The organism is Desulfotruncus alcoholivorax DSM 16058 (genome assembly GCF_000430885.1).
Lineage (GTDB): Bacteria > Bacillota > Desulfotomaculia > Desulfotomaculales > Desulfallaceae > Desulfotruncus > Desulfotruncus alcoholivorax.
In genome coordinates this window covers 1-56326 of record NZ_AUMW01000025.1, presented here as the reverse complement: position 1 = coordinate 56326, position 56326 = coordinate 1, and the positions used below count along the sequence as shown (strand labels likewise).

Below are 56326 nucleotides of genomic sequence, written 5' to 3'. Positions count from 1 at the left end.
CATGGTTGAATGCCGTACATAAAAGCGGGATTCCTGAACTCAAGAGTTTTGCCGTTTCTCTAAATAAAGATTATGCTGCTATCTTTGCTGGCTTGACTGAGTCATGGAGCCAAGGGCCTGTAGAAGGAATCAATAATCGTTTAAAACTAATTAAACGCTTAATGTTTGGCAGGGCAAAGTTTGATTTACTTCGCAAACGGGTTCTCCTTGCTTTATAAATCCGAAAAAACTTGTTTCCCTTTGCGGATAAACATTGCTAATTAGCACCAAAAGTGCGGAAGAACCGACAGATAACACCAGTCTTGAATCTTTTTTTAACCCGCAGTCAGTAGCGCTGGTTGGAGTTTCATCCCGTACCGGGCCGGGAACTTTTAACGTGCTGGAACAAATATTGAACAGCGGTTACCGCGGTACAATATATCCCGTTAATCCCCGGGGCGGCAGCATCCTTGGTGTCCCGGCTTACCGCTCGGTAAAAGAAATCAGCCACCCCATTGACCTGGCCATTATTTCAACACCGCGTTCAGCCGTCCCCGAAGTGGTCAGACAGTGTGTCGAAAAAGGCATCCCTGCAGTAATAGTTATTACTCAGGGCTTTTCAGACGCGGATGACGAAGCGGGCCAGCGGATGCATAACGAAATTGTTGAGGCCGTAAAAGGTACCGCAACAAAAGTGGTGGGACCAAACACCTTGGGTGTGATCAATAATTTTATTAACTTTAAATCCGCTTTCTTGGAGTTTACCACCAGCACCAACCCCGTGGGATTTATCTGCCAGTCCGGAATCTTTCTGGCAGCGGCCAAAGACTTTACCGGCGGCATAGGAATAGGCGTTGATATCGGCAACACCTCGGACGTCGGGTTTGCCGAATGCATGGAATACATGGCCCAAAACCCCTTGATAAAAGTAATTAATTTACATATAGAGGGCTTGCAGGACGGGCGCCGGTTCATGGAGGCGGCCCGTAAAATCACCCCCTTAAAACCTGTGCTGGCTCTGAAAACCGGCAGCAGCGAGGAAGGGTCCCGTGCCGCCAGCTCCCATAGCGGATCGCTGGCAGGTGAGGACGAAGTTTTTTCTGCAGCTTTTAACCAAAGTGGCGTTATCAGGGTAACGGAAGCTTCCCGCCTGGCAAATTTAAATCGAACTCTATGGACTTACCATAACATGGCTGGCAAAAGAATCGGCGTAATAACCATCAGCGGCGGCGCAGGAATCATGGCAGTGGACGCCTGCTGCAAGTATGGACTGGAAACCGCCGGTTACGCACCCGAAACGATTGCCTTGCTGGAGGAAGTTTTCCCTGAATGGATGAGGGCCGGAAATCCCGCTGATATTTGGCCTGCGGGAATGGCCAAGGGATATCATAAAATAGTTTCCCTGGCTCTGGACGGTGTACTGGCCGATCAAGGGGTAGACGCAGTTTTATGCATTACACCGGCCTACCTTGACCCGGCTGAAGACCCGCTTAATATAGTAGACACAATCAATGAAACAGCAGCAAGACACCCGGACAAGCCAACAGCAATGTGGTTTTTCGGCCCCCACAAGCAAAAATACGCTGCAAAATTTAACGAGACCGGGCGGGTCCCCTGAGGACGCAATGTATTGTCTGTCAGAGCTTTACAAGTACCATAACATGATTAAAAATAAAAAATATGAAACAGTAACATTAACGCCAGCCGGTATCGTTAATCTAAAACCCTGTACAGCCGGTAGTGCTCCCATCACACTAAATGAAAAGGCATTGGATATCATTGAAAACTGCGGAATACCGGTTGTTAATCGCAGGCTGGCCAGTTCGGTAGACGAGGCGCTAAAACTGGGGGGCGAAATCGGTTATCCGGTTGTGCTGAAAATTTCTTCTCCGGACATAACTCACAAATCCGATGCCGGTGGCGTGAAGCTGGATATTAAGTCTGAAGCTGAATTAATCCAGGCATACCGGGAAATGATGGAAGCTATCAGAATAAAAGCGCCTGGAGCCAGGGTTGAAGGCATTCTACTCCAGAAATCTGAAAGCGAAGGCACAGAAGTTATCCTGGGTGGTAAAAGGGATCCGCAGTTCGGGCCGGTGCTGGTTTATGGAATGGGCGGTATTTATGCAGAGATTATGCGGGACGTGGTGTTCCGAATAGTCCCAGTTACCCACAAGGAAGCCGTTGAAATGATTAAAGAAACCAAATCATACAAAATTATTTCCGGCGCCCGGAGCAAAAAACCAGGCAATATTGAAGCTTTAGCCCAATGCATCGTAAAGCTGGGCGAATTACTTTGCAGCCGGCCTGAGATTACCGAAGTGGACATCAACCCCTTGCTGGTAAAGCCGGAAGAGTGCATCGCCCTGGACGCCAGGATGGTAATCAATTAACCGCATTGTAAAACAAAATTTAAATGCATCACTCTTCAACAAGCGGGTAAAACAACCCTAAGGCTATGTGAATTTTCACATAGCCTAGTTCGCCAAAGGTATCGTCTTCAATAATTGGAAGGTCATCGTTCTACACGGTTTCTAAAAGAACCGGACTATTTATGTATTAAAAAAAGACTAATAGCTTTAATGCAAACTGTACAGCCAAGGATGGATAGCTGGAAAAATGAACCTTGGAGAAAGTCTTTTATGGCTTTACCTATTGGATATCTTCCCCAGCAACCGGTTAATTACTGCCGCAAATTCGCCCCAGTTTACCAAATCATTTGGTGAATGCTTATTAGCAATTAACCCTTCATTCTTTAAACGTTCTATTTCCTCTTCCGGCTTCCAGGTGGGAGCAGGAGCCGGGGGTGACGGGTCGGGCTTTGGCTGTTGATCTGGCGCAGTTATGGACTTTGGAGTTAAATCTGCCGCTTTGGCAATTCCTTCTCCAATTATAACCCCTAGCGATTGGATAAAACCCGGGCGCAGGAGCTGAGCCAAATCTTTGGGATTGTCTATAAATAAATTTTCAAGCAATACTGCAGGCATCTTAGTGTTCCTGAGTACTGAAAAGTTAGCTTTTTTTTCTCCTCTATCCGAAAAGCCTTGAGATTTATAGAATTGGGATAAAAAATCATGAATTTTGTTTTGTATTGCCTTGGTTTTTGAACCGGCGTTGGTATAAATGTAACTTTCAAAGCCAGTTCCTCCGCCCGCATTAATGTGGATGGACACAAATAAATCTGCTTTAAGATTATTTGCAAAAACTGACCTCTCTGATAAGCCAGATGATTCATCAGCTTTTCTAGTCAGATAAATTTCTGCATCATATATCTTTTCCAAAAAATCAACTGCAGATTGTGCTATTTCAAGGGTAAAATTTTTCTCGTAATAACCTTTATAAACAGCACCCGGGTCAGAACCACCATGACCGGGATCAATAACAATCTTATTCATCAGAGAACCCCCTTCCGTAACACCTTATTCAAACATTAGCATATTTGTTAATTAATGGGATATGTACAAACAAAAAAACCCGGGTATCTTTTACCCAGATTTTAAAAGCCTGCCGAAAACAACAGCTACTTCTTTAATTTATCCGGTTTGATTGGTACTTTGATAACTTGGCCAACCTGCAGCATGGTTTTGACACTTAACCCGTTGAATTTAGCCAGCGCGGGACCATAAATAGGCACCCCGTAATATTTATTTGAAATATCCCCAAAAGTATCTTTAGGTCTGATTTCGTAATAAATATACTCATTTTGAATTGTTCCTTTTGGCTGGGTATCTTGCGGCAATAATTTTTCCGCCATTTTGATACCGGCCAATTGAGTTTTAAGTTCACTGACCTCTTCCTTAAGTGCAGTATTCTCTGCAACAAGGTTATTATTTTCAACCCTTAGATTAGCTATTTTTAAGTTAATCTGCCACCCTATTAAAAACATTAATAATACAAATATTGCTCCAGCACCAAGAGCAAACAGCATCCTATAATTCATTCCACCGTTTAAATGTTCTCCTTCTATTTCCCTGACGGTTCTACCCTCTAGCTTATTTAAATTCATATAAAAATACTCCCGAATAATTTTATGAAGTATTATACCATATACGGGCGTCAGTAAAAACAAAAGCAAGGGTTTGTTAATTTAAACAACACCCTTGCTTTTTAAATGTTCTATATTGACCCGTTAATTACCTGGTGTTATTGGTTGAGGCATTTTCATCTCTACGGCAGCACTAACATCAGGGGCGGTGAAGGGTCCGCCAAGTTTGGTGATGTTAATTGTTCCATTATATTTCATGTCCATTTTAACCTGTTTAGGCTGGTTATCCCCAGCCGACGCAGGGTTATTCATTAACATTTCTAATCGCGCATCAAAATTAACGATATCGGTGATAAAAGTTTTCTTATTGATCAGCACCGAATAGTCATAATCCATCTTGGCGTTCTCGAAGAGTTTCTGCATTTGCTGCTGCATATCAGCAGTATTGGCTGTGTCTTGTGGCATAGCTTGCGTCGCCTGCTGGATAATTTTTTGCAAACCTTCTTTAAATTTGGCCATGTCTAGAGTAGCATTTACTACATAGTATTCTTGATCGTTTACTGCTACATCGTTACCAAAGTTTAACAATATACCCATTTCCTTCATCTGTTCGACAACCTTCAATGGGTCGGACTGGATGTCTTGCTGCTGCTTCCAAAACTCAGGAGAAAAGGGCATATCCTGTACGAGCCATCCCTGGCCCGGCACTTTAATGTACATTTTTTCCCGGGTCATGTAAGTTTCAACATCCATTGGTTGGGCATTATCACCGTCCACGGGGGTCACTGTTTGCTTCATATAAACCTGGAATGGTTTATTTTGCATTTGGCCGGTTAATTTTGATGTAACGTTTTGGGGAGTTTGTTTATCTACTTTCCCGTCCGCTGTTACGTTCATGTTAATGTTAAACAGTCCGTCCACGGAATACGTATTAAATTTCTGTCCTGCAGCTGTAGACTTTGCCAGCACATCATAAACTGTCATACCATCTCTGGTCTCACTGCGGCTTAGTGTAGTCGTCGACTGATCATTTACCCAACCAACCTGAAAACCAAAGGCTTCACATACAGAACGGACAGGAATTAAAACAGTATCCCCCGTTTTTACTGGTTGAACAGTCAGCGTCACCGGCTTATCCGCCAGCATAGCTTCCTTTTTCCCAACTGTAAACTGCATGGTCGTGTCGTTCTCTTTAATAGTAAAGTCGCTAGCAGAATCCCATTTAACATCAGCACCCGCAAAACGGGCGTATGTATCCACGGGAATCATGCTTGAACCGTTAACCATGGTTATACCGGGTGATGGCACCACATCATCATTTACCCGCAGTTTCAGTGCTTGACTGGCAAAAGCAGGCAGGGCTGTAGAAAACATCAAAAATATCAACGCTATCCCAACAAAAAACTTTTTTTTCAAAAAAACACCTTCTTAATAATTTTTTTTAAAAATATTCCTTTTAAATGTTGCGCATGTATAAAACTCATCAGCTAAGCCATACACACCTCCCTTAAAAAAATTTAGACCCTGTAAGTAAAAGCATGACACTCTTCACAAAAATATAATAATACATTTATCTAATCAAATGCCATAAAAATTCTTTTCTTAATATATTAGACATTAATAACCAGGTATTAGTTCCTAATAATCAGTTATTATTGATATAATTAAAGTGGAATTATTCTAAACAAGAGGAGTGCTATGCTTAAGTCTTTTTTAAAAGCCGACTTTCACAGTCACCCGCTGGGCGATCGATATTACCCAAATCCGCCAAAAGAGCTTACTGATGATGATAAGGAAAGTATTATTGGTTTTCTAAAAGCAATGGCTGAAACCGGGCTGGAAATTATAGCCTGTACCGACCATAATACTGTTTTATCCGGACAGTGGGCCAAAGAACAGGCCCGCAGGGAAAAGCTGCCTTTGATTGTAATACCAGGCGCCGAATTAAACGTATGGGGCTATACCCAAAGGGTTCATCTACTGGCACTAAATATCAAAAGTAACCTTTCTACAGGTCAGCTTGGGTTAAGCCAGGCCGTTAAAGAAATTCATCATCAAGGTGGTGTTGCCATTTTAGCCCATCCAGTTAAATATCCTCAGGAGATCAGATCAAATCCAGAGGTATTCAATGAAATTGACGGGATTGAGATGAACAACGCCAGTGAAGGGATTTTTCCTACTTCAGATTATCTCAATGCTGAATCGCGTTATAATGATAAATTCATAATTCAAACTACCGGTTCTGATCTGCACTGGGAACCCCAGAACAAAATAAATAAAGGTAAATCACACCCTTATTTTCAGGTCCCTACAAAATGGTTGTTGGAAAAGGGAATAATTAGCCCGCTTGATTTATGAAAAATATCTGGAAAATAAACCCAAAACACCGGGATTTACTGTTAAAAAATATTTTTCCGGTTATAACTTTGACAGCGCGCGCTTAACGTGGTAAAGTTAATTAAATTCCATGGTTAGGTTAATGCATTCTCCCCTTGTGGTTTTTCATTGGTTTAGGGCGGGTCAGCGTTTCCTTCAGCCAATGGATAAAACACTTTTAGGAGGAGATTTTTAATGTTTCAAGACCGTACTTTAAACTGCCGTGATTGTGGTGCTGATTTTGTCTTTTCAGCATCTGAACAAGAATTCTTTGCAGAAAAAGGCTTTACCAACGACCCGAGTCGTTGCCCGCAGTGCCGTGCAGCCAGAAAGAACAACCGTCAAGGCGGCTTCGGCGGTGGCGGCAACTATCGTCAACAGCGCGAGATGTTTCCCGCAGTTTGTTCTAACTGCGGCAAAGAAACCACAGTTCCTTTTAAACCAAACGGTGATAAGCCGGTTTATTGCAGGGACTGCTTTAGGAGATAAATTTAATTAAACAAACATGTTTAACATCAGGGCAGAACATATCCGCCCTGATTTTTCTATTTAGTTTTCTTTTTTTGAATAAATAATCAGGAATAAAGGTATATCTATAATCGAGGTGATAAGCTTGAAAGATTACGATAAAGAGAATACCAGTGACCCAACTTTTTATCTAAACGAAGTAACCATAAATTCAGGTTTTATGCCTTACTACCAATTTATTGACAGCTTATCCCCAGAACAAGATACGGAGGCGTAATTTTTCGCCTCCGCAAAATTTTATCCCTGCATGTCCTCGTTAATTTTGCTTAACTTGCTTTTGATCCTTACCATTTCTTTATTAAATTCTTTATTTTCCGCACTTACTTTAATTTGCTGCTCCAGCTTCTGAATTTCCGAAAAAAGCTTTTTATCGGTAGTTACATGCACCTGACTGTCCTTAACCGCAGTTGCTGTTATTTTATCATGTACTTCTTCTCTAATTTGTTTTAAGCGCAGCCTGTCAAACCCGCTAACCTTTAAAGCAACTGATATATCCTTGTTAATAACCACAGCGGTAGCTTCATCCACGCCCTTCACCTTTTGGGCTATCTGCTTGAATCGCCCGGCTGCTTCAGGATCAACTTGTACTTGCTCTGCAGGGCTGCTCTTAGCTTTTTCTGTCCGGGGTTTCTTTTCCGGCCCGGTCAGCGCGGAACAGCCGGTATTTAATAAAAGCAGTAATATAATCATCGCAAATGCAAATTTTTTCATTTTAAAATCCATTCCTTTCTCTACACAGTTTTCTACTTTTACCGTAGATTTGCCGGCGTTGCGGGATTGGCTCAAACAGCATAGCTGCCGAGAAGTTTGCATGGAATCAACCGGTAAATACTGGATTCCGGTTTTCAACATCCTGGAAACCGAGTGTAACGTATGTGTGGCCAATCCAAAGTATGTCAAAGGTATTCGAGGTAAAAAAACCGACAAAAAAGATTCTATCTGGCTTTGCGACTTGCACAAACATGGATTGGTTCCGAACAGCTTTATTCCCCCACTACCCATTCGTCAAATCAGGGATTTGATGCGCTATCGTGTGAAACTGACCAATTTTAAATCCAGTGAGAAAAACCGTATTCAAAACTCCTTAACGGTATCCAACATCATGCTCTCCAGTGTGGTATCTGACACTTTCGGCAAAAGCTCTATGCGTATAATCAACCACATTCTTAAAAATCCGAAGGATAAGGATTTTGACGTTATCCCTATGCTTCATGGCAGCATGAAGAAAAATGCAGGGGATATCACCAAATCCATTAACGGAAATCTCACAAAACCTCAAGCCGAAAAATAGCGGTTTGTCTTTCGCATTTCCAAAATATTGACAAGCATAAGGCGGAAATTCAGTCGGCAGTATTGAAACTGGTTGAACCATATCAGCAACAAATTAGTTTAATCCTGACCATTCCAGGCATCAAGGATATTTATACCGCCATTGCCATCATCGGCGAAATCGGAACGGATATGTCAGTGTTTCAGTCCTCACGCCATCTTTGCTCATGGGCAGGCTTGACACCCAGAACAATGAAAGTGCAGGAAAAAAGAAATCTGTACGTGTAAGCCGTGCAGGCGTGTATATCAAGCCATTACTAATTCCAATGTGTCCATGCCGCCATAAAAAGTAACGCCTGCCCCTATTTTCGGGTGAGGTTCGAAAAAGTCAAGCGCCGTCGTGGTCACCAAAAAGCAATCGTTGCTATTGCTCACATGATGCTGAATTGCATTTACCACATGCTTTTAAAAACCGAGCCGTTCGACCATACGAGGTATCAAATTGCAACTGTTTCAAAGACAAAGCCATCATTACAATTTACTCCTGAACAAGCTATCCAATTGCTTGAAAGTTTAGGTGCGAAAATCACTCTTCCTGCTACTACTTGATTATCGATTTTGATTACATTACTACTTTTCAAAGTCCCTTTTTAGGGGCTTTTTTTGTTATGCCCTTATATCTCTACTTGTGGCTCTACATAGAATACAAGTCTTTCAACCTAACCATCCTTTGTTCAAACCTTTGTTTAGCCTTTAGGCTTGAATAACAATGCAGCCAAAAAAGAAAAGATAATTGCCGCAGAAATGCCCGCACTGGTTACTTCAAATATCCCGGTGAGGATACCAACAATACCCGTTCTTTCTGCTTCAGCCATCGCGCCATGCACGAGGGAATTCCCAAAACTGGTGATGGGAACTGTAGCCCCGGCACCGGCAAAATCTATCAGGGGCTCATATAAATCAAACCCGGCAAGTACGGCTCCCACAACAACCAGAGTGCTTACCGTATGGGCCGGGGTTAATTTGCCCACATCAAGCAATAACTGTCCAACTACACAGATAAGCCCACCCACCACAAAGGCCCAAAAATAAGCTTCCACAAAACCACTCCCCAAAGGATGTACTTGGAAAATCATACATTCTCAATAGAAACTGCATGGGCAATGCAGGGTATACTTTCCTTTTGCTGGTATGACAGCGGGGATAATAACGCCCCGGTGGCAACAATTAATACTTTATTAAGCTCCCTTTTTTTCATCCTGTTGACAATGTGCCCAAATGTAACCGTGGCGGAGCAGCCGCACCCGCTACCTCCGGCAAAAACATTGGGCTGATCTTCTTTATAAATCATTAGTCCGCAATCTGTAAATATACCATCAGGTACATCTATATCATGTTTTTTAAATAAATCCGCGGCAATATTATGACCGACACGGCCCAAATCCCCCGTTGCAATTAAATCATAATCCTTTGCTGAAATGCGCAAATCCCTAAAATGGGCTGTAATTGTGTCCACCGCAGCTGGGGCCATCGCCCCTCCCATGTTGTAGGGGTCGCTTATCCCCATGTCAACTATTTTACCTATGGTGGCGGAAGTAACCTTGGGCCCGTCCCCTTTATCGCAGAGCAGCGCCATACCGGCCCCGGTAACAGTCCACTGTGCCGTTGGCGGTTTTTGGGCGCCATATTCCGTGGGATACCGGAATTGTTTCTCAACCGCTGCATTATGGCTGACGGCGCCGCAAATTACGTTGTTTCCTGCTTTGCTGTCCACAATTAAAGAACCCAGGGCAAGGCTTTCCATAGAACTGGAGCAGGCCCCGTACAGGCCAAGAAAGGGAACAGCCAGTGTTCTTGCGGCAAAGCTACTGGAAATAATCTGGTTTAACAGGTCTCCGCATAAAAAGAACTGAATATCTTGTTTTTGTTTTCCGGCCTTGCGGATGGCTATCTCACAAGCTTCTTCCACCATTTTTCTTTCCGCTTTTTCGTAACTATCCTGGCCCATCCACAGATCGGCATGGAGAAGATCGAAATCATCCGCCAAAGGGCCATCTGCTTCATAAGGGCCTCCCACTGCAGCCGTTGAAAGAATGGTGGGCTTGTTGTTGAACACCCATGTTTGGTGACCTTGAAGCAACTTTAGGATCCCCCTAATAAAGTTAGTGTTGTTTTAATCAAGGCAACTAAAAACGCGGCAAAAACCCCGAAAACAATTACCGAGCCCGCCAGTTTAAACATGTTTCCGCCAACCCCCAGCACAAACCCCTCACTTCTGTGCTCGATTGCTGCTGAAGCCATGGAATTGGCAAATCCGGTTACGGGTATCGCTGTACCCGCACCGGCAAACTGGGCAATATGATCATAAACGCCTAATGACGTTAAAATAACCGATAGTAATATCATTACTGCCACAGTGGGGTTGCCAACAGTTTTTTCCGTAAAATCAAAGTTCCAAATAAAGAAATCCGAAACCCCCTGACCCAGAGCGCAGATAGCCCCGCCCACTAAAAAAGCCTTGACGCAGTTAAACAGCACCGGCCTCTGTGGTTCCCTCGCTTTGGAAAAGGACTGATACTGCTGCTGAACCGGCGTTAACTTCTTCTTTTCCTTATTGGACACAATTCCACCCCTATCTTTTCATATAAGGTTCCAAGTCAGCAATAACTTCCGCCAGTATTTGAGAAGATTGCCCGTACATTTTCTTTGCTTCCGGGCTTTTAGTACCCAGCGCGTATAACTCGCAGTCCGCCTGGCATTTTTTTAGAGTCGCCAAAAGCAAGTCTTTAGTCTTAGGTTTAGGCACCTGAATGGCATCATCAAAAAGATCCAAATATAACTGCCCGGCGGAATCCACCTGGGCAATAAAAACATTTTCCGGCGCCACACCGGCTTTCTCCAGCTCAGTGTGCAGCCATCCCCTGTTCAGACCCATTGCAGCCAGTGGTTCATCCATGATCACCCCATCCATCATTACCGTTTGCGGCACGCTCTCCCGGCCAACTTTTAAATCAATTGTTTTTGGTGTCAGCGGCTGGCTATCTTTCTTTAGCAAAACACTGACATCTCCGGTTGGCTCCAAAACCGCAAACTCCACATCGGCAAAATTAAAAACATCTTTCTTGCGCAATTGGCTCAGAAGATCCTCCGGTGTGTACAGGGCTTCCATCAACTTATCTTCCAGAACTTTTCCGTGGTTGATGAGGACGGTTTCTTTTCCTTGTATAATATCTCTGACTATTTTAGATTTAATTGACAGAAGATAGATTAATGCTGGAAACGCTGTCCAAATTACCAGTGCAACCAGCCCATAAGTTAAATTGACCAAACCCAATGAGATTGTGGCTACAATAACCCCAATAACAATACCGGTTATTAAATCAAAAAATGTTAAGCGTGATGTTTGCCTTTTGCCAAGTAAACGTGTAAGAATTAACGCGATAATGAATAAGCCGGCAGATCTAAATAATATCAACAACCATTCTGGCATCTATTTACAACCCCTAATTTGGTCTAAAAACCTTTATATTGCGGTTCTTCAAACTCTAATTTACTAATCCTTTTTTCCAAATTTTTAATTACACTTTCTATTTTGGCCCTATTCTGTTCCAGCAACTGCCTTTCTTTTTTGTTTTGTTCAATTGAAATAATTGCATCTAAAGTGGCCTGGATTCCATTTAAACTTGCTACAGTCTGTTTAACCTGCCCGCTGATGGTCATAATAAATCACCTGCTTCCTGTAGTATTTTGCATATAAAATAACAATTATATACTGTGAGAAAACCGGATCAATAAGATCCGGCTATTAATGCTAAATTCCTTTGTATTGTGGCTCTTCGCTTTCTAATTCAGAGACTCTCGGCTCCAGGCTGTCAATAATGGTTTGAGTTTGCTTTGCCGCACTGGAATACAAATTCTTGGCCTGCTGGTTCTGCGTTTGCATGGCGAAGTTTTCCAAATTTGCCTGCGCACTCTTCAAGGCAGCCAGGGTTTGCTTAACCTGCGTGGATACTGTCATCATTTATCCCTCCAAAACATTTTTTATATTAACATCAATGTTATTAATACCCTTAAAATAACTTTTATAACGGATAAAATAAAAATAAAATGGTAAACGGCAAAACGCCCCTTTGTTAAGGGCGTTTGAAATATGCCATAAACAAGTGTAGGACTGCAACATAAGCAGCCCTACACTCCAATTAGACGATCAACTACTTCTCGTATGCTCCACTGCCAAAGCCCCAGAAGCCTGTGCCGAATACCAGCAGAATCAGAATCAAGAAAATAATGAAGCTGGGGAAGAAAGTCGTAGTACCGCCGCATCCTGCGCCGTATGCCATGCAATAATACCTCCTCTCATTTTTTTGTGTTAACCCCAAATGGCTAACGCAATAACAAACTATTCAAATTAAACCCAAGATGACACAGCATCTACATATTTTAGTTTTAATTTTCATTTTTCCAACTTTTACAATCTTAGTTGGCTAAAACGGCAAAAAGATTTATTGCCTGAGACTAATGAACCAATAAAGCAGTACCGGTGAATCAAGGAAAATTTTTAAATGCTAATTAATATTAGGACAAAGAACGTTTTAGGTAAGGTGATAAAAGTTGCAAAATCAGAATAGTTACAGACAGCACAACTGACTTAACAGCAGATGTTGCATAATACTTGGGCATTTATGTGATCCCTTTGAAGGTTATCTTTGGAGCCCAGGTTTATCGTGACGGAGTTGACATCCAGACTAAACAATTTTACGAGAAGCTTACATCGGGTGAGCTATTCATTATTGACTGAAGGATTTGATAAATCCAATGGCCATTTTCATTATTCATTAATCCACGGCAACGACAGCACTTCTCTTTCTATTCTTGAACAAAAAATTAGTCAAAAGATTGACAATGATAACATCATTAGCTCTGAATTCGGCCCTGTTATCGGCACTCACGTCGGTCCCAATGTGATCGGGCTGGCATATTATAGCCTGTAATTCATCTTTTCATTAGAGGGGTTTTACTTGCTTTTATGCCTGTCTTTTTAAAAAACCGTAGTGCTATATATCTAAAAAAAACCAAAAAATTTTCCCTATTTGTGATTGACTTCACTTTCACATTTTATTATAATTTAATTAATTAGTGATAATGAAATTTAACACAAAGGAGTTGAAAAGTTTTGTACAAAAGAATTCTAGTGGCAGTGGACGGCTCTGATATAGCGCAAAAAGCAGTTAAGCATGCCGCAGAAATTGCTTTAAAATTTGAATCAGCGGTAACCTTGTTACATGTTGTGTCACCACTACCCGCAGCAATAAGAAACAGCGTTTTCGAACAGAAATTAATTGATGAAATTATGAAAGATGGCTTACAGACACTGGATAAAGCCAAAAGTGATATTATAGAATTTAATGTCCAGGCTGATACTGAAATGAAAGTAGGAGACCCATCAACTGAAATATGCATGAAAGCCAAGGATGAGCAATATGACCTGATTGTTATCGGCAGCCGCGGTCTTGGAGCATTAAGCGGTTTTATTATGGGAAGCGTAAGCAGACGTGTCGTTCGTCATGCACCCTGCCCGGTTCTTGTTGTAAGATAATAGGCAATGTCGTTATCTCCTCTCCCAGATCCCCGAAAGGGGTTTTTTTTTGTTAATGTTGAAAAGGTCTTAAAGAGAACTTGTTGAAATTTTTTTAAATAACTAATTAAAATCTGTTACCTGTTTAAAGGGGTGAATAACAATCAAAGTCCCTGAATCTTTTCAAGATATAATAATCAAAGGTTTATCCAGAATAGCTTTGTTTAAGGGTGTTCACGAGGATTTCCTACATCAAATAACGGTTGCAGGCGGCATATCTCAGATAAAAAAGAATACAGTTATATTTGAAGATGGCCAAAGTGGAGACGAGGCCTTCGTTATTATCCACGGCCAGGTAAATATATATAAAAATATGGTTAACGGCCAACAACTTGTCTTGAAAAAAGCGTTATCCGGTGAGGTTTTTGGAGAAATGGCACTGCTTGACGGACTGCCAAGGTCAGCCAGCGCGGTAACGGCAGAAGACAGCATTTTGTTTATTATTAAACGAAGGGATTTTATTCCTTTGCTGCTGAGGGCCCCTTCTGTTGCAGTTAAATTATTGGAATCAATCAGCGTCAAGCTGCGGCAAACCAATGACTTGTTAATAGCAAAAGAAGCTGGAAAAAATTATGAAGCAGAGAAAACTGTTAAAGCCAGTGAGCCGCATCTTCCCGACCCTTCCGGAGCTATTGAATATCAAAAGCAAGAAACTACAGACAAAACGCCACCTGTTAATAAAAATTTCAGTGAGCATACTTATACTGCAAAAAAAGTGTGCCCTCTTTGCCGACAAGAAACTGAATATACCGCAGTTAAATCAAGGTATGTGCAATTGGAAAAAACGGATGGTGATATGTGCGGGTATTACCGCCTCATCAACCCTTCCTATTATTACGTTATTGTCTGCACGCATTGCGGCTATGCTTTTACCTTAGATGATAATCTCAAATTGGATAGCGAAAAAACAGAAATAATCAAAAACAAGCTGAATAATATTAAATTAAACCAGGATTTTTCAGGAACACGCTCCATTAACCAAGCCATCAACGCTTACCGCCTGGCCATTGCCTGCCAAACTATGGCGGAAAATAAAAGTTCCGTTATCGGCTACCTGTTTCTCCGCCTTGGTTGTTTATACAGGCATAAGAATATGCAAAAAGAAGAATCTTATTGCCTAACCCGTGCATTGGAATATTTTGACCACGCTTATAAAAATGAAGGATTTAAAAGTATTAAAGAAGAGCTAAATATTATTTATTTAATCGGCGAATTAAATATTAGAGCAGGTGATGCAAGTAAGGCAATTAACTGGTTCGGTATGATAATCAATCACCCATCAAAACAGGAGTATCCTTACATTGTTAAAAAAGCCAAAGATAGATGGCAAGAGATACGGTTGGAGAATAAAAAGTAAATTTTGTTTAATGCTCACCGGTTTATACTGAAACTAAGGGGCGAAAATATGTTTTATATATATGCCAAAATTTATAATATTTTACATATTTTATTAATAGATTATTAATAAATCTCCCGTATATTTTTTAAAAGAGCATCAGGAGGTTTTTAACATGTCGGATAATACTGAACAAAGTTTGATGTTTGCGATAAAAAACCTGGTTTCAATAATTCGGGATAATGCTGAATTAACTTTAGAAATAGACCATCCAAGGTGGGCAAAGAACAACTTGCAGCAGATCGTTACCGGCCTGGAGATTGTTTTACTGGCATTAAGTGATATAGAGGAAATTTATAATGATACTGTAAAAAAGGAACTACCCCAAAAAGTACTAAGGATTAAATAATATTTACAATATTACCGCCTTCAAAATACGCGGTTTTTTTCTTTTTTTTAGTTGATTGTTAAGAACCAACTTCGACATTTTAATCAAAATACGCGTAGCATAAAATACTGGATACAAGTATTAAGAACTCAAAAATAAAAAATACCCTTTATATAGGGTCAGATAAAGCTCTTATTAAGAAAGCGAAGGCCAACTGTTTAATTTCCAAATGCCGGCAATAAATTCAAAATGCATCCCCTAATAAAAGCAGGTATTAAAAAAGCTGCCTTAGTTTAGTAAAAGATTAATAATTAACAAACAAGGCCTCCGGGGAACCACCCAGAGGCCTTGGTATTAGTGGAGCCGGCGGCCGGATTTGAACCGGCGACCCGCGCATTACGAATGCGCTGCTCTACCACTGAGCCACGCCGGCAATAAAATTGTGCAATGTATATGATAATATTTTTACTTGTTTCTGTCAAGAAACAAGTCCTGGTATTAAGTGAAATTTTTAATTGAAAAACTGGCCCTGCATAAAGCACGTTACAAGGACCGTCCCGGCAGGTGGGAGGTCCTTGCTTTTATCTTATGCTTTTCACGGGCGATATCCGGCCTGGTCCGGCCCGCGCTCTATAATGCAGGGGCTTGCACTATACCAACTTGTTCCCTTATCTTTTTTAACAATTTTACCGTCCGGAGTTTCCACGGTAACCCAGGATCTCACCACATAGCCGTTTTGACCGGGCATTATTATTTTTTCCGAACCGGGGGGAAGTGAAGAGTTATAGCGGTATTGCGTCCAGTATTTAGTACATTTTTTAACTTCATGATGCCAGGTCACTTTGGGCGGCTTTTGCTGTCCGTAGAAGGCCATGTAAAGAGTGTCATTCACCTTTTCAGACCAAATTAATATTGGGCCATCCGTGTTATTCAAAAATCGCAAATCTTTAACCCCGTAATATACCGTGGCATCCTGTCCCGGTGGCACATATGGCACAGTCATGCTGTGGCTGCTGCGCATAATTATTTTGAGGTCACAGAAAGTGGCCAAGTTATATAGCATACTGGCAATTTTGCACACCCCGCCGCCCACTGTGGTAACAAGTTGGTTACCCGCATACGTCGGCCCGGCCTGGTACCCGCGGTACTCTGTATAGGGGCCGATAGCCGCGTTTTGAGAAAAAACCTCCCCGGGCTGCACCACTTTTCCGGCCAGTTGCTGGGCAGCCAGACCTATATTATACCCTTCAGCTTTAATGGGATCCGGTAGGGTAGCTTTATATGCGGCCATTAAAACTGGTGTTTTATGTTTCTCGAGGGCATCCCGAAACGCGACGTTTCTTTCCCAGGGCAAGGGGCCGCTATATGGTCTGTCCATACCTTTAAACTGTTTATATACGTCATATGCGCCCTGCTCCGGTTTATTTTTCTCTGAAAGTTGGCTTTTATCCGCTACCAAATAACATGGTTCATTAAGCGGGAAGGTATTTACCTCGCGTACCATACCCGGCCTCTGGTCCAAAGGAAAGGATTCAACCAGAGACCATACGGCCAGCGCCGTTCCCAGCAACAGAACAGTGGTAACTATATATTTTTTTTTGGCCGGTTTCAATGCTGCATCACCCTTATGCCAGTTATATTAAAACTCTTTCTTTGGTTATTATCTCTTTATGTATATTGAATATCCCGTTATTTTTACTCAAGCATTTTCTTAGTTATTAGCTTATATAGCTTTCACCACTATTCCGGCCGGAACACAACTAATTATAGACTTTCTGGTAATTCACATGTTTAATGGCATTTGCGCCTGCATTGCCCATAATAATTTTTTTTCTACCTCGAACCAGTTAACTAATTGCCACCAGGCTTTTACATAATCCCCACGCCGGTACTGGTAATCCAGGTAATAGGCATGCTCCCACACATCCAGCACCATGATAGGTATGCCACCCCACTGGGTTAGATTTTGGTGCTTTTCGGCAGTTAGAATCTCCATGCGCCGCCAGGCCGGCTGCCAAATCAGCACCGCCCAGCCGGATGCTTCAACCTTTTCAGCAGCGGCTGTGAATTGGTCCTTAAAATTTGAAAAACCACCAAAATACCAATTAATATTAGCCTGCGTGTGGGCGCCGGGCTGCCCACCCTGGCCAATACCGGTCATTATCGTCCAGTAGATGCTGTGTAAAATGTGGCCGGAACCATTAAAAGCCAGTTCCCGCTCCCAATGTTTTACCAGAGAAAAATCTTTCTTTTGCCGCGCGCCTACTAATTCTAATTCAGCCTTATTTAATCCTTCAACGTAAGCTTTATGGTGGTTGTCGTGATGATAGGTTAACATTGCGCTACTGATTACCGGCTCAAGAGCATTATAGGGATAAGGTAGTGGTGGTAACTGGTGGCCGCCAGGTGGTGATACGGTATAATAATCCATAATTAACAACCCCTCGTGGTAATATTTTCAAATATACTATTCACATCTGAAATATTTGTTGCCAGGTAGGCCATAACAAGGAAAAAACAAAAAGCCCCGGTAGCACTGCCGTCTGTGTGAATTATCACCACTGGTAAAATGTATTGGATATTATTGCACCAGTTCAGAAAGGTAAACAAATTCAATGCCCCGCGCCTCCAAGACGGGTATCATTTCCCCAATGGCCCGGGCCGTCTTGTCTCCACCGCTCCCTACATGCCCAATGCCGACAGCGCTACCTTGGGCCAACGCTTTTTCCGCCAAAATGTTGAGCTGCTTTTTGATTGCAGCAACGTCTTTGATATTGTCCAGGAATACGTCCCTTTGCGCACATGCGATTCCCATACTTTGGGCAACTTTAATCATCTTGGACTCGTCCGAAGTTTTGCTGTCCAGCACCATGAAACCCATATCTTTAGCCACTTCCAGTACCGGAGTAATCAAATCTTCTCTGGACGTAATCAACGACCCGGTATGATTGTTAAAACCGGTGGCGTAAGGCACCTGGTTAAAATCCTTAATTACCTGCCTGCGTATTTCCGCCGGGGACATATTCGAAGTTATAGCACCCGGCCCCAGCCAGCTGGCTTTACCTTTAAAAGGCTGCATGGGCAGATGCACGATTACTTCATATCCCCTTTGGGCTGCCTGGATAGCTTCACGTCTTGTGTGCTCTAAATTAGGCATTATCGCAAAAGTTAACGGCCTGTCAATTTCCATCATTTCCTTAACGCCATGAACATCGCTGGATCCCCAATCATCGATGACAATGGCCACCTTGGCCTTTTTGCCTTCCATTAAGCCGCCCGCCACCCTGGTAATTGACATTTTGTCGCGGTCCATCGGCTTGCTGATATCCATATGCCTGGCAAGGGTGCTGCTCTCTTTGCCGTTTACAGTAAATTTTACACTTTGCAGTTGCGGCAGCTCAAAAAGAGTGTAAGCAATTGAGCTAAGAGCGATCCATTCCCCTTCACTGCCTATTTGGCTTAGATTTGCATCATTTATTTTAAGGTCTACTCTAGCCTGAGAACCTGAGACCAAAACATCCTGTATGCCAACACCCCGGGGTATACATGAGCTTAATTCCGCAGTGTTCCTGGGCCCTTCTGCCAGTCTTTTTAATGACAGCCGGGCTTTTTCCACCAGGCTCTGCTCTCCCCCAATTCCATCTACTGCTTCAACTTCCTCGGAAAGCATAAGCAATTTGTTTGGTTTTTTCGGTAAAAAGTATGCCCCGGGCCTGTTTGCATACGTCCGCCCGGCGTTATTTTGCGGCACATCCCCGCCGGTACTCACCGGGCTGGTACTATTAAAATATTTAATTATGCCTGTGCATATAGAACGGGCAATTTTTTTTCGATAACCAGTATTTTGCAGTTGCTTACAGTCACTATTATTGGATAAGTATCCCATTTCAACCACTGCGGCAGGTATTTTCAGGTGCGTTAGCACATAGTAATTCCTGGCATGACTTGTCCTTTTCACCATTGAAGGTATGCGTCTTAATTCCTGCTGGATGTTTTGGGCCAAGCTCTCGGCAGGGGTATTGGTATCATTATAAAAGACTACTGCCCCGAACTTGCTGCTCTTGGGCGATGCATTAATATGCAAGCTTATAAATACATCTGCGTTGTTTTTTACTGCCAAGGCAACTCTCTCATTTAATTCATTTTTTCGATTAAAGAAAAACAACCGGCCAGGCTCGTAATCACCTTGACGGGTCAGCCTGACGTCAGCCCCTTCAAGTTTTAGCATCCGGGCAAGGTCCTGAGCCACTTTAAGAGTGATATCCTTTTCCACTATTTTTCCCGCCGTACACCCCGGATCTTTTCCCCCATGCCCCGGATCAATAACAACGGTCTTGCCGCGCACACCACTTATGGCTTGGACAGATTTATTCTGTTGAACAGAGTTGTATAAACATACAGCAAGCAAAAAGCACAATAAAACACCTGCTATAAAAAAACGTTTATGCCCGGTCATATTAATTCCCCTCTCGGATTTCAATGTTAAAATAATTTTTTGTATTTTCCTTAATTTTTTCCCAAGAAGATAAAAGAAGCACTGTTAATTTTTTCAGTAAAGCTCACAAATTTCCGACAGAACAGATTACACTTATCCCACATTACAATGACAACGTTTATATTGGAACAAAATTACTATGAATGAATATAATGTTTTAAGCAATGTCATATTTTGGAGGTATGTCTTTTGAGTAAGGAGAAAGAACAACCAAAGCAACAACAAGACGGTAAACCCAAAACAGAAAATATCCCTAACACCGGCCTATATGGGGGCTATTACCCTGGCAACCCGAATATACCGGCTTTAGAGCTTGCCAGGGCTTATATCCCTATTCAAAGGCTCGGACAAATGTATTCCCCGGCTATGGCTTTGGAGACTGGAACGCTATTTCCCGAGTTATACAGGCCATGGCCGGCTAAGGTTGGGAGGTGATTTTATGACCGATCGCAACCAGGCTCATATGTTATTGGAAATTCAACAACTTTCATTTATTGAAGTTGAATTGAATTTATATCTGGATACCCACCCTGAGGACCAGCAAGCGCTGGCCATGTACAACAGCACCCACCAGAACTTAATGCAGTGTGTAAGAAAATATGAAAGCATCTACGGTCCCCTGGTTAATTTCGGTTATTCGCCCGGCATGCAAAATTACTGGAAATGGGTGGATAGCCCGTGGCCCTGGGAAATTAAATACTAGCTAAGGAAAGGATTTGTTAAAATGTGGTTGTATGAAAAAAAATTACAATATCCGGTGAGGGTTAGTGCTCCCAACCCGCGCCTGGCCAAATATATCATCACCCAGTATGGCGGGCCGGAAGGAGAATCATCGGCTGCACTTCGTTATTTAAATATGCGTTATACTATGCCTACCGGCAGGGCCAAGGGCGTTTTAACCGATATTGGAACCGAAGAGATGGCCCACATGGAAATTATAGCAACACTTGTCTATAAGCTGGTGGAAGGCGCCCCGCTGGAAGCCATTAAAGCTACGGATTTTGGCGCCCACTATGCAGACCATGGCAGGTCTTTATACTGGGAAAACGCTGCCGGGGTACCTTGGGTGGCCGCCTATGTTTCAGCTACGGGCGACCCGGTGGCCGACCTGCATGAAAACCTGGCGGCGGAACAAAAAGCCAGGGCGGTTTATGAAAACCTTCTAAAATTATCCGATGATCCTCTGGTTAACGACGTTTTGCGGTTTCTCAGGGAGAGAGAAGTTGTGCACTACCAGAGGTTCGGTGAAACTTTAATGGAAGTCGAAGAATATTGCCGCCAGAAAAAAATTTTTTAACAACTCCTGCACTTAACAGTTAATGTACCGAATAAGTATTTAAAAGCCTGACGGTTACGACCGCCAGGCTTTCAATAGGGCAATCCCCCCATGGGTTACATTTTAATATTGTTATATGCAAAAAAAGGAACCAGTGTGATAAATGTCGTAAATTACTTGCTAATTAGAGAAATTGAAAATATTTTACCTTATGCCAAATCGATTGGGGGAAGAGTTTTGGATCAAGTACCAGCCGGTAAATTGCTGCAATTGGCCATTAGCCATTTGCGCCAGCCGCATCACATTATTGAAGCTGCCAAGCAGCTTTTTCACACCCCGGCCATGCTCAACAGCGCACTTGTTGAGCGCAAGCAAATTGCGGCTGACCTGCGGGAAAACGGGGAAATCCACCGCTCGTTGTTCGTCAATTGCCGGGACGCGATACTGCATTACCATCTTGCAAGAGGCGTAGTTTGTGGCGTTGATTTCAAGCAATTTACCGGGGCGGTGCGGCAGTCGGGGCTTAACCGGATGGTCCTTACCGGGTGCAGCGGAGGTAGGATTTATGGCTGAAAAAAAACTTCTACGCGTGTTAATTGTGGAGGATTCTGAAGATGATGTGCTGTTGCTGCTGCGGGTTCTGCGCCGTGGCGGCTATGAGCCGGTCTACGAGCAGGTATGGACGGAGCATGCAATGACCAAAAAGCTGGAAACCCGGGAATGGGATTTAATCATTTGCAATTACGCTTTGCCGACTTTTAACGGGCTGGCTGCTTTAAAGCAAATCAAGGAAAAGGTCTATGATCTGCCTTTTATTATTTTATCCGACCGGATTTCCGAAGAAATTGCGGTGGAGGCAATGAAGGCAGGTGCGAATGACTATATCTTTAAGGGAAATATGGATAGGCTCATACCGGCCATCAACCGGGAACTGCGTGGGGCCGAAATGCGCAAACAGCTGGAAGCTGAAATCCAAACCAGCAGGGTCAGCTACAGTACTGTTTTCAACCACGCCATCATTGGCATGGCTGTGCTGGATGTGGAAGGCCGCGTGCTGGAAAGTAATCCCGCCCTGCAAAAAATGCTGGGGTACAGCGGCGCAGAGCTGAAGGGCAGGGCCTTCACCGAGGTATCCCACCCGGATGATATAAAGAAAGATCTGGATCTTTTCCGCGATCTGCTGGCAGAAAAGAGGGAGCGGTACCAGCTGGAAAAGCGCTACGTGCGTAAGGACGGCAAATTGCTCTGGGCGAAGGTATCCGCTTCCGTCGTGCGCAGCCCGCGGGGAGTTCCTGTTCTCATCATTCGCATGGTGGAAGATATTACCGCCCGCAAGCAGGCGGAAAAAGAACTGGACAACTTTTTTGACCTGTCGCTGGACATGCTTTGCATTTTGGACAACAAAGGCTATTTTAGGCGCATCAATCCCTCCTTTCAAAAGACACTTGGATACACCGGAGCGGAACTTCTTGAAAAACGGATAACAGATTTTGTGCACCCGGATGATCTGGAGAAAATCAAGGGTTTTGCACATCATCTTAATACCAGAGAACCAGCCGTAAAATTCAATCACCGTTGTCTTTGTAAAGACGGTTCGATAAAATGGTTGGAATGGACGGCTGTTCACGACCCGGCCCAAGGGTTGATTTATGCCGTGGCCCGCGATGTTACCGCGCAAAAACTGCTGGAAAAGGAAATGATCCGCCTGGAGCGGCTCAACCTGGTGGGGGAGATGGCTGCGGGCATCAGCCACGAGGTGAGGAATCCCATGACCACCATCCGGGGCTTTTTGCAGTTGTTGTCCGGCAAAGAGGAATGTTCGCAGTATAAGAGCTATTACGACCTGATGATCGAAGAACTGGACCGGGCCAACTCCATTATCACCGAATTTCTCTCCCTGGGCAGAAGCAAGGAGACAGAGCTGGAAATGCAAAATTTAAACGACATTATCAATACCCTGCTGCCGTTAATCCAGGCTGATGCCATGCGCATGGACAAGTATATCGATACCAGGCTGGCCGATGTGCCCGACTTGATGCTCAACGCCAAAGAGCTGCGGCAGTTAATCCTCAACCTGGCCCGTAACGGGTTGGAGGCCATGCCCCGGAATGGAGTGGTCACCATAAGCACTTACACAGCCGGGCAAGAGGTGTGCCTGGAGGTGCGGGACCAGGGAAAAGGAATGACACTCGAAGTAATGGAGAAGTTGGGCACCCCCTTCTTCACCACCAAAGAACAGGGCACGGGACTGGGTATGGCAGTATGTTACGGCATAGCCGCCCGCCACAATGCCAGGATAGAAGTAACCTCCGGCAGCGGCGGCACCACCTTTGTTGTACGGTTCCCGGCCGGTTAAGGTACCCGGATGAACAAAACCGCACTCGAGAGACCGGCCGCAGCCGGTCTCTTATTCACAGCTGAGAAGCTATGACAGCTTTTTGGATATTGTTTGTGCCTTCAATTAATGACATCACCCTGGCATCGCGCAAATATTTTTCCACCGGGCATCCTTTGAGATAACCCCGCCCGCCGCAGATATCCATAGCCGCTGCGGCGGCTTCCTGGGCGACACTGCTGCCGGCAAGCTTGGCCATTGATGAAAGCATCGTATAGTCAAGGTCATTGTCAATGAGCCAGCAGGCCTTCCAGACCAGCAACCGGGCTGCTTCAATTTTGACCAATAGGTCCGCTAAATTAAAGGCAACAGCCTGCTGGTCAAAAACCGGCCGGCCAAACTGGTGCCTTTTTTTGCTGAATTCCAGCGCAAACTCATACGCCGCCCGGGCTAAACCCACACCCACGGCGCCCGCCAGCGCCCTGCCCCGGTCAAAAGTCTGCATTAACAGCAGGTAAGCGCTGCCCTGACTGCCGATCACCATTTCATCCGGAACATGCACCCTGTCCAAGACCAGTTGGGTTGTACGAACATAGCGGATGCCCAGCTTATGGCGCACAGCTCCTTCTTTTAAGCCGGGTATACCGGCCGGCAGGACAAAGGCAATCATGCCCGAACGTTTTTTGTCCGGGCCGGTTGTGGCAAATAAAGTAGTAAAACTGGCAACCCCGCCGTTGATTACAAATTCCTTTGTCCCGCTGATATTCCAAAAACCGTTGTTCTTAACCGCCAGCGTGGATATGGAAGCAATATCCGAGCCCGCCTCCGGCTCGGTCAGGGCCAGGGCAGCCAGGTGGGCTTTGCGGGAAGCAAGCAAGGGTAAATAGGTTTTTTTCTGCTGCCCGGTGCCTGCCAGCACAATGGGGCTGGCTGCATGGATGTTTGCGGTAACCACGGTGGCAACGCCCGCACACGCGGCAGCGAGTTCTTCCAGGAGCAGCGAAGTGGTAAAATAATCCAGGCCACGCCCACCGTATTCACATGGTATTGTGGGCGTCAAAAAGTTATGCTCCGCCAGCACCCGGACCGGACCGAAATCAAATCGCCCGTCCCCCGCCTCATCCAATTCAGCTGCCATCGGTGCTATCTTGTGCAGGGCAATGTCACGGAACTCCTCCAGCAATTGCTCCTGCTCGGGGCTAAGATTGAAATCAGCCATTTTCACCCACCTCTCTTTTTTTAAGCCACAACGCAAAATCCATGATTAATTGTTGTCCTTCGGGGGAAAGGGATTGGAATAAAGCCAACAGGTTTTGTTCCCGGCTTTTAATATCTTGAACAGCTGCAGTTGCTTCACTTGGCGCGGCTGCCGGCAGGCACACCTCCTGCCGGACTGCATTTTCGTGATCAATGGGCTGCAAAAAGAACTGGACCGGCTTATTTAATATTTCAGCTATCTTCTCAAGTTGGGCCAGGTAAATGCGCCGTCTTCCCTTTTCATAATTAGACAGAGTGGACTGGGAGCAGCCAATTTTGGCCGCCAGCTGCTCCTGGCTGTAACCGGCCTGTTCCCTCGCCAGCTGCAGCTGCCTTCCGATAGACTTGTAGCCCATGCAAACCCCTCAACTTTTATTATTTATTTTAACCCATTATCCAGCTTGGCGCAGTATATATTGACCCCTATTATTACATAATGCTATAATTATTTCAATTATTAATAAACGGATTATTCAAACAATGGGAGGGCATACTATGAACCTTGTGGAAATGCTGGACAGGAACGCCAGGAAATTTGCCGGCAGGGACTGCCTCTGTTATAACGGCGCGAGGATAAATTTTGCCGAACTGCTGGCACTTGCCGAAAAAACTGCGGGTTTATTGCAGTCCTGGGGAGTGCAAAAAGGCGATAAGGTGGCCATAATGAGCTATAACACCCCCGCCTTTGTAATATCGTTTTACGGCGCCATCAAAGCAGGCGCCGCGGTTGTCCCGGTAAACCACAAACTGGCCGCCCCGGAAGTGGATTTCATTCTCGACCACAGCGGGGCAAAAGTGTTTTTATTCGACGGCGCCCTGGCCCAAGTGGCCCGGAAAATTTCTGCCAAAGTGCGCTGCTCGGCCATCGACTCGGACGCCGAAGGCTTTGACCGGCTGGAATCGGCAACGGAACAGGCCCCGGAATTCCAAACCGTACAGGTTGGCGACAGTGACCTGGCTGAAATCCTTTATACCTCGGGCACGACGGGCAAACCGAAGGGCTGCCTGCACAGCCATAAAAACGTCATCTGTGCCGGAATTACCGGGGCAATGGCCATGAAAATGGATGAAACCGACCGCCTGTTAATGGCCATGCCCATCTGGCACTCTTCCCCGTTAAACAACTGGTTTATGGGCGCCCAGTACGTTGGCGCCGCCACTGTTCTGCTGCGGGAATACCATCCCCTGCACTTCCTCCAAACCGTGCAGGATCAAAAGTGCACCGTCTATTTTGGCGCGCCCATCAGCTATATTTTGCCTGTACAGATGCTGCCCAACTTTGATGATTTCGACCTATCCTCCATGCGCTGCTGGATTTACGGCGGTGGCCCCATAGCCGGCGACGTGGCCATGATGCTGATGAAGAAGTACAAAAGCGAACAATTTTACCAGGTGTACGGCATGACCGAGGCCGGGCCAACGGGCACCACTTTGTATCCCCGGGACCAGGTGCGCAAAGCCGGTTCCATCGGCTGCAGCGCCCTGCCGGGAGCAGACCTGCTGGTAATGAAAAACGAGACCGAGCCTGCCCGGCCCGGTGAGACCGGTGAAATCTGGTTGAAGAGCGACAGCATGATGAGCGGGTATTATAATGATCCTGAAGCAACAGCCTGGGCCTTTATTGACGGCTGGTACAGAACCGGCGATGTCGCCCGTGTGGACGAGGACCATTACCTCTACATAGTAGACCGGATGAAAGACATGATTGTAACCGGTGGAGAAAATGTGTATTCCAAGGAAGTTGAAGACGCTATTACCGCCCACCCCGGGGTGGTGGAAGCCGCGGTCATCGGCCGGCCCCACGCCGAGTGGGGTGAAACAGTTGTTGCTTTTATCGTGCCCAAGGCTGATGCAGACCTCAAGGAAGATGAACTGAAGGCCTTCCTGGCCGAAAAGCTGGCCAAGTATAAAATCCCGCGGGAGTTTATACCGGTTGGCGAACTGCCCCACACCCCGACCGGGAAAGTAAAGAAATTTGAGCTGCGCCAGCAGTTTTAACCCAATATCATAGTTTTGCCAATACGTTTTAAGAGAGGAGAATAACTGTGTTTGACTTTTTACTTACTGAAGAGCAGAAAAAAATTCGCGAGGAAGTCAGGGACCTGGTAAGATGGGTGCCTCGCCAAATGATCATGGACATGGACCAGGACAAGATCCGTTTTCCCAAGGAATTTTTAAAGGAAGCCGGCAGGCGCAATCTTTTAGGCTGCCGCTACCCCAAACAGTGGGGCGGCCGCGACATGGACTGGGTGACCACCTGCATGGTTGTGGAAGAGGTGGGGACCTTGGGTTACATCTTTGCCTGCGTCTTTGGCGTGGGAGCGGAACTGGTTTGTGACGCCATTATACTGCACGGAACCGACGAGCAAAAAGAAAAGTACGTCAAACCGCTGCTGGCCGGCGATATTTTTGCAGCCGAATGCCTCACCGAGCCGCGGGGCGGTTCGGATTTCTTCGGCACCTCGACCGTTGCTGAGGATAAAGGGGACTACTTTGTGCTGAACGGGCAAAAGCGTTTCATCGTTGGCGCCGAGGGTGCCGATTTCTTCCTGGTGTACGCCCGCACGGATTTTGATCCCAAGACCCATCCGCATCAAGCGCTGACCTGCTTCATTGTTGACCGCGGGCCGGGCGTTGAGGTGGAATACCTCTACGGGCTGATGGGGTGCCGCGGCGGCGGCGCCGGGCGCATTGTTTTTAAAGATGTTAAGGTGCCCAAAGAAAATATAGTCGGCAAGTTTAACGGCGCCTATGCCGTATTTAATACAATGATGATTCCCGAGCGTCTCGGCACTGCAGCCATGACTATCGGCGCGGCCCGCCCCGCCCTGGAAATCGCGACCCAGTACACCTCCCGGCGCAAGGCTTTTGGCCAGGTTATCAACCAGTTCCAGGGGGTCAGCTTCCAGGTGGCCGAGGCGGCCATGCTGCTGGACGCCGCCCGCTCGCTGGTTTACGCCACCAGCCGGGCCGTCGACGCCAAAGAGGATATGAACCTGATCCGGCGCATGGTCAGCGAAACCAAAAAATTTGTAACCGAGTCCTGCCAGAAGGTTGCCAGGAACGCCATGCAGGTCATGGGCGGGATCGGCTATACCAACGTTTTCCCGGTAGAGCGAATTGTGCGTGACCTGGGCCTGGCTTCAATCTGGACCGGCACCAATGAGGTGATGTCACTGATCACCGCCCACGAGTGGTACCGCGAATACCACCAAAACTTAAAGGCCCGCCAGGCCAGGAACTACGAGCTGGATGCAGCGGAAGCCGAAGCCGTGGATGAAAAGATTTACGAATAAGCCCTAAAAAATTTTACTTAAATACCGTAAGGCCTGCCCCTTTTAGGGGTTTAGGCCTTTTGATTACTTTATTGTTGCCTGACATTATATCCAGTGGATAAGGCCGCTTCCAATTGAAGGCGGCTTTAAGATTATCCGACAATATAATATAATTAACTCATTGTGTAACAAGGAGGCGAAAAAATGCTAATAATCGACCGGTTTGAAGGCCAATACGCCATTATTGAAATGAACCGCAGAACCTTTCACATTCCCAAAACTTTACTGCCTAAAGATGCTAAGTCAGGTGATGTTATTAAAATCCAAATCACAGTAGACAAGGATGCTACAGAAATCAGAAAACAATCCATTGAGAAACTGGCGGATAAACTGTTTGAAGGCTAGCAACGGTTTCGGAGGAAAATTCTTATGTCTAAACGAAAACACTTTTGGGCCTCAGCCCTGATTATACTCTTTTTGTTTGCTGCGGGCTGTTCCGGTTCAACGACAACATCTCCGGCCAACTCCCCACAGGCCGGGCAGATGAGGGTTTGTTTTCTGGACGTCGGCCAGGCCGACAGCATTTTAGTCCAGATGCCCAACGGCCAAAACATGCTGGTTGATGCAGGCAATAATGATGATGGAACCGTTGTGGTCAAATATCTCAAGCAATACGGGGTTAAACAAATCAATTATCTCATTGGCACCCACCCGCATGAGGATCACATCGGCGGCCTGGATACTGTAATCAAAAGCTTTAAAGTAGGCAAAGTATATATGCCTCAGGTTACATCAACCACCCGGACATTTGAGGACGTGCTTCAGGCAGTCCGGGCCAAAGGGTTAAAAATAACCCCCGCCAGGGCGGGGGTTCAAATTGTCAATTCCGGCAAACTGAATGTTACCGTTCTGGCTCCCAATAAAACTGAATATGAGGATATCAACAATTACTCCGCCGTGATAAAAGTTACGTATAACCAGGTCAGCTTCCTTTTAACGGGTGACGCCGGTGAACAATCAGAAGCTGAAATGCTGCTTGGCAGCGTTATAAGTCCTAAAGCCGACGTTTTAAAAGTCGGGCATCATGGCAGCCGGGATTCCACATCAGAGGGTTTTCTAAAAACAGTTAACCCCCGGTATGCGGTAATCAGCGTTGGAGCAGGCAATGATTATGGTCATCCCCACAAAGAAACATTGGAAAAACTAAGAGGTATCAATGTTTTCAGAACCGATATAAACGGCACAATTATATTTACCACGGACGGTAAGGAAATTAATGTCACAACTGAAAAACCTTCCCCGGGAAACAAGCCGGATACTCCCGCCCGGTTTTCCGGTAAAATGTATGTCGATTCCGGTGGGCGAGGTTTAATCAAAGGAAATATAAACTCCAAGGGTGAAAAAATTTACCACCTGCCCGGCGGTGCTTATTACGAACAAACTAAAGCTGAAAAATGGTTCAAGACCGAGGAACAAGCCCGGGCTGCCGGCTTTAGACCATCAAAAAGGTGACAGGCTGCCGCTGTCTTGAACGGTGATAAATCTTTCGGAAAGTATAAAAGCTGCTTTTTACCCTTCCTCCTTAGTAAGTGAACGACATAGTTCTATAAATTTGCTATATTTTGTATTTTATTGAAAATATATCTTGCTATCTTACTAATTAATTGTTATAATGTGTAAAAAGTTGCCACATTATAACAATCAAAGTCAAAAGGGGGAAGGATGTAAATGTATGACAATTCAAGGGACATGCTTTTCAACAAAATAATCAATTCTTTAGCTGTAATCAGTGGTTGCGCGCAACTGGCGTCCCGGGTCGATTATCCGGAAAAATTAATCCATTATTTCAATGAAATAATCGGCCAAATGGATAAGCTGTTAATACTGCTTGTCGAGCTGTATAAATTAGATTCCGCGCCCAGGGCAAAATACTCACCTATTGATCAATACAAATCAACCGGTAACCGCCCGCCGCTGATTGTTTTAAGGAACGAATAAAGAACCTCCCTTCCAATCAGGAAAGGAGGTTCCTTATCTTAATGAGCCCGTAATAATCTTCGCTCCGGCTATTATGCATATCTTCACAGCCTGAGACAACCTTTCGGCTGCCACAGACCGGAATATGGATACCCACAATAACCTTTGCCCGGCCATTTGAGATGTCTTTTAAGCCCGCGGCAATCTCCCGACTGCCGCGAACCCGCAGTCAAACAGTTGCAATTACAACACCCCAAATGACCTTAACTCGACCGGTAGGCATCCCTTACGACCATATCACAATCCCAATAGACTGCTATATAGCCTGACGGAACACATATCGATCTTACCGCCGGCCAATAACGGGCTTTTAACCCGCTATTAACCTTTGGCCGTCCACTGCAGAGCCTCACTTGAGACCCTGCCGCGAACTTGGTTCGACTATTACGAACCCGTTGTTTGTATTATTACCGTAAATACAATTAATATGTTGGTAAATGTTTGAGAAATTGATATTTTAACCTTTTCCTATTTTCTCCAGTAACAAAGCGGCCCTGGTCCCAATAACCGGTAATCTTCGCACATCATCGGCCAAAACACCCCCCAGCGCCACCAGCGCAACCGGATAAACCACCGCCCCGGCTATTACCGCAAATAAAGTGGGCCAGTTGTTGCCGCCAATTTGTATTTCCGCTGAGCGGTATACAGCAAGAACGACGGCGGACATGGCAATGGCGGCCAGGCCGGGGCGGAAAACCGTCCTGCTGAAATTAAAGCTGAAGCCAACCATTCCGGCTATGGCCACGAGATTAAGCATGGAAGACACGATAAATATGACCACTGTTCCGAATGCTGCAGCCCGTATACCCAGCGGGGTCGGGGTAAAGTAATAAGTTATGGCCAGCTTAATAATAATACCGATAATTAAATTGCGCACCGGGATAATGGCCTTGCCCATACCCTGGAGCGCTCCCGCTGTAACCAGATGCACCGACCAGAAAACGACCGCTGAAGACAGAGCCGCCAGCGGCACACCGGCAGATTTTTCGGCAAACACCAGCTGGGTTAATTGGCCGGCCAGCAGGCACAGGCCCGCTGCCGACGGAAGGGCAAAGACAATTGCTATCCTGACAGCCTGGGATACCTGGTTTTTGATGCGATCATAATTTTTTACAGCAAAATTTTCCGTAATTGCCGGAACGATACTTGCCCCCATGGAAAGGGCCAGAGCAATGGAAATATTGATAAAAGACATGGCCATCTGATTAAACTGGCCGTACTGGGCTATGGCCTGCTCATGGGAATAACCGACCAACTGCAGCCGGTCAACAATTAATTTGTGATCAATTATTGCTGTAATTGACATGGCTACACTGGCAAAAGAAATGGGCAGCGCGGTGCTAAAAATCTTTTTTAGCAAAGACAGCGTGTTTTCCCTGGCGCCTGAAAAATCCTTTTGCTCCAATTCCAGCAGTTCCCGCCTTTGCATGCGATAAAGCAATGCCAGCATTAACGTAGCCGAAACGGCGCCCGGCACAGCGCCCAGGTTGGCCCCGGCTGCAGCTATGGCCAGACCCCTGGGCAAAAGCAGGTAACTAAAAAGTAAAGTTGCCGCCACCAGCATCGTTTGATCGATTAGCTGTGAGTAAGCAACCGCCCGCATATTTTGCAGTCCTTGAAAAAGCCCCCGGTAGGCCGCGGTAACGGCGGCAAAAAAAATAACGGGGGCAATGGCCCTCATTCCAAGGAAGGCATCGGGATTGGGAACCAGGCCGCTTCTGATCAGCCAACCGGCACCGGCAAACAGCAATAGCGAAAAGACCAGCCCCAGAATAAGCATCGTTGTTCTGGCCATACGAAACGCCCGCAATGCATCCCGGTAATGCCCCATAGCTATTTTTTCCGACACGACAGTTGCCACCGCTACCGGTATCCCGGCGGATGAAATTGTAAAAAACAAGAAGTAAAATTGATTGGGCACGGCGTATATACCCAGTCCCACATCACCCAGCATCCTGCCCAGCGGGACACGGTAAACCGCACCCAGGATTCTGATCACCAGCCAGGATACGGTCAATATGAGTGTGCCCTGCAACACTGTCTGCTTATTTAAAGGATTTTTGGACATGTTCCTGCTGCTCCCGAATATATTCCTCTTCCTAATAAGGATAACCTAAATTAGCGTTTATTACCGTCTACCTAACAAAATTGTGGTTGAGGGCCGTGGTCCCCTCCGCGCGCTGCGCTATTTCCCTTACAATTATTGGGTACATTCCTCAGGCTCTAAAGCATGACCCAATAGATGAGGTGTATCCCCTTTCATCTGTAACGAGCGTATCGAAGCAATCTCGTGCCGCATTTGGCGGCATGGTGGTCTACCCGGAAAAAACTTTTACTTTCCCCTTACCTAGATTTGGGGCAGCGTGTATTTTCCAGTCGTGCCCGGAACCAGACCTTCCAGGGCCAGCAGGCGTGATTTCCATTGCAGGCCGCTGCCGAACCCTCCCGGTGTCCCGTCACTGTAAATGACCCGGTGACATGGGATAATGATCAGAATCCTGTTTGAGCCCAGCGCCCCTCCCACCGCCCTGTTGGCACGCGGGTACCCGGCCAGGTTGGCCACCTGCCCGTAGGAGAGCACTGTGCCGTATGGAATGTCCCTGACCACATTTAAAATTTTTTGCCGAAATGGAGTAAACACAGACCAGTCAACAGGAACGTCAAATTTCACCGGTTCGCCTTCAAAATAGCGCTGCAGCAGTTGCTCCAATCCGGAGAAACCCGTCTGCTCCAGGGAGTCCATGCTCGAATAACTATTGATTCCCAATGCTGCCAGGCTCTTCATACTTGCCTCCTTTGTTTCGGCAGGCAAAGTCAAAGCCGCCAGGCCTTTTTTGCTAAAGGCCCCGCTTAGCCAACCCGCAGCAGTATGTACTGTAAAAGCATGCATCTGTTTACCCCCTGCAAAAACTAGTTGACGCTGCTTTTTTGATTCCGGGCGTTGGATTGAATAAAAATCACCAACCCGGCAATGATAATCAGCCCGCCGGCCAACTGTGATAAAGTAGGCACCTGGGCAAAGATAAAATAAGCCAGCATGGTCGCGCCAACGGGCTCTCCCAGAATGCTTACCGAAACCACCGCACCTTTGACGTAACGAAAAGCCCAGTTAAAAACAGTATGTCCCATGATTGTAGGGATCAGGGCCGCCAGGAAGAACATCAGCCACGTGTTGGGCGTGTAATTTGACAAAGGCAACCCGTAAGCCAATACAGCCAGCAGCAGCGCAGCAGCCGATACAGAATACACAATAACAATATAGGGCAATAATGACAGGTGATTTCTAAGCCCGCGACCCACCAGCATATAACCCGAAACGGTTATGGCTCCTATTACGGCCAATATGTCCCCGTAAAGGGCTTGACCCCCAATACGAAAGTCACTGACACCAATAACCAGGCAGCCGGCCAGCGCCAGAGCCGCACCCACCAACCCGCTGGGACTGATTTTTTCCTTATAAAATAAGTATCCTCCGGTAATAACAAACAGCGGGTGCATGTTGACCAGCACAGTTGAACTGGCGATGGTGGTGTAATTAAGCGACGTTATCCAGGCGGCAAAATGCAATGCCAGCATAAACCCCGAAAGGCATGCCATGACCACATCCCGGCGCTTCATAGAGCGGAGTTCCGCCCAACCGGTGGCCAGTGTAACCGGTGCCAGCATTAAAACTGTTAATCCAATTCTGTAAAAAGCTATTACCAGCGACGGCGCGTCTGCCGCCTTGGCCAAAATAGACCCGAAAGATACCGCTACTACGCCGGTAATAACTGCAAGGTAGGGGTTTATTTTTGGTTGTGACATTCTGTTGCAGTTCCCTCTTCCATCAGTTAATCGGTTGGCGGGATTCCCTCAAGCACCCCGCACAAATTTCCCAACCGTCATTGTGGTGAGCGCGGCGAAGCAATCTCAATGGCTAGGCATTATTTAAGGGCATACCGCCACGTTTTCAATACTGAAACAATTCGGTGGAAAGGTATCTTTCTCCTGTATCCGGGAAGATTGTAACGATCACACGGTCCCTGTTTTCGGCACGGCCGGCCAGTTCCAGCGCCGCAAAAGCCGCGGCGCCCGACGATATGCCCACCAGCAGCCCCTCTTCCCCGGCCAGCCGCCTTGCTGTTGCAATAGCGGCATCACTTTTGACCTGCAACACTTCATCAAGAATGTCCATGTTTAATACCCCGGGGACAAAACCGGCACCAATGCCCTGAATTTTATGTGGTCCCGGCTTTCCGCCGGATAAGACGGGAGATTCAGCCGGTTCCACCGCTATTACCCGCAAGCGGGGGTTTTTTTCTTTCAGAACTTCACCCACCCCGGTAATGGTGCCACCCGTACCTACACCGGCAACCAGCACATCAACCCGCCCCCCTGTATCCCGCCAGATTTCCTCAGCAGTGGTACGGCGGTGAATTGCGGGATTGGCGGGATTGTCAAATTGGCCCGGAATAACGGCCCCCGGTATTTCCCCGGCCAGTGCCTCAGCCCGCCGGATTGCCCCCGGTATACCTTCAGCACCGGGGGTTAAAACCACTTCGGCCCCGAATGCTTTCAGGAGGTTGCGCCTTTCCACACTCATGGTATCAGGCATAGTAATAATACACCTGTATCCCCTGGCGGCACAGATTAGTGCCAGGCCAATGCCGGTGTTACCGCTGGTGGGTTCGATGACCACGCTGCCGGCGTGCAGAATGCCGCTTTTTTCTGCATGCTCGATCATTGACAGGGCCACTCTGTCCTTGATACTGCCGCCAGGATTATAGTTTTCCAATTTGGCCAGGACACGTCCAGGCAACCCCTTACCCATACGCTTCAATTCAAATAGCGGGGTATTTCCGATTAATTGTTTGATATCACTGGTTAACAACATCCAATCCCACCTAATCCTGATTCTAAAAAGATATTATTAACTTTACCATTGGCTGGTATACATGTCAATTGCACCAAGGGTATTGCTGTTTTGGCGGCAAAACCGGCAATATATGTATCCACAACCGAAGCAATACAGTTTATGATAAATATGGGGCATTAGCATCAAAATAGTTGAAAAGGGCATTACAATGCCAGGTGACCGTTTAGATCAAATTCAAAATGTTCTGGCCGAACTCATTCGCATGGTAGGCAATACTAATGCTGCAGTTGAAGAATTACGTGCTGATTTTACTGAGCTAAAGACCGATGTGGCTGAGCTAAAAAACAATGTTGCAGTTTGAAAACAGACGTTGCTGAGCAAAGACCAGCCAGCAGAGATTGCAAAAAAACCAACAAATTCTACTGGAAAACCAGCAGGCACTTGAAAAAGAAATTATTAACTTCAAAGAGGAAACCATGCAGAAATTCAACTCTATTGATATTGGCATCGAGTACTTGGCCAACAAGCTGATTAAACATGACATGCAGCTTTTTGAATATAACAGATTGGCAAAGTAACTACTACTCTCTAAACAAATTATTTATCTTTTCTAGTTGAAAGTATAATGGCTATTAAAAAAGTTTCAAAAAAAGTAAAAAAAGACTTCCTCTGATGGGAAGTCTTTTACAGTGTTAATCATTTTTATATGGGAAAATTGTGGGCATATAGCATTTGCCTATTCTGATTTTTTGATAAGACTGTGGTTAAAAGTTATATTACATCATGCCGCCCATGCCGCCCATGCCGGGAGGCATGCCGCCGCCCATGCCTTTTTCCGGTTCCGGTTTTTCCGCCACCAGGGTTTCGGTGGTCAGGATCATAGCCGCGATGCTGGCAGCGTTTTGCAGCGCAGAGCGGGTCACTTTGGCCGGGTCGACGATACCGGCATCGATCATGTTTACGTATTCGCCTGTCAGAGCGTTGAAGCCTACGCCCGGATCGACAACTTTAACCTTTTCAACCACAACCGAGCCTTCCATACCGGCGTTGCTGGCAATCTGGCGCAGCGGCTCTTCCAGTGCCCGGCGGACGATATCGATACCGACTTTTTCGTCCATGTTTTCGGAAGAAAGATCGTTTAACGAGTTGATGGCCTGCACGTATGCCACGCCGCCGCCGGATACGATACCTTCTTCAACAGCCGCGCGGGTAGCGTTGAGAGCGTCCTCAATGCGGAGCTTCTTCTCTTTCATTTCGGTTTCAGTGGCAGCACCCACCTGGATCACAGCCACGCCGCCGGCCAACTTGGCCAGGCGCTCCTGCAGTTTTTCGCGATCGAAATCGGAAGTGGTTTCTTCAATTTGTTTCTTAATTTGAGCAACTCTGGCTGTAATATCGTCGGCTTTACCGGCGCCACCCACGATAATGGTTTCCTCTTTCTTAATGCGAACCTTGGAAGCACGGCCCAGCATGCTGAGATCAGTCTTTTCAAGTTTGAGGCCCACTTCTTCGGAAATAACAGTGCCACCGGTGAGAATAGCGATATCCTGCAGCATGGCTTTACGGCGGTCGCCAAAACCGGGAGCCTTAACGGCAACACAGGTAAAGGTACCGCGCAGCTTATTCAGTACCAGGGTAGCCAGGGCTTCGCCTTCCACGTCTTCGGCAATGATCAACATCGCTCTGCCGGATTGCACGACTTTTTCGAGAACAGGCAGAATGTCGGCAACAGCGGAGATCTTGCGGTCAGTAATCAAAATAAATGGATCATCCAAATTGGCTTCCATTTTATCGGTATCGGTAATCATGTACGGGGATATGTAACCCCGGTCGAAATTCATACCTTCCACTACTTCCAGGGTGGTCCCGATACCTTTGGATTCTTCAACGGTGATAACGCCGTCCTTGCCAACCTTTTCCATTGCATCGGCAATCAGGTTACCGATGGAGCTGTCGTTGGCGGAGATGGAAGCAACCTGGGCGATAGCTGATTTGCTTTCAACAGTTTTGGCGGAACCTTTAATGGCGTCAACGGCTTTTTCCACAGCCAGCTCAATACCGCGCTTAATAATCATGGGATTGGCGCCGGCCGCCACGTTTTTTAAACCTTCACGAACGATAGCCTGGGCCAGGACGGTTGCCGTGGTTGTTCCGTCACCGGCTACGTCGTTGGTCTTGGTGGCAACTTCTTTAACCAGCTGGGCACCCATGTTTTCAAATGGGTCTTCCAGTTCAATTTCCCTGGCTATGGTAACCCCGTCATTAGTAATCATCGGGGAACCGAACTTTTTCTCCAAAACCACGTTGCGGCCTTTGGGGCCAAGGGTAACTTTAACAGCTTCGGCTAAGGCATTTACGCCTTTTTCAAGCTTTTTCCTGGCATCTTCACGGAAAATAATTTCTTTACCTGCCAATTGTCTTACCTCCTTCTATGATCATAGAATTTTAATCTAATTTTGCATTTAGGTTTTATTCAATAACACCTAGAATGTCCATTTCACGCAGAATCAAGTATTCTACATCATCAATTTTAACTTCATTGCCTGCGTATTTGGAGAACAGAATCTTGTCCCCAACCTTGAGGTCAATGGGTACGCGCTGGCCGTTGTCAAGCAGCCTGCCGGAACCAACGGCTACAACTTCACCTTGCTGCGGTTTTTCTTTTGCCGTGTCAGGCAAAACGATTCCACTTTTAGTAACTTCTTCGCTGGGTACTTGTTTAACAACAACTCTGTCCCCTAAAGGTCTGATCACAAAAACCCCTCCTTTGATTTTTAAAATAATTTTATTATTGAGCGGTTTTAATCTGTTAGCACTCATTAGAGTTGAGTGCTAACATCCAAGTAATATAATATAGAACGAGCAAAACAAAAGCAAGCGCTTTTTTAAAAAAAATAGTCCAAATCTTGTTTAAAAAGGACAATTTATTTTACTCTAGCTTTTGATTTCTCCTTCTATATTTTTCTTGCTTAAATATAACCCTCAACTTTATTTCTAGAAATATTTTCCCCCCGGGATAATTTAAATATACATATAAATCTTCCGCAATTGCCAAATTTTAAAAAAGGTCTCAAGACGCGCATTCACCGGCCCGGCCGGTTAGAATTTCCAACCCGTGGGGCAATGCCGGCATAATCGCCTCCAGGCACTCCCGCACACCCCGGGGACTGCCGGGAAGGTTGACAATTAAGGTGCTGTTCCTCACACCTGCCACTGCCCTGGACAACATAGCCCGGTTGGTTTTTTTCAAACTTTCCATACGCATGGCCTCCGGCAGGCCAGGGACCTCCTTTTGAATCACGGCAAGTGTAGCCTCAGGTGTATTATCCCGCGGACTTAAGCCTGTACCTCCGGTCGTTAGAATTAAATCGTGCTTGCCGTGGTCAACCAGGTCGATCAAGGTTTCCACGATGGTATCATAATCATCAGGCACCACTCTGTAATCACCAACGGCCCAGCCCTGTTGTTCAACCAGTTCCCTAATTACAGCGGCGCTGCCGTCCTCCCGCTCACCCCTGGAACCACTGTCACTCATTGTTAAAATGGCAACTTTAAACACCACTTCCACCTCCCCAGAGAGGGGGCCGCCCCTCCCTGTTATTGATCAATAAATTTTTGGAATTACTTGCACTGTATTTCAACGCTCGGTTAAAATAAAAATCAAATAAAGCGCAGGAGGAAAGGCATTGAACGATAGAAAGATCATTACTGTTGAAAAAATATTAGGGTCAAGTCGCGACTTGAAAGAAGATCTGGTGGTGCGTGAAACGGCCATCACCCTGTACGTTAACGAAATTGAAATGGTTACCATGATCTGTACACCAACTCACCTGCGCGAGCTTTGCCTGGGATTTCTGTTTGCCGAAAGTATGATCGACTCTGCCAACGATGTTGCCGGTTTTGAATACAATGAAAACGACGGCCTGGCCTGGGTTGAAACCGCAAAACCAGTCAACATCCAAAATAATTTTCTTAAAAGGCACATCGCGTCCTGCTGCGGCCGGGGCAGAGCATCCTTTTATTTTATTAACGACCTGGATATCAGGCCAATTACTTCGGAAGCACATATGCAAACGGCTGAAATCTTTGCCCTGCGCAGCGAAACAGAACGCAGGTCTGAATTGTTTGCCGCTACCGGGGGCGCCCACGGCGCCGCACTGGGTTACAAAGGCGATGTAATTGCTTTTTTTGAAGATGTCGGCCGGCATAACGCTTTGGACAAAATAGCCGGGTGGTGCTTGCTGCACGGCATCAATACCGGTGATAAACAACTGGTATTTTCCGGAAGGGTGTCTTCTGAGATTGTGCTAAAAACGGCCCGGCTGGGCGTACCAGTGATTATTTCGCGCTCCGCACCCACCGACCTGGCCCTGGAACTGGCCGGGCAGCTAAACGTCACCGTGGTTGGCTTCGCCCGTGGAAACAGGATGAACATTTACACCGCAGGGCAAAGGATCACAGTTTAGCTCCCGCTTTTAAACATTATCTTGCCGCAATCTCTTAGATCATAGCCACCCAGGGATAAAACATCTTTTTGAAACTGTGGTTCAGCCATAACTTCCAGCAATCTTTGAATATAAGGGGTATTGAAGTATTCGCCCAGTATGCACAGGTCATACCGCTCTTCCACCACCGGCACGAAATCCAGCCCCAGCGCCAACGCCGCCGCCCTGATACCCATCCCGGCATCAGCCGACCCGGAGGCCACCGCGGCCGCCACCGCCATATGCGTATATTCCTCCCTGTCGTACCCCTGGATATCGCCGGGGTCAATACCCTTTTGTTTTAATTTGTAATCAAAAAGTATCCGCGTGCCTGCGCCACGCTGCCTGTTAATATAGTTAAGCCCCTTGGCAGCCAAATCGCCAACCCCACGGATTTGATGTGGATTACCGGGGGCCACGATGAGCCCCTGCTCCCTGTGCACCAGATTCACCAAAACCACGGGCAGGCCGGCCAGAAACCTGTTTATATATGAAACATTATATTCCCCGGTCTCCTCGTCCAAAAGGTGGGTTCCGGCGCAATGAGCCTCGCACCGCTTCAGGGCATTTAACCCGCCCAGGCTGCCCACGTGAGCAGAAGACAGCGTGGCATTGGGAAACTTTTTGCGCAGGTGGTTGGCCAAAACATCCAAAGCGATATCATGGCTGCCGATGATGACAGTGGTTTCATTGATCTCTTCCAGGGGGCGCATCAATTCCACCCGCACCGTCTGACCGGCCTTAAATCCTTCGGACAAGCCGGGGACTCTGAGCATGCCATCAGCCCGGACCATCGACATAATTACCCCGGCCCCCCTGGAAATAGGCGTGCAAACAATTTTTTCACCCACCTTGCCGAGTTTTACGCGAATAAATTCCTCGGTTCCCATGGGCGAAACAATTTTACGAGAGACGATGGCTTCAATTTTTTCCCTCCGGGGCGGTACAGCACCCAGTTTGGCATATACAACGGGCTTAACGAATAGATCCGCCGCCAGCACCGCTGAAACGGGGAAGCCCGGCACTCCCACCACGGGCTTGTTTTGAATTTCGCCCAAAACAACGGGCTTGCCCGGCTTAATGGCAACTCCATGGGTCAGCACCCGGCCCAAGTCGGCAATTAACCGGGCGGTAAAATCCTCCCTGCCGGCCGATGAACCGGCATTAATTAAAACGATGTCGCACTCCTCAACCGCTTTTTGCAGTCTCTCCTTCAGAGCACCATAGTTGTCGGCGGTAATTTCCAGCCGTACCGGGCTGCCGCCCCATTCAGCCACCATTGCGCCAAGAACCCTGGTATTGTACTCAATAATATCCCCGGGTTTAAGCTCAGCCCCCGGCTGCACCAGTTCAGTGCCAGTAGGCATCAGCCCGACTTTGGGCTTGGGGTGGACCGCGATTTCCGTCACCCCCCCGGCCAGAATGCCGCCCAGATCAAAAGAACGCAACCGGTGGTTGGCCGGGACAATCATTTCCGTGGCCACCACATCCTCGCCAATTTCCCGCACATGCTGCCAGGGCACCGCCCCTGAGGTGATTTCAAAGTTTTTTTCATCAATAAAGTGGACATCTTCAATCATAATTACTGCATCGCAACCCTGGGGAACGGGATCGCCGGTATCTACAATGACGGCGTTTTCACCCAAAGTAAGCAGTTTTGGCGTTGCCTCCGAGGCACCGAAGGTATCCAGCGCTCGTACCGCCACCCCGTCCATGGCCGAGGCATGATAGTGCGGTGAAGAAATTCGCGCAAATACGGGAGTTGCAGTTACCCGTCCCGCCGCTTCCTCTACCGGAACTATTTCGCTTTCACCGGGGTCCAGCGCCCCCTTGTCAGCCAGGTGGGCCAAGTATTCTTCCAGCGCCTGTTGTAGGGGCTTGTCCTCCAGGTAAACGTCCCGCTTATTCATTATTTCACTCCGTTTCTAGATAAGTTTGACCTCAACGTACTCTCCGGCCTCAACGCCTTCTTTCTCCGCGGGTATGCGCGCCAGCCCGTCGGCCTGGACCATCGTGCTGATCAGTCCGGATTTGCCAAGTATAGGTTCTGCCACGATAATCTCTCCGTCTTTATAGAGCCTGACTCTGAGGTAATCTTCCCTGCCGGCGGCCGACCGCATGTTCCTGGCTATGCGGGCTCGCACGGGAAATTCCAGCGGGTTGTTCAGGTAAGTTCCATATTTAAGCAGTGGTGTAACCAGCAGATCGAAAACCACCATAGCTGAAACAGGGTGCCCCGGCAGCCCGAAGACCGGCTTGCCGTCCACCACCGCCCCCACCGTGGGTTTACCGGGTTTGATGGAAATTCCGTGAAACAAAACGCCTGGAGAGCCCAGGCTGTCAATTACTTTATATGCCACATCGCGCACACCCACCGAACTACCCCCTGACAGCAGCACAATGTCACACTCCGATAACGCCTGGCCGACTTTGTCCAGAAGCAGTTCATAGCTGTCCCTGACGATACCGTAAATGCGGGGTTTTGCCCCATTGGCGGCAGCTTGGCCATAGAGCGCGTAGGAGTTGATGTCCCGCACCTGGCCGGGCGCCGGGCGGCAGCCCGGCTCAACAACTTCATCACCGGTGGAAATTATGCCCACTTTGGCCTGCAGGACAACAGCAACTTCGGTAAGGCCCACGGATGACAGCAGGCCAAGGTCCTGCGGGCGGATAACCTGCCCGGCCGAAAGCACCCGGGCGCCCGGCGGGATATCCTCCCCACAGCGAACCACATTATCACCCGGCGCCACCGGCCTGGTCACACCAATGGTTCGGCCATCCAATTCCTCGGTGTATTCCACCATCACGACTGCATCAGCACCGGGCGGCAGCATCCCTCCGGTGGGTATGCGCCAGGCCTGGCCCGTCCCGACATTGCCCACTGCCTCCCGCCCCATCAGCACTTCACCTGTTACATCCAGGTAAGCAGGCAGGCTTTCGGAAGCGCCAAAGGTATCCCGGGCCCGGACCGCAAAACCATCCATGGTAGACCTGTCAAAGCCGGGTACGGCGTCCAGCGCACTTACATCCTCGGCCAGTCGCCGGCCCAGGGCTTCCAATAATGATACTTTTTCACTGCCACCTGTAATAATATACCTGCCCATGATAGTTTTTGCCTCTTCAACCGTACGGGCCTGAAACAGGTCCTGGAATAGTTCGGCCATATCCATCCCCCCTAGAAACAACCCAGCTCGCAAGCAAATATTTTAATTTTTAGTTCGTCGGCAGCCTGGCCCACTTGCCTTGGGGAAACCCCCAAATCCGCGGCCAGTTTTCTGGCGGCGGTACAGCTTAATTTTCCTTCCGGCGCCGCCTCTCTAAGCGCCTGTTTTATTGCTTCTGTTTTATTTTGCAAACGATCTCACTCCCTGGTTATATTAATGACCTCCCCAAGCGTTCTGCTTTGCAAAGCATATTGCTTTCAAAAAAATATCCTTTTCTCATAATCAGCACAAGCTATTTTTGTTCAGCCTTATCGGCAGGATTGACCAGTCCTAAAATAACCCGGTAAGGTCCGGGCGTTCCGGGCGGAACGAAGGCAACCCTGTCGCCGGGGCAAACGGTGCGGTCAAGCGGCCCGGCGTGGCCGTTAATAAACACTCCCTCTATTTTATCCCGGGGCAACTCCAGCTTTTCCGCCAGTTCCAAAGCGCTGCATGCACCATCCAGCTCAAACATCACCGGAAAAGGCCACCCGCGCCGGTCAAAAATTTCTTTAATGAAAGAAAAGCCCCTGACCTCAACCATACTGCCGCCGCCGCTGCTCACATCAATCACTCCCCTGTTAAACCTTTTTTAATTATTATAGCATGTTTGAAAAAATCCCCCAAAAAATCTTAATTTTTGTTCTGATAAGGCAAATTAAAGGGAAAAAACACCAGATTGGGGGTAATGGAATTTATAAGCGCCGGTCAAAGCGGCTGGCGCGTTTTTGTCCAGGCAGGAATAACCAGGCAAGGTTAGAATTATTAACACAAAGCGGTAATTAAACAAGTGGGTGAGTGAGTGAATTGTCCATGGATCAAAGGCATAGACAGCAGGTTGGCATTATACTGCTGTTTATTTTTATAGCCACCTTTACAACTGCGCAAATCCCGGCGACAGGCAGCCAGGCCAAAAGCCCCGTTTCTGATTTACAGGATAAAGAAAATCAAATTTTGGCTGAATTAATCACCATCAACCAAAAAATTGAAACCATGCAAAAAGAAAAAGATGCTCTGGAAAAGAGGCTTGCCGCCAATCAACAAAAAGCTGCCAGGGCAAAAGCAGATCTTGACGTGGTTAAAGCCGATTTACAGGAACAGACCCGCAAGTTGGGACAAATGGTATCCTTCATTTACCAATTCGGTTACGTCAGTTTACTTGACGTTTTCCTGTCCGCTGCTGATTTTGACGACTTTACCAACAGGTTATTTTTGATATCGGCAATAGTCGACCGCTACGCTCAAATGCGCGATCAAACTGAAAAACTTAAAAACAAAACCGAGAGCAAGCTCCAAGAGATCAATAAAATAAATGCTTTAATAGCCGCCGACCGTAAAAAAATACTACAGTCAATTACCCTGCTGCAAAAGACAAAAAACGAGCGGTCCGGTTTTCTGGCCCAAATAAAAAGACAGTCGGCCGGACTGGCGGCCAGGATCACCCTCTCCGCAGAATGCTGGTCGAGAGCCAACGCCACCATAACCGGCGCACTGGAAAAGCTCAGCTCATTGCCGCCGGAAGAGTTTATGCCCGATAAAATAAGCTTCAAACTAGGAGGGCTTCAGGTGGAATTCAATGAAAACACCTTGAATTCCAAAATGAATCGGGGCGACACTTTGTATAAAACCCCTGTGCATATAAATATCGAGCCCAAGCAAACAGTTTTTTCCGGATTTCTCGTTGATACCGGAACCAGTTTTAAAGTTACAGGCGATTTCAAAACAGTCAAGGGAGGAAGGGAAATCCTTTTTGTTCCCCGCTCGTTCAGCTTCGGTGAAACAACCATCGAAGGAAATTTATTAAGCTATATTTATCAAAACAATTTTTTAAAGTGGGATATAACCAGAAATTTACCAAATTATTATGTGGCAGGTATTGCCACCGACAGTAATAAAATAGAAATATCGTTCAGGCTGATTTAATTCTTAACCACCCGGCAGCGGCAATCGTAGTAGCATGACCCGTCTCCCAGGTCGGATACTATGTCTGGGGTGAGAACATTCACCCCGCCGCCCCGGCTGATCCAGCGCCCTTGAAATACGCTTATTACTCCCGGGCTGATATCGCTGTTAAACTTGACAATGCCCTGCAGCCGCCCACCGGGGGACTCAACCCATACACTTTCACCTTCGTTAAGTCCCATCATAGCTCCTGCCTCCGGATGCATCTCCACTTCGGGAAGCCGGGCCAGGCTCTCCCCGGATTCCAGGTTCCAAAACTGAGAGTGCGTAAAGTCGCGGTGATGCGGCGTTATCAGGCAATAAGGGTACTTTTCCCGGTCTTCCCCGTCAGAGGCCGGCTGCCGGTAAACCGGCAGCGGTTCCAACCCCATTTCTATAGCCCGGCTGGAATACAGCTCGTATTTGCCGCTGGGAGTGGCAAATACCCTGTTTTCCCAGGCCACTTTGGGGGCCAGCGGGTTGCGCACCGGGCCCCGGCGCAGCGTGTCAATGGTTATGCCCAATTCCGCCGCGGGGGCCAGCGCCCGCCGGAGCCATTGCTCCGGCTGCAAATCGCCGAATATTGAAAGCAGCCCGAGGCGCCGGGCCAGCCCGGTAAAAATACTGAGTTCCGACCTACATTCACCCAATGGTTCAATAACCGCCGGGGTATAGTTGGCATAGTTGTTCCAGGAGGAAATTACTATATCTTCATCTTCGAGAAAAGTGGTGCACGGCAGCACCAAATCCGCCCCGGCGGCGGTATCGGTCATAAAAAAGTCGATTACGACCACAAAACCGGCGGCCTGAAAAGCCTGCCGGGCCAGATTGGTATTTGGCAGCTGATTGACTGGATTGGAGCGGGTGACAACAATACTGCGCACCGGCGGGTCCCGGGCTTCCAGGATGTGGCGGGCCAGCGCGGGCCAGGGGAACAACCGCCTTGCTTGCGCATATTCCTTACCCGACAGGTCGGCAAAAAACTGCTTCCAATGTCTCTGCACATAGTTAGCCCCGCCCCCGGGTATCCCTATATTGCCCGTGATGGCAGCCAGGGCGTCAATACAGCGGACGGTGCGGCCGGAGTTGGCATAGCGCTGCATTCCATAACCGAATAGGATCGCTGAAGGCCCGTGCATGGCGTAACGCCTGGCCAAACTCTCAATTTCAGCGCCACTGATGCCGCAAATGGCGGCAGCCCTTTCCGGTTTAAATTCGCGCACGGATGAGGCAAATTCCTGATAGCCGTGCACATGTTCAGCGACAAAAGCATGGTCTACCAGGTCTTCCGAAATTATTACGCTGGCCATAGCCAGAGCCAGGGCCCCGTCGGTGCCGGGCCGCGGTGAAATATGCCTCAGGCCGGGGATACCGGCACGCACGCGCACCGGATTAATGGAGATAATTTCAGCCCCGCCGGCCGCAGCCCGCCGCAGGTGCCCAAGCAGGTGCGGGTTCGTGCGGGCGGGGTCACGCCCCCACAGGAGAATGGTGCTTGAATTGAGCAAATCTTCCCATTCATGCATCTGTAAGGCACCGAAGTCCAGCAGTTGGGCGGCATAACCGCTGCCCCAGCAAAGGCTGCCCTGCGGCTCGGTAACGCCCCCGTAAATGTTAAAAAAGCGTGATCCCAGACCACGTAAAATGCCGTTGGAGCCGCTGGCATCATGATGCAAAACAGCGGTGGAACCATATCGTTCTTTAATGCTTGTCAATTTGCCGGCCCAAAGATCCAAGGCGTCATCCCAGCTTATGCGTTTCCAAACACCGTTCCTGCGCGCCAGCGGGTATAGGATGCGGTCGGGGCTGTATAACCTGTCCAGGAGCTTTTTAGCCTTGATGCAAATCTTACCCTTGGTAAGAGGGTGACCGGGGTCACCTTTAATGGCTGTTACACGGCCGTTTTCAGTATCTACCAACAGACCGCAAGACGAGTAGCAATCCAGCGGGCAGGAAGAGCGGTACACTTTTTTCAATTATCAAACACCTCGTCCCTGACGGTTATCGACTTGCGCAGGTCAAAACCCGAGGCCAGCCACCTAAAACCAAATTTTAATAGTTCCAGATCGTCATTTTTTATCTTTTCCACTGTTTCCGAAGAGATATCGAAAATTTTTATAAAACTGCCGTCAAAAACATACCTGCGGAACTTGTCCAAATCGTAGCAGGTTATAAAAAACATCTCCATAATATGCTGGTCTAAACTCGGCAGCCCAGTCAGCTTCAGCCCCGCGGGTATTTCTTCGAACCCGCTTTCCAACTCTGCATACCCCTCATTGCCCTGGTTCTTCATCCATTCCTCCACAGTCCATTCCTTTTCTTCCAGCAGGCCGCGGCAGTGGTCGCTGTCAAAGGCAAACCCGTACCTGTTCTCTCCCCTGATTTCCACAGGAGCCATGCGGCAGGACCAGGGCCTCTCTTCATATATTGAGCACCCCTGCCCGGTGACAAAAGGGCAAGCCAAGCCCGCATCATCCCGCATTTTGATCAAAACTACGGGAAAACCGGTACCCCTGGCCTGCAGCCTGGTTGTATAACGTTCCAGAAAAACACTGGTGGAAAGCCCCAGCTTTTTACTCATGCGCAGTACATCGTACGGTGATAAAAAGATATTTATATCTCTGCAACAACGGTTAAAACACTCCAGCTTGGAATGACACAGGAATCTGAACCTGCCGTCGCCGGTAAACTCTGTATGCCTGCCCTGCACGGTTGATTTCCGGCCGATGATCATCACCCCCGATATTCCCACCTGTTATATTTTATCATAACATAGAGATAGTACGTTCAGTTAAATATCTCTACCTCCGATCGTTTTTTCCCTAACCTGTCACACAACTTGCCGACAGCCTCACGGCAGTTTTCAACGAAAACTTGTTCTTAGCTGAGTAAAGTGTATAAACAATAAGAAAAATATAGAAACAATAATTGAAGCATGCTAAAATTACTTAAATCTATCAAAGGAGAACGGCTATGGTTGGAATGGTAAGACATTTTGGCATAGGTTTATTAGTCTACGACGACATTATTGACTGGGAGAATTATGAAACAAAAGTTGACCCGGTCATGAAAGAAGAATATGAATTTGAAGGTGTTAAGAAAAAGGTTTATGAAGTAATATTAGTTCCAGTGGATAGGCCTTATGTGGGCATAATATTGCCAAGCTTATGGGGTAAAATACGTTCGGCGGGACGCGGGGGGCACGAACTTAACTTAGATGAAATTGACCCCAGAAGCATAGGGGTAAGCGTCTATGCTCTGGACACAGCTGCAAAGATTTTAAATAAAATCTCTACCAGGCCGATCAGACTGAAGGAGCTTAAACTGCGTTTTTATGAATACTGGGTATAGTACTGAAAATTTTTAATATAAACACTTAATTTCCAGCTATTGATAGTTCCGCTAAACAGCAGCTATAATATCCTAAGTGGACACCCCTCCGCGTTTGGGGTCGGAGGAATATAACACCGAATGGCCCCGGGATTATACCGCTAGGAGGTGATTGAAGATGCAACAATATGCCCTTGAAACACCCCAGGGTACTGTATATATTGAAGGTCCTTGCCCCGGCGATTATCTGGCGGAGCTGACCATGAACGATAAGCTTACCAACTTTCGACCACCGGAAAAACAAAAAGACGCCTTAATTATGATAGCTGAAATGCCTGTTGGTATGATTTATATAGCTCGCCATGAAAAGGAGATTGCCGGTTATGTAACCTTTCACCCTTCTGATGAAAGCTCACGGTGGATTAAACACCCGCGTGTACTTGAATTGGGCGGTATTGAAATAAGTTCTGACTGGCGCAGAATGAAGCTCGCCGAAAATCTGTTAAAAGTTAGCTTTCAAAACCCGGAGCTGGAAAATTATATTGTTATTACTATGGAAATGTGCTGGCACTGGGATACCCGTAATACCAAACTGGACATATGGGCCTACCAGCGGGTTTTGACCAATCTTTTCGGATCGGTCGGTATGCAGCGTACACCCACAGATGACCCAGACATTATTGAACATCCAGCCAACGTATTAATGGCCCGTATTGGCAAGAATGTATCTAAAAGTGATATTGAGCTTTTTGAAAGCATGAAGTTTCAAAGAATTTACAACAATGCAATTAATTTTTTATAGATTTTATAAACACTGCGCCCTATTCGGGCGCAAAGTCACACCTGTCGTTTACTGAAAATTTGCCTGGTTTCAAATTTTATAAATATTAATTACCGGTATCCGGCGCTCCGGTGGTTCGTTATTCAGGTCAAACGGGCGGACAGGGTCGTCCGCCCCTACTATTACCTATCTTCACAAATCTTCCAAAGTAAGCACGTTTACTGAGTGACCTTCGACCTTTGATTTTCGACCTTGGACTGAATAGTTAAAAAATAAAAAGCGTAACGCCATTTGTTACGCCTTCCGATAGGTAAAATATTATAGTATCTTACTTAGGAACAACTTGGTCCTATCATTACGAGGGCTGCCAAAAACTTGGTCCGGGGTACCTTCCTCCACCAGCCGTCCTTCGTCCATAAATATTACCCGGTCTCCCACTTCCCGGGCAAAACCCATTTCATGAGTCACAACCACCATAGTCATCCCTTCCCTGGCCAGGTCCTTCATAACAGATAGCACTTCACCAACCATTTCCGGGTCCAAGGCGGAGGTAGGCTCGTCAAAGAGCATCACTTTGGGGTGCATGGCCAGTGCCCTGGCGATGGCAACCCGCTGCTGCTGCCCGCCTGAAAGCTGGTCCGGGTAAACATCGGTCTTATCCGACAGGCCGACTTTATTTAGCAAGTCCCGGGCGGTTTTTTCAGCATCTTCCCGGGAGAGATTCTTCACTTTCATTGGCGCCAATGTGATGTTCTCCAACGCTGTTTTATGGGGGAAAAGATTAAAGCGCTGGAACACCATACCGACGTCCTGTCTTACACTATTGATGTTGGTTTTTTTATCGAGTAAATTAACCCCGTCAATCCAGATTTCACCCGAGGTAGGTTGTTCCAGCATGTTAATACAGCGTAAAAAGGTGCTTTTTCCGGAACCACTGGGGCCAATAACGCAAACTACTTCCTGGAGGGCAACCCGGCAGTTAACGTCCTTCAAAACTTCCAGTTTACCGAAGTTTTTATACAGATTCTTAACTTCAATCACCGGTTTTCAACCTCCTCTCCAGGTAATCAATATAACGGGAAAGCGTAAAAGTTATTACCAGGTAAAAAATCGCCACGGTGATATAAATGGCAAAAGCTTCATAAGTCCTGGCCACTACCAGCATACCGCTCTTGGTTAATTCAATAATCCCTATGACGGACAGCAGTGAGGTATCCTTTAACATGGCTATAAATTCATTGCCCAGAGGCGGAATTACCCTTTTGACAGCCTGGGGCAGTATAATATAACGCATGGCCTGGCCGTGGGTCATGCCCAGAGAGCGCGCGGCTTCCATTTGCCCCTTTTCGATGGATTGAACACCGGCCCTGAATATTTCTGCAATATAGGCGCCGCTGTTAATACTGCAGGCGATAACGGCGGCGATAAGCCTGGGCATGGCGTAATTATGAATTAACTGGGGCATCCCAAAGGTATTCATCAGAAATTCCTGGCTGTCCTGAAGTAATACCGGAATGCCGTAATAAACAAGTAAAATTTGAACCAGCAGCGGGGTGCCGCGGAAAAAGTCCACATAGGCCGTGGCAAGCAGCCGTAGCCACCGCTTGCCGGATAACCGGGAAAGAGCCGCCACCATGCCGATAATGCACCCGATGCCAACCGAACCCAGAGTTATTATCAGCGTCAATTCCAGTCCCTTGAATAACAAGGGTAAACTTTGAATAGCAACGTCCAAAAAATTCACCCTCTCGACGATTAAGGAAAATATGCGTAATACGAAACCGTATTACGCATATCCTCCAAGCTACTTAATTTTGAAGATTTTAGCTTTGGGGTTCGCCTGGCAAATCCGCAGGGGGATCGACGGAGAACCATTTTTTATAAATTTCAGCGTATTTGCCGTTCTCTTTCAAAGTCTTCAGGGCAGCATTAACTTTTTCAAGCACTTCGGGCTTTTGCTTGGGAATGGCAATGCCATAGTATTCGCTTGTCCTGAGGTCACCCACTATTTTAACCTGATCGTTGCCCTGGGCAATATAATAGGCTGTGACAGGGAAGTCATTGACAACAGCATCCAAGGCGCCGTTGGTCAGGTCCATAAATGCTCCGTCAATGGTGTCGAAGGAAACAACCTGGGCATTGGGAACCTTGCTGGCTTCTATTTCACCGGTCGTACCGGTTTGAACACCAATTTTCTTGCCTTCAAGGTCATCAAAACCTTTGATGTCCTTATTGTCGACCTTAACAGCCGTGGCCAAGCCGGACTTGTAGTAAGGAACGCTAAAGTTAACCTTTTGTTTTCTTTCATCGGTAATACTCATGGCAGAAATGGCACCGTCAATGGTAGCCGTTTCAAGGGCTGGAATGAGACCTTTGAAATCATAAGTTTTCATTTCAATATTCAGGCCGGATACTTCATTAATTGCATCGATCAGGTCAACGTCAAAACCAACCAGTTTTCCATTGGCATCGTAAGATTCAAAGGGCGCATAAGATGTGTCGGAACCAAAAACCAGGTTTTGTTTCTCCGGTGCAGCCTGCTTTTCGCCTTCACCCGCAGTCTCCTTGGCTTTCTCTCCGCCACCGCATCCGGCAACAACAACAGCAAATGCCAGCACGGTCAGCAAAACAAAACCAATTCTAAGCCACTTTTTCAAACATATTCTCCTCCTTCGTTAATTAAAATTCCAATTAAATTGTTAAAATTCGCTGAACAATGTAAAAATCCTGCTCGGGAATTTGCTTTTAATCATTAAAAGCCAACTTGCTTTCTCTGGCTTGACAGGGATATTACAGCATGGGAAAATTAATTGTCATACCTGTTTTGGTTATACGTTGGCCATGGCTTTTTGAAAGGACAAAACTAATGACAAACCAACTTAAAAAAAGACAGATCAAAGCTGACCTTGCCTTGTTATTTGTCGCCTTTTCCTGGGGTCTGACCTTCGTGGTAGTACAGGATGCTCTTTCCGGCATTGGTCCTTATTATTTTGTGGCCCTGCGTTTCCTGCTGGCTCTGGTTTTCCTGGCTGCCGTCTACCGGCGGCACCTTTTAAATATTAACTGGGGCACTTTAAAAACAGGCTTTTTTATCGGCTTGTTTTTATTCGGCGGTTATGCATTTCAAACGGTTGGCCTAAAATATACCGGGCCGGCCACCGCAGGCTTTATCACCGGGCTTGCGGTAGTGCTGGTTCCCCTGTTTACAGCACTTGCGTGCCGCCGCCTGCCCGGGGTATTTGTAATAATTGGGGTACTGTTCGCCACTTTTGGACTGGCTCTGTTGACCCTGCAGGGCAGCAGCTTTAAACTTGGTCTGGGGGATTTATTAATCTTCTTCTGCGCAATTTGTTTCGGGCTGCATATTATTATGGTTGGACGCTATGCCGGCAAACACGACCCTGTTTTGCTGGCCACCATCCAAATCGGCACTGTTTCAATAATCAGCTTTATGTTTGCCTTAAGGCTGGAAACAATACCCGGCCACTTTACCACGCCGGTCTGGACGGCTTTTATCATCACAGCCATTCCGGCAACTTCCCTGGCTTTTCTAATTCAAAATTCCGTGCAGCGCTATACCTCACCAACCCATACGGCCATTATTTTTACCATGGAACCGGTATTTGCGGCGATTACTGCACACATACTGGGGCGTGAAATGTTAACACTGGTACAGGCTGCAGGATGTATCCTCATTTTAGCAGGCATGCTGCTGGCCGAATTAAGGGGAGAATCACAGGAAGCCAATAACTTTAGCGCAGACATAATGCAAAGTTCAGCTACAAAATAAGATAAACCAACGTCGTTTCACTCCTCGCAATGACGTAGATCGAACGATGCAGCTTAAAAGGTAGTTACCATATATAATCAATGACATGGAATGAACAATATCGCTTTACAGGTAAATACCGTTATAATTTCACTTATTAAAAAAATGCCGGCACAAACGTACCAGCTTTTATTTATAACAGTTCTTTTTGAATTTCAATTATTTCAACACCACCGTGATTTTCAATGTAATTCACCACGCTGGATAGAATACTGTCCATATGGGATGTTTCCCCGCTAACCGCAGAAATTCCAATGGTTGAATGTTTCCAGCTATCCTGCCGGCCAACCTCGGCTACAGAGATATTAAACTTGTGCTTCAGCCTTTCCAGCAAACTTTTTAAAATTTTTCGTTTACCTTTTAATGAATTGGCCTCGCCCAAAAAAAGTTCCAGGGTCAGCACTCCCACAACCATCAGCAACCCCCCTGCCCAGTCAAAACAAAATCCCCCCATTGCAATGTCAACATTCTTGCTTATCAGGGAGGACAGATGACTCGGGTATTCCGTTTGATCGTATTCCAGGCCGCGATAATAAAGATAGCTTCCCCGGCACCCGAGATAACCAGTATCTCATCGGGCTTAATACCCCGGTAAAGACCTGCTATGGCATGCCTTAGTTCAGGGTTCCCCAGGGATCCGGTGTAGCCAAGACACAGGTTCTGAAAGGCGTCCCATGCTCCATCGCCTTCAAATGACAACAGATCCTTTAGTGTAATGGATTCACAATCTGAAGAGCACAAAAGATATGTCGAACTAAATTCATATCCGGCAAAATATCGCTCAAGTCTTAAACCGGCAAATTCAAATAATCCACGTCCCAATTAACAGGCTAAATAGAGTAGTCTAGATTTTTCATAAATTCATTGAACTCATTTTCTTTAACGTTTTTCCAACTCATTTTACCGGATTGCGAAACTCCGATAATCTGATAAATCACTTCTATTTCTTTAATATAAGGCGCCAGGTCAATTTTTTGGATACCACCGGGCACACCTTCCAAAAGAATAACCGGTTCCTCCAGGCTTCCTTCAATCCATTTACCTTCAAAGCTTTCGTAATTCTTCATATCCACCGGAGTTTTATTAAGCCAGTAAATATAAGTTTTCCTGGCTTCCCCCCCGCCGACAAGCAGGGTGAGGCGCAGGTGATCTTTATATAGAATACAAATTTTATTTAACATGAAACCCACCTATAAAGAAATGTGATATTTATCACTATTTTACAATTTGCCGTAATAAAAGTCAATCAATAAGGAAACGGCAAACTCTCATTAAATATAATCATTGTATGCAAAAAAAATTCCATTAGTGACAAATACCTCATTGTTATTGTGAAACGGTTTGGATTGGATTCTTTATGACTTTTATAATATGAAATTATGTTAAAAAAATAATTTGTGACAATAGCTCATAAATTTATGAGCTATTGCTCACTAAATCTTTGTTTTTAACATTTGATCATTACAGTATTTTTTTAGTATATTTAATCAAATATGGATAGGGGAAGGTGGTTAAAAAACTAACATTTTTTCGCTTACTAATTACTCATTCTATACAAGGAGGTCGAATTAATGCCAAGGTATAAAGACCCAAGCCTGACTTGCAGGCCATCCAGCAAGACACCGCGAGTGATTGACCCTAAAAACATCAAACGTACCGTTGACCCAGCGGCCCTGGAAATGATTGATGTAGCTAAAGAAAAAGGGATAATTACAGCTTTTGACCGGGTTGTGGCTCAGCAGCCACAATGTCAATTCGGCTATAAAGGGATCTGCTGTCGTTTTTGCATGATGGGTCCCTGCCGCATTAAAGCAGATGAAGGCCCTGCCAGCAGGGGTATTTGCGGCGCCAACGCATGGACCATCGTAGCCCGTAGCGTCGGTCTGATGATTCTTACCGGCTGTGCGTCCCACGCCCAACACGGTAACCATATATCCCACGTATTGCACATGATAGCTGACGGGCATGCCCCGGATTATGCTATCAAGGATGTGGATAAGCTCTTTAGGATTTGCCAAAAAGTTGGTATTGAAACCGAGGGCAAAGATAATGCCACATTGGCCAAAGAATTGTCAGAGCTGGCCCTGGCAGACTTTAAACGCCTCAAAGGTGAAGGTGAAGCAACCTGGATCACCAAGATGGTCACCAAGGAAAGAAATCAAAACTATAGAGAACGTAACGTAATGCCCCACGGCATTCATGCCACCATATCCGACTTGGTCACCCAGGCTCACGTAGGCATGGACAACGACCCGGTCAACCTGGTATTCAGTGCGGTGCGCGTCGGTCTGGCCGACTTGGCCGGCAAGTGGATCGCCACCGACCTTTCCGATATTATTTTCGGCACTCCCGAACCCGTGCTCAGCGAAGCAAATATGGGTGTGCTGGATCCCGCCAAGGTAAATATCATTCTACACGGCCATAACCCGCTGCTCAGCGAAATGATTGTGGCCGCAGCCCGTGAACTGGAAGATGAAGCCAAAGCCGCCGGGGCAGCAGGTATTCAGTTATCCGGCATCTGCTGCACCGGTAATGAAGTGCTAATGCGTCAGGGGGTGCCCCTGGTAACGTCATTCTCCTCCCAGGAACTGGCTATTTGCACCGGCGCCGTGGACTGCATGGTTGTAGACGTTCAGTGCATTATGCCTGGCCTGAATACCGTGGCCCAGTGCTTTGGCACCAGGCTAATTACCACTTCCGACATCGTTAAAAACCCCGGCACCATGCACATAGACTATCAGGAAGCAACGGCTATGGAAAATGCGCGGGAAGTAATTCGTGAAGGTATTGCTGCATATAAAGAACGCGGCAACCGGCCGGTGCATATCCCCAATGTAAAAAACAAGGTTGTTGCCGGCTGGAGTTTAGAAGCGATTTTGGAAGTATTTAAGTCGGTCAACCCGGATAAACCAATTAAAGTGCTTAACGATGCTATTTTAAGCGGCGAGCTCAAGGGCGTAATTCTGATGGCTGGCTGCAATAACCTTAAGACATTCCACGATCAAGCGCATTTGGAAATCACCAAGGCCATGCTGAAAAATGATGTGCTGGTTGTTTCCACGGGTTGCAACGCTCAGGCCTGTGCCAAGGCCGGGCTGATGGATCCCGACAAGGTTGATGAATACTGTGGCGAAGGACTAAAGAATTTCTACAAACGAATTAGCGCTAATGCCAATCTCAAGTATGGTTTACCGCCGGTTCTGCATATCGGTTCCTGCGTGGACAACTCGCGGGCAGCCGAACTATTGATGATGATGGCGGAAGACCTCGGTGTTGATACACCTAAAGTACCGTTTGTCGCCTCCGCTCCCGAGGCAATGAGTGGTAAAGCCACCAGTATCGGTACCTGGGCGGTAACAATCGGGCTGCCCACCCATGTTGGAACCATGCCGCCGGTGGAAGGCTGCGATCTGATTTACAGCATCCTTACCCAAATTGCAGGAGACGTATTCGGCGGTTACTTCATCCTCGAGCCCGATATTGATACATCGATTCAAAAACTGCTGGGCGCCCTGGAATATAGAACCTGGAAACTGGGCGTGCACCGCCGGGTAGCCGATGATCTGGAAACTGCTCTGTGTCAAAACTGGTAAAATACCACGAAAGGGAGGGAAATAGATTGGCCGAAGCCATTAATTTTGATCAAATTTTCGAAGGCGCCATAGAACCGGGCCAAGAGCCCAAGAAGCTGTTCAAAGAGGCCTACGAAGGGACCATTACCGCATTAAGCTA

The 56326-nt window shown here is 46.8% G+C and carries 66 protein-coding genes, 1 tRNA gene and 1 pseudogene; 32 read left to right on the top strand and 36 right to left on the bottom strand.

Translation table 11 applies throughout. The features are described 5' to 3' along the window. From H569_RS0112915 to H569_RS23180, 3 genes are all read left to right on the top strand, one after another. A partial coding sequence (locus H569_RS0112915; protein ID WP_027365335.1) for a transposase occupies positions 1-218 on the top strand: 218 nt, incomplete at its 5' end. Between the two features lie 35 nt (positions 219-253). Next, positions 254-1597: an acetate--CoA ligase family protein gene (locus H569_RS23185; protein ID WP_238492556.1), complete on the top strand. Its 1344-nt coding sequence runs from the start codon at positions 254-256 to the stop codon at positions 1595-1597. A gap of 7 nt (positions 1598-1604) precedes the next feature. Beyond that, entirely contained in the window at positions 1605-2372 is a 768-nt protein-coding gene (locus H569_RS23180; protein WP_238492555.1) for an acetate--CoA ligase family protein, read from the top strand. Positions 2373-2627: 255 nt separating this feature from the next. Here H569_RS23180 and H569_RS0112900 read toward each other — a convergent pair whose 3' ends face one another. The 3 genes from H569_RS0112900 to H569_RS0112890 form a co-directional block, all read right to left on the bottom strand. Then, positions 2628-3374 carry an N-acetylmuramoyl-L-alanine amidase gene (locus H569_RS0112900; RefSeq protein WP_027365333.1) on the bottom strand — a complete coding sequence of 249 codons (747 nt, stop codon included), beginning with the start codon at positions 3372-3374 and terminating at the stop codon, positions 2628-2630. A gap of 125 nt (positions 3375-3499) precedes the next feature. Continuing rightward, positions 3500-3985, bottom strand: coding sequence for a LysM peptidoglycan-binding domain-containing protein (locus H569_RS0112895; protein WP_027365332.1), 486 nt, complete (start codon positions 3983-3985; stop codon positions 3500-3502). Positions 3986-4108: 123 nt separating this feature from the next. Then, positions 4109-5380, bottom strand: a complete 1272-nt coding sequence (locus H569_RS0112890; RefSeq protein ID WP_027365331.1) for a copper amine oxidase N-terminal domain-containing protein — start codon at positions 5378-5380, stop codon at positions 4109-4111. Between the two features lie 282 nt (positions 5381-5662). Between H569_RS0112890 and H569_RS0112885 the strand changes: the two genes are divergently transcribed. The 3 genes from H569_RS0112885 (at position 5663) to H569_RS23385 (ending at position 7085) form a co-directional block, all read left to right on the top strand. Next, entirely contained in the window at positions 5663-6322 is a 660-nt protein-coding gene (locus tag H569_RS0112885) for a PHP domain-containing protein (RefSeq protein WP_027365330.1), read from the top strand. A 213-nt stretch (positions 6323-6535) separates the two neighbouring features. Further along, positions 6536-6829 carry a zinc-ribbon domain containing protein gene (locus tag H569_RS0112875; RefSeq protein WP_027365329.1) on the top strand — a complete coding sequence of 98 codons (294 nt, stop codon included), beginning with the start codon at positions 6536-6538 and terminating at the stop codon, positions 6827-6829. 124 nt (positions 6830-6953) lie between these two features. Continuing rightward, a complete protein-coding gene (locus H569_RS23385) occupies positions 6954-7085 on the top strand; it encodes a hypothetical protein (RefSeq protein ID WP_257720114.1) in 132 nt (43 codons plus the stop codon). 20 nt (positions 7086-7105) lie between these two features. On the opposite strand, the gene H569_RS21890 is transcribed toward H569_RS23385, so the two are convergent. Then, positions 7106-7654, bottom strand: coding sequence for a YhcN/YlaJ family sporulation lipoprotein (locus H569_RS21890; RefSeq protein WP_238492554.1), 549 nt, complete (start codon positions 7652-7654; stop codon positions 7106-7108). Between H569_RS21890 and H569_RS23175 the strand changes: the two genes are divergently transcribed. Next, positions 7629-8159 (top strand): IS110 family transposase, encoded by a 531-nt coding sequence (locus H569_RS23175; protein ID WP_309294789.1) that lies wholly within the window; start codon positions 7629-7631, stop codon positions 8157-8159. The two genes, H569_RS21890 and H569_RS23175, sit on opposite strands and share 26 nt — an antisense overlap. Before the next feature lie 62 nt (positions 8160-8221). Further along, positions 8222-8425: an IS110 family transposase gene (locus H569_RS23170; RefSeq protein ID WP_238492552.1), complete on the top strand. Its 204-nt coding sequence runs from the start codon at positions 8222-8224 to the stop codon at positions 8423-8425. Between the two features lie 458 nt (positions 8426-8883). On the opposite strand, the gene spoVAE is transcribed toward H569_RS23170, so the two are convergent. The 7 genes from spoVAE to H569_RS23380 all read right to left on the bottom strand — a co-directional run bounded on the left by spoVAE (position 8884) and on the right by H569_RS23380 (position 12477). Continuing rightward, on the bottom strand, positions 8884-9237 hold the full coding sequence (gene spoVAE, locus H569_RS0112855) for a stage V sporulation protein AE (protein WP_027365327.1): 354 nt from the start codon (positions 9235-9237) through the stop codon (positions 8884-8886). Positions 9238-9269: 32 nt separating this feature from the next. Next, on the bottom strand, positions 9270-10277 hold the full coding sequence (gene spoVAD, locus H569_RS0112850; RefSeq protein ID WP_027365326.1) for a stage V sporulation protein AD: 1008 nt from the start codon (positions 10275-10277) through the stop codon (positions 9270-9272). Positions 10278-10279: 2 nt separating this feature from the next. After that, complete coding sequence (gene spoVAC, locus H569_RS0112845) at positions 10280-10759, bottom strand: stage V sporulation protein AC (protein ID WP_027365325.1); 480 nt, start codon at positions 10757-10759, stop codon at positions 10280-10282. 10 nt (positions 10760-10769) lie between these two features. Further along, positions 10770-11627, bottom strand: a complete 858-nt coding sequence (locus H569_RS0112840) for a DUF421 domain-containing protein (protein WP_027365324.1) — start codon at positions 11625-11627, stop codon at positions 10770-10772. Positions 11628-11650: 23 nt separating this feature from the next. Next, positions 11651-11857, bottom strand: coding sequence for a DUF1657 domain-containing protein (locus H569_RS0112835; RefSeq protein ID WP_027365323.1), 207 nt, complete (start codon positions 11855-11857; stop codon positions 11651-11653). Between the two features lie 91 nt (positions 11858-11948). Further along, positions 11949-12155 (bottom strand): DUF1657 domain-containing protein, encoded by a 207-nt coding sequence (locus H569_RS0112830; RefSeq protein WP_027365322.1) that lies wholly within the window; start codon positions 12153-12155, stop codon positions 11949-11951. A 193-nt stretch (positions 12156-12348) separates the two neighbouring features. Further along, on the bottom strand, positions 12349-12477 hold the full coding sequence (locus H569_RS23380) for a hypothetical protein (protein WP_257720113.1): 129 nt from the start codon (positions 12475-12477) through the stop codon (positions 12349-12351). A gap of 344 nt (positions 12478-12821) precedes the next feature. On the opposite strand from H569_RS23380, the gene H569_RS23660 reads away from it, so the two are divergent. The 6 genes and pseudogenes from H569_RS23660 to H569_RS0112790 all read left to right on the top strand — a co-directional run bounded on the left by H569_RS23660 (position 12822) and on the right by H569_RS0112790 (position 15517). Next, entirely contained in the window at positions 12822-12935 is a 114-nt protein-coding gene (locus tag H569_RS23660; protein WP_407638087.1) for a hypothetical protein, read from the top strand. Next, the gene (locus H569_RS0112815; protein WP_027365321.1) at positions 12928-13128 is read left to right on the top strand and encodes a DegV family protein; all 201 of its coding nucleotides are present in this window, start codon (positions 12928-12930) and stop codon (positions 13126-13128) included. The genes H569_RS23660 and H569_RS0112815 overlap by 8 nt, the downstream gene beginning before the upstream one ends. Positions 13129-13310: 182 nt before the next feature. Beyond that, complete coding sequence (locus H569_RS0112805) at positions 13311-13733, top strand: universal stress protein (protein WP_027365320.1); 423 nt, start codon at positions 13311-13313, stop codon at positions 13731-13733. A 199-nt stretch (positions 13734-13932) separates the two neighbouring features. After that, a pseudogene (locus H569_RS23655) lies at positions 13933-14232 on the top strand (cyclic nucleotide-binding domain-containing protein); the annotation flags it as partial. A gap of 81 nt (positions 14233-14313) precedes the next feature. After that, positions 14314-15129, top strand: coding sequence for a DUF2225 domain-containing protein (locus tag H569_RS21415; protein ID WP_238492551.1), 816 nt, complete (start codon positions 14314-14316; stop codon positions 15127-15129). Between the two features lie 154 nt (positions 15130-15283). Then, positions 15284-15517, top strand: a complete 234-nt coding sequence (locus H569_RS0112790; protein ID WP_027365319.1) for a hypothetical protein — start codon at positions 15284-15286, stop codon at positions 15515-15517. A gap of 337 nt (positions 15518-15854) precedes the next feature. Here H569_RS0112790 and H569_RS0112785 read toward each other — a convergent pair. From H569_RS0112785 to H569_RS21410, 4 genes are all read right to left on the bottom strand, one after another. Next, positions 15855-15929: transfer RNA gene (locus tag H569_RS0112785), tRNA-Thr, on the bottom strand. A gap of 162 nt (positions 15930-16091) precedes the next feature. After that, entirely contained in the window at positions 16092-17108 is a 1017-nt protein-coding gene (locus tag H569_RS0112780) for a VanW family protein (RefSeq protein WP_238492550.1), read from the bottom strand. Positions 17109-17279: 171 nt separating this feature from the next. Further along, positions 17280-17927, bottom strand: coding sequence for a superoxide dismutase (locus H569_RS0112775; protein WP_027365317.1), 648 nt, complete (start codon positions 17925-17927; stop codon positions 17280-17282). 150 nt (positions 17928-18077) lie between these two features. Beyond that, the gene (locus H569_RS21410) at positions 18078-19952 is read right to left on the bottom strand and encodes a divergent polysaccharide deacetylase family protein (protein ID WP_051273643.1); all 1875 of its coding nucleotides are present in this window, start codon (positions 19950-19952) and stop codon (positions 18078-18080) included. Between the two features lie 228 nt (positions 19953-20180). On the opposite strand from H569_RS21410, the gene H569_RS20315 reads away from it, so the two are divergent. The 5 genes from H569_RS20315 (at position 20181) to H569_RS21405 (ending at position 23623) form a co-directional block, all read left to right on the top strand. Next, the gene (locus H569_RS20315) at positions 20181-20426 is read left to right on the top strand and encodes a spore coat associated protein CotJA (protein WP_051273642.1); all 246 of its coding nucleotides are present in this window, start codon (positions 20181-20183) and stop codon (positions 20424-20426) included. A gap of 4 nt (positions 20427-20430) precedes the next feature. Beyond that, the gene (locus H569_RS0112755) at positions 20431-20694 is read left to right on the top strand and encodes a spore coat protein CotJB (RefSeq protein ID WP_027365315.1); all 264 of its coding nucleotides are present in this window, start codon (positions 20431-20433) and stop codon (positions 20692-20694) included. Between the two features lie 21 nt (positions 20695-20715). Continuing rightward, positions 20716-21288, top strand: coding sequence for a manganese catalase family protein (locus tag H569_RS0112750; RefSeq protein ID WP_027365314.1), 573 nt, complete (start codon positions 20716-20718; stop codon positions 21286-21288). Positions 21289-21504: 216 nt separating this feature from the next. Beyond that, on the top strand, positions 21505-21840 hold the full coding sequence (locus H569_RS0112745; RefSeq protein ID WP_157833533.1) for a hypothetical protein: 336 nt from the start codon (positions 21505-21507) through the stop codon (positions 21838-21840). After that, positions 21833-23623, top strand: a complete 1791-nt coding sequence (locus H569_RS21405) for a hybrid sensor histidine kinase/response regulator (RefSeq protein WP_051273641.1) — start codon at positions 21833-21835, stop codon at positions 23621-23623. The genes H569_RS0112745 and H569_RS21405 overlap by 8 nt, the downstream gene beginning before the upstream one ends. A gap of 55 nt (positions 23624-23678) precedes the next feature. Here the strand turns inward: H569_RS21405 and H569_RS0112735 are convergent, their stop codons facing one another. Both H569_RS0112735 and H569_RS21400 read right to left on the bottom strand, forming a co-directional pair. Then, entirely contained in the window at positions 23679-24821 is a 1143-nt protein-coding gene (locus H569_RS0112735; RefSeq protein ID WP_027365312.1) for an acyl-CoA dehydrogenase family protein, read from the bottom strand. Beyond that, on the bottom strand, positions 24814-25215 hold the full coding sequence (locus H569_RS21400) for a helix-turn-helix domain-containing protein (RefSeq protein WP_051273640.1): 402 nt from the start codon (positions 25213-25215) through the stop codon (positions 24814-24816). Before H569_RS21400 ends, H569_RS0112735 begins: the two co-directional genes overlap by 8 nt. Positions 25216-25354: 139 nt before the next feature. Between H569_RS21400 and H569_RS0112725 the strand changes: the two genes are divergently transcribed. The 5 genes from H569_RS0112725 (at position 25355) to H569_RS0112705 (ending at position 30132) form a co-directional block, all read left to right on the top strand. After that, positions 25355-26857, top strand: coding sequence for a class I adenylate-forming enzyme family protein (locus H569_RS0112725; protein WP_027365311.1), 1503 nt, complete (start codon positions 25355-25357; stop codon positions 26855-26857). Between the two features lie 47 nt (positions 26858-26904). Next, complete coding sequence (locus H569_RS0112720) at positions 26905-28155, top strand: acyl-CoA dehydrogenase family protein (RefSeq protein ID WP_027365310.1); 1251 nt, start codon at positions 26905-26907, stop codon at positions 28153-28155. A gap of 183 nt (positions 28156-28338) precedes the next feature. After that, positions 28339-28539, top strand: a complete 201-nt coding sequence (locus H569_RS0112715) for a DUF3006 domain-containing protein (RefSeq protein WP_027365309.1) — start codon at positions 28339-28341, stop codon at positions 28537-28539. A gap of 24 nt (positions 28540-28563) precedes the next feature. After that, positions 28564-29646: an MBL fold metallo-hydrolase gene (locus H569_RS0112710; protein ID WP_027365308.1), complete on the top strand. Its 1083-nt coding sequence runs from the start codon at positions 28564-28566 to the stop codon at positions 29644-29646. A gap of 216 nt (positions 29647-29862) precedes the next feature. Continuing rightward, on the top strand, positions 29863-30132 hold the full coding sequence (locus H569_RS0112705) for a hypothetical protein (protein WP_027365307.1): 270 nt from the start codon (positions 29863-29865) through the stop codon (positions 30130-30132). Positions 30133-30628: 496 nt separating this feature from the next. On the opposite strand, the gene H569_RS0112700 is transcribed toward H569_RS0112705, so the two are convergent. From H569_RS0112700 to cysK, 4 genes are all read right to left on the bottom strand, one after another. Continuing rightward, positions 30629-32239 carry a putative polysaccharide biosynthesis protein gene (locus H569_RS0112700; protein ID WP_027365306.1) on the bottom strand — a complete coding sequence of 537 codons (1611 nt, stop codon included), beginning with the start codon at positions 32237-32239 and terminating at the stop codon, positions 30629-30631. 279 nt (positions 32240-32518) lie between these two features. After that, the gene (locus H569_RS20300) at positions 32519-33061 is read right to left on the bottom strand and encodes a methylated-DNA--[protein]-cysteine S-methyltransferase (RefSeq protein ID WP_051273639.1); all 543 of its coding nucleotides are present in this window, start codon (positions 33059-33061) and stop codon (positions 32519-32521) included. Positions 33062-33081: 20 nt separating this feature from the next. Beyond that, positions 33082-33975, bottom strand: a complete 894-nt coding sequence (locus tag H569_RS0112690) for a DMT family transporter (protein ID WP_027365305.1) — start codon at positions 33973-33975, stop codon at positions 33082-33084. A gap of 145 nt (positions 33976-34120) precedes the next feature. Beyond that, positions 34121-35044: a cysteine synthase A gene (gene cysK / locus H569_RS0112685; RefSeq protein WP_027365304.1), complete on the bottom strand. Its 924-nt coding sequence runs from the start codon at positions 35042-35044 to the stop codon at positions 34121-34123. Between the two features lie 190 nt (positions 35045-35234). Here cysK and H569_RS22590 point away from each other — a divergent pair, with 190 nt between their 5' ends. Both H569_RS22590 and H569_RS0112675 read left to right on the top strand, forming a co-directional pair. Beyond that, entirely contained in the window at positions 35235-35387 is a 153-nt protein-coding gene (locus H569_RS22590) for a hypothetical protein (RefSeq protein ID WP_157833532.1), read from the top strand. A 37-nt stretch (positions 35388-35424) separates the two neighbouring features. Next, positions 35425-35604 carry a hypothetical protein gene (locus H569_RS0112675; RefSeq protein ID WP_027365303.1) on the top strand — a complete coding sequence of 60 codons (180 nt, stop codon included), beginning with the start codon at positions 35425-35427 and terminating at the stop codon, positions 35602-35604. Positions 35605-35802: 198 nt separating this feature from the next. On the opposite strand, the gene groL is transcribed toward H569_RS0112675, so the two are convergent. The 3 genes from groL to H569_RS0112660 form a co-directional block, all read right to left on the bottom strand. Next, a complete protein-coding gene (gene groL / locus H569_RS0112670; protein ID WP_027365302.1) occupies positions 35803-37440 on the bottom strand; it encodes a chaperonin GroEL in 1638 nt (545 codons plus the stop codon). Between the two features lie 55 nt (positions 37441-37495). Further along, the gene (gene groES / locus H569_RS0112665) at positions 37496-37780 is read right to left on the bottom strand and encodes a co-chaperone GroES (protein ID WP_027365301.1); all 285 of its coding nucleotides are present in this window, start codon (positions 37778-37780) and stop codon (positions 37496-37498) included. A gap of 316 nt (positions 37781-38096) precedes the next feature. Further along, positions 38097-38585 carry a MogA/MoaB family molybdenum cofactor biosynthesis protein gene (locus H569_RS0112660; protein ID WP_027365300.1) on the bottom strand — a complete coding sequence of 163 codons (489 nt, stop codon included), beginning with the start codon at positions 38583-38585 and terminating at the stop codon, positions 38097-38099. Positions 38586-38712: 127 nt separating this feature from the next. Between H569_RS0112660 and fdhD the strand changes: the two genes are divergently transcribed. After that, positions 38713-39492, top strand: a complete 780-nt coding sequence (gene fdhD, locus H569_RS0112655) for a formate dehydrogenase accessory sulfurtransferase FdhD (RefSeq protein WP_027365299.1) — start codon at positions 38713-38715, stop codon at positions 39490-39492. On the opposite strand, the gene H569_RS0112650 is transcribed toward fdhD, so the two are convergent. The 4 genes from H569_RS0112650 to H569_RS0112635 form a co-directional block, all read right to left on the bottom strand. Then, positions 39489-41420, bottom strand: coding sequence for a molybdopterin biosynthesis protein (locus H569_RS0112650; RefSeq protein WP_034630567.1), 1932 nt, complete (start codon positions 41418-41420; stop codon positions 39489-39491). The genes fdhD and H569_RS0112650 overlap by 4 nt on opposite strands. Before the next feature lie 15 nt (positions 41421-41435). Continuing rightward, complete coding sequence (locus H569_RS0112645; protein WP_034630564.1) at positions 41436-42674, bottom strand: molybdopterin molybdotransferase MoeA; 1239 nt, start codon at positions 42672-42674, stop codon at positions 41436-41438. Positions 42675-42685: 11 nt separating this feature from the next. Beyond that, complete coding sequence (locus H569_RS0112640; protein ID WP_027365296.1) at positions 42686-42865, bottom strand: hypothetical protein; 180 nt, start codon at positions 42863-42865, stop codon at positions 42686-42688. Between the two features lie 101 nt (positions 42866-42966). Continuing rightward, the gene (locus H569_RS0112635; protein WP_238492549.1) at positions 42967-43278 is read right to left on the bottom strand and encodes a MoaD/ThiS family protein; all 312 of its coding nucleotides are present in this window, start codon (positions 43276-43278) and stop codon (positions 42967-42969) included. A gap of 242 nt (positions 43279-43520) precedes the next feature. Here H569_RS0112635 and H569_RS0112625 point away from each other — a divergent pair, with 242 nt between their 5' ends. Then, positions 43521-44636, top strand: coding sequence for a coiled-coil domain-containing protein (locus H569_RS0112625; protein WP_027365293.1), 1116 nt, complete (start codon positions 43521-43523; stop codon positions 44634-44636). Here H569_RS0112625 and H569_RS0112620 read toward each other — a convergent pair. Together H569_RS0112620 and H569_RS0112615 are read right to left on the bottom strand one after the other, a co-directional pair. Beyond that, positions 44633-46621 carry a molybdopterin-containing oxidoreductase family protein gene (locus H569_RS0112620; protein WP_238492557.1) on the bottom strand — a complete coding sequence of 663 codons (1989 nt, stop codon included), beginning with the start codon at positions 46619-46621 and terminating at the stop codon, positions 44633-44635. The two genes, H569_RS0112625 and H569_RS0112620, sit on opposite strands and share 4 nt — an antisense overlap. A gap of 5 nt (positions 46622-46626) precedes the next feature. Beyond that, entirely contained in the window at positions 46627-47388 is a 762-nt protein-coding gene (locus tag H569_RS0112615) for a YkgJ family cysteine cluster protein (RefSeq protein ID WP_027365291.1), read from the bottom strand. Positions 47389-47627: 239 nt separating this feature from the next. Here H569_RS0112615 and H569_RS0112610 point away from each other — a divergent pair, with 239 nt between their 5' ends. Both H569_RS0112610 and H569_RS0112605 read left to right on the top strand, forming a co-directional pair. Further along, on the top strand, positions 47628-48005 hold the full coding sequence (locus tag H569_RS0112610) for a hypothetical protein (RefSeq protein WP_027365290.1): 378 nt from the start codon (positions 47628-47630) through the stop codon (positions 48003-48005). Positions 48006-48162: 157 nt separating this feature from the next. After that, entirely contained in the window at positions 48163-48786 is a 624-nt protein-coding gene (locus H569_RS0112605) for a GNAT family N-acetyltransferase (RefSeq protein WP_027365289.1), read from the top strand. Between the two features lie 297 nt (positions 48787-49083). Here the strand turns inward: H569_RS0112605 and H569_RS0112600 are convergent, their stop codons facing one another. From H569_RS0112600 to H569_RS0112590, 3 genes are all read right to left on the bottom strand, one after another. Next, on the bottom strand, positions 49084-49806 hold the full coding sequence (locus tag H569_RS0112600; RefSeq protein ID WP_027365288.1) for an amino acid ABC transporter ATP-binding protein: 723 nt from the start codon (positions 49804-49806) through the stop codon (positions 49084-49086). Continuing rightward, positions 49799-50509, bottom strand: coding sequence for an amino acid ABC transporter permease (locus tag H569_RS0112595; RefSeq protein WP_027365287.1), 711 nt, complete (start codon positions 50507-50509; stop codon positions 49799-49801). The genes H569_RS0112600 and H569_RS0112595 overlap by 8 nt, the downstream gene beginning before the upstream one ends. Positions 50510-50588: 79 nt before the next feature. Further along, positions 50589-51422 (bottom strand): basic amino acid ABC transporter substrate-binding protein, encoded by an 834-nt coding sequence (locus H569_RS0112590; RefSeq protein ID WP_027365286.1) that lies wholly within the window; start codon positions 51420-51422, stop codon positions 50589-50591. A 140-nt stretch (positions 51423-51562) separates the two neighbouring features. Here H569_RS0112590 and H569_RS20295 point away from each other — a divergent pair, with 140 nt between their 5' ends. Beyond that, the gene (locus H569_RS20295; protein ID WP_309294788.1) at positions 51563-52555 is read left to right on the top strand and encodes a DMT family transporter; all 993 of its coding nucleotides are present in this window, start codon (positions 51563-51565) and stop codon (positions 52553-52555) included. A gap of 172 nt (positions 52556-52727) precedes the next feature. On the opposite strand, the gene H569_RS0112580 is transcribed toward H569_RS20295, so the two are convergent. From H569_RS0112580 to H569_RS0112575, 3 genes are all read right to left on the bottom strand, one after another. Next, the gene (locus H569_RS0112580) at positions 52728-53009 is read right to left on the bottom strand and encodes a DUF503 domain-containing protein (protein ID WP_027365285.1); all 282 of its coding nucleotides are present in this window, start codon (positions 53007-53009) and stop codon (positions 52728-52730) included. 62 nt (positions 53010-53071) lie between these two features. Further along, positions 53072-53293: a hypothetical protein gene (locus H569_RS22585; protein WP_157833531.1), complete on the bottom strand. Its 222-nt coding sequence runs from the start codon at positions 53291-53293 to the stop codon at positions 53072-53074. Between the two features lie 131 nt (positions 53294-53424). Then, positions 53425-53775, bottom strand: a complete 351-nt coding sequence (locus H569_RS0112575) for a hypothetical protein (protein WP_027365284.1) — start codon at positions 53773-53775, stop codon at positions 53425-53427. Between the two features lie 390 nt (positions 53776-54165). Between H569_RS0112575 and cooS the strand changes: the two genes are divergently transcribed. After that, entirely contained in the window at positions 54166-56187 is a 2022-nt protein-coding gene (cooS, locus tag H569_RS0112570) for an anaerobic carbon-monoxide dehydrogenase catalytic subunit (RefSeq protein WP_027365283.1), read from the top strand. Positions 56188-56326: the final 139 nt, after the last annotated feature.

Bases quoted from the DNA above. Each gene is read 5' to 3' on its own strand.
- H569_RS0112705 (WP_027365307.1), top strand. From the start codon at position 29,863: ATGTATGACAATTCAAGGGACATGCTTTTCAACAAAATAATCAATTCT.
- H569_RS23380 (WP_257720113.1), bottom strand. From the start codon at position 12,477: ATGGCATACGGCGCAGGATGCGGCGGTACTACGACTTTCTTCCCCAGC.
- H569_RS0112755 (WP_027365315.1), top strand. From the start codon at position 20,431: ATGACCGATCGCAACCAGGCTCATATGTTATTGGAAATTCAACAACTT.
- H569_RS21410 (WP_051273643.1), bottom strand. From the start codon at position 19,952: ATGACCGGGCATAAACGTTTTTTTATAGCAGGTGTTTTATTGTGCTTT.
- H569_RS0112725 (WP_027365311.1), top strand. From the start codon at position 25,355: ATGAACCTTGTGGAAATGCTGGACAGGAACGCCAGGAAATTTGCCGGC.
- H569_RS0112575 (WP_027365284.1), bottom strand. From the start codon at position 53,775: ATGTTAAATAAAATTTGTATTCTATATAAAGATCACCTGCGCCTCACC.
- H569_RS0112700 (WP_027365306.1), bottom strand. From the start codon at position 32,239: ATGTCCAAAAATCCTTTAAATAAGCAGACAGTGTTGCAGGGCACACTC.
- H569_RS23180 (WP_238492555.1), top strand. From the start codon at position 1,605: ATGTATTGTCTGTCAGAGCTTTACAAGTACCATAACATGATTAAAAAT.
- H569_RS0112715 (WP_027365309.1), top strand. From the start codon at position 28,339: ATGCTAATAATCGACCGGTTTGAAGGCCAATACGCCATTATTGAAATG.
- H569_RS21400 (WP_051273640.1), bottom strand. From the start codon at position 25,215: ATGGGCTACAAGTCTATCGGAAGGCAGCTGCAGCTGGCGAGGGAACAG.
- H569_RS0112615 (WP_027365291.1), bottom strand. From the start codon at position 47,388: ATGATCATCGGCCGGAAATCAACCGTGCAGGGCAGGCATACAGAGTTT.
- H569_RS0112645 (WP_034630564.1), bottom strand. From the start codon at position 42,674: ATGGCCGAACTATTCCAGGACCTGTTTCAGGCCCGTACGGTTGAAGAG.
- H569_RS0112580 (WP_027365285.1), bottom strand. From the start codon at position 53,009: ATGGTTGTGGGAGTGCTGACCCTGGAACTTTTTTTGGGCGAGGCCAAT.
- H569_RS0112895 (WP_027365332.1), bottom strand. From the start codon at position 3,985: ATGAATTTAAATAAGCTAGAGGGTAGAACCGTCAGGGAAATAGAAGGA.
- H569_RS0112735 (WP_027365312.1), bottom strand. From the start codon at position 24,821: ATGGCTGATTTCAATCTTAGCCCCGAGCAGGAGCAATTGCTGGAGGAG.
- H569_RS0112840 (WP_027365324.1), bottom strand. From the start codon at position 11,627: ATGCCAGAATGGTTGTTGATATTATTTAGATCTGCCGGCTTATTCATT.
- H569_RS20295 (WP_309294788.1), top strand. From the start codon at position 51,563: ATGGGAAAATTAATTGTCATACCTGTTTTGGTTATACGTTGGCCATGG.
- H569_RS0112900 (WP_027365333.1), bottom strand. From the start codon at position 3,374: ATGAATAAGATTGTTATTGATCCCGGTCATGGTGGTTCTGACCCGGGT.
- H569_RS0112710 (WP_027365308.1), top strand. From the start codon at position 28,564: ATGTCTAAACGAAAACACTTTTGGGCCTCAGCCCTGATTATACTCTTT.
- H569_RS0112650 (WP_034630567.1), bottom strand. From the start codon at position 41,420: ATGAATAAGCGGGACGTTTACCTGGAGGACAAGCCCCTACAACAGGCG.
- H569_RS20300 (WP_051273639.1), bottom strand. From the start codon at position 33,061: ATGCATGCTTTTACAGTACATACTGCTGCGGGTTGGCTAAGCGGGGCC.
- H569_RS0112610 (WP_027365290.1), top strand. From the start codon at position 47,628: ATGGTTGGAATGGTAAGACATTTTGGCATAGGTTTATTAGTCTACGAC.
- H569_RS0112875 (WP_027365329.1), top strand. From the start codon at position 6,536: ATGTTTCAAGACCGTACTTTAAACTGCCGTGATTGTGGTGCTGATTTT.
- H569_RS21405 (WP_051273641.1), top strand. From the start codon at position 21,833: ATGGCTGAAAAAAAACTTCTACGCGTGTTAATTGTGGAGGATTCTGAA.
- H569_RS0112605 (WP_027365289.1), top strand. From the start codon at position 48,163: ATGCAACAATATGCCCTTGAAACACCCCAGGGTACTGTATATATTGAA.
- H569_RS0112690 (WP_027365305.1), bottom strand. From the start codon at position 33,975: ATGTCACAACCAAAAATAAACCCCTACCTTGCAGTTATTACCGGCGTA.
- H569_RS0112835 (WP_027365323.1), bottom strand. From the start codon at position 11,857: ATGACCATCAGCGGGCAGGTTAAACAGACTGTAGCAAGTTTAAATGGA.
- H569_RS0112830 (WP_027365322.1), bottom strand. From the start codon at position 12,155: ATGACAGTATCCACGCAGGTTAAGCAAACCCTGGCTGCCTTGAAGAGT.
- cysK (WP_027365304.1), bottom strand. From the start codon at position 35,044: ATGTTGTTAACCAGTGATATCAAACAATTAATCGGAAATACCCCGCTA.
- H569_RS0112885 (WP_027365330.1), top strand. From the start codon at position 5,663: ATGCTTAAGTCTTTTTTAAAAGCCGACTTTCACAGTCACCCGCTGGGC.
- cooS (WP_027365283.1), top strand. From the start codon at position 54,166: ATGCCAAGGTATAAAGACCCAAGCCTGACTTGCAGGCCATCCAGCAAG.
- H569_RS0112750 (WP_027365314.1), top strand. From the start codon at position 20,716: ATGTGGTTGTATGAAAAAAAATTACAATATCCGGTGAGGGTTAGTGCT.
- H569_RS0112775 (WP_027365317.1), bottom strand. From the start codon at position 17,927: ATGGATTATTATACCGTATCACCACCTGGCGGCCACCAGTTACCACCA.
- H569_RS22590 (WP_157833532.1), top strand. From the start codon at position 35,235: ATGCCAGGTGACCGTTTAGATCAAATTCAAAATGTTCTGGCCGAACTC.
- H569_RS0112790 (WP_027365319.1), top strand. From the start codon at position 15,284: ATGTCGGATAATACTGAACAAAGTTTGATGTTTGCGATAAAAAACCTG.